This is a genomic window from Streptomyces sp. 4N509B, from assembly GCF_052245655.1.
Classification (GTDB): domain Bacteria; phylum Actinomycetota; class Actinomycetes; order Streptomycetales; family Streptomycetaceae; genus Streptomyces.
In genome coordinates, this window is sequence record NZ_JBQQBZ010000013.1 from 113,016 (window position 1) to 157,860 (window position 44,845).

The 44,845-nt window shown below is 73.7% G+C and carries 33 protein-coding genes, 1 tRNA gene and 2 pseudogenes (1 of these 36 running past the window's edge); 15 read left to right on the plus strand and 21 right to left on the minus strand.

Translation table 11 applies throughout. The features are described 5' to 3' along the window. Positions 1-581 carry the final stretch of an ABC-F family ATP-binding cassette domain-containing protein gene (locus tag ACTWP5_RS15000; protein ID WP_443221427.1) on the plus strand. It extends 1,099 nt beyond the left edge of the window, so the window shows 581 of its 1,680 coding nt (coding positions 1,100-1,680); the start codon falls outside the window, past its left edge; its stop codon occupies positions 579-581. Between the two features lie 94 nt (positions 582-675). On the opposite strand, the gene ACTWP5_RS15005 is transcribed toward ACTWP5_RS15000, so the two are convergent. After that, entirely contained in the window at positions 676-1,173 is a 498-nt protein-coding gene (locus ACTWP5_RS15005; protein WP_443221462.1) for a MarR family winged helix-turn-helix transcriptional regulator, read from the minus strand. An 85-nt stretch (positions 1,174-1,258) separates the two neighbouring features. Between ACTWP5_RS15005 and ACTWP5_RS15010 the strand changes: the two genes are divergently transcribed. The 3 genes from ACTWP5_RS15010 (at position 1,259) to ACTWP5_RS15020 (ending at position 4,709) form a co-directional block, all read left to right on the plus strand. Beyond that, entirely contained in the window at positions 1,259-2,110 is an 852-nt protein-coding gene (locus ACTWP5_RS15010; protein ID WP_443221428.1) for a trans-aconitate 2-methyltransferase, read from the plus strand. Positions 2,111-2,230: 120 nt separating this feature from the next. Then, positions 2,231-4,180: a rhamnogalacturonan lyase gene (locus tag ACTWP5_RS15015; protein WP_443221429.1), complete on the plus strand. Its 1,950-nt coding sequence runs from the start codon at positions 2,231-2,233 to the stop codon at positions 4,178-4,180. A 136-nt stretch (positions 4,181-4,316) separates the two neighbouring features. Beyond that, on the plus strand, positions 4,317-4,709 hold the full coding sequence (locus ACTWP5_RS15020) for a rodlin (protein ID WP_443221430.1): 393 nt from the start codon (positions 4,317-4,319) through the stop codon (positions 4,707-4,709). A gap of 175 nt (positions 4,710-4,884) precedes the next feature. Here the strand turns inward: ACTWP5_RS15020 and ACTWP5_RS15025 are convergent, their stop codons facing one another. Together ACTWP5_RS15025 and ACTWP5_RS15030 are read right to left on the minus strand one after the other, a co-directional pair. Then, on the minus strand, positions 4,885-5,487 hold the full coding sequence (locus ACTWP5_RS15025) for a TetR family transcriptional regulator (protein ID WP_443221431.1): 603 nt from the start codon (positions 5,485-5,487) through the stop codon (positions 4,885-4,887). A gap of 286 nt (positions 5,488-5,773) precedes the next feature. Continuing rightward, positions 5,774-6,820 (minus strand): acyl-CoA desaturase, encoded by a 1,047-nt coding sequence (locus ACTWP5_RS15030; protein ID WP_443221432.1) that lies wholly within the window; start codon positions 6,818-6,820, stop codon positions 5,774-5,776. A 446-nt stretch (positions 6,821-7,266) separates the two neighbouring features. Here ACTWP5_RS15030 and ppc point away from each other — a divergent pair, with 446 nt between their 5' ends. Then, entirely contained in the window at positions 7,267-9,957 is a 2,691-nt protein-coding gene (gene ppc / locus ACTWP5_RS15035) for a phosphoenolpyruvate carboxylase (RefSeq protein ID WP_443221463.1), read from the plus strand. A gap of 88 nt (positions 9,958-10,045) precedes the next feature. Here ppc and ACTWP5_RS15040 read toward each other — a convergent pair whose 3' ends face one another. Further along, positions 10,046-11,074 carry a GlxA family transcriptional regulator gene (locus tag ACTWP5_RS15040; RefSeq protein ID WP_443221433.1) on the minus strand — a complete coding sequence of 343 codons (1,029 nt, stop codon included), beginning with the start codon at positions 11,072-11,074 and terminating at the stop codon, positions 10,046-10,048. On the opposite strand from ACTWP5_RS15040, the gene ACTWP5_RS15045 reads away from it, so the two are divergent. Next, complete coding sequence (locus ACTWP5_RS15045; RefSeq protein ID WP_443221434.1) at positions 11,067-12,434, plus strand: MFS transporter; 1,368 nt, start codon at positions 11,067-11,069, stop codon at positions 12,432-12,434. The genes ACTWP5_RS15040 and ACTWP5_RS15045 overlap by 8 nt on opposite strands. Here the strand turns inward: ACTWP5_RS15045 and ACTWP5_RS15050 are convergent. The 9 genes and pseudogenes from ACTWP5_RS15050 to ACTWP5_RS15090 all read right to left on the minus strand — a co-directional run bounded on the left by ACTWP5_RS15050 (position 12,417) and on the right by ACTWP5_RS15090 (position 22,538). Next, complete coding sequence (locus tag ACTWP5_RS15050) at positions 12,417-13,127, minus strand: LPXTG cell wall anchor domain-containing protein (protein ID WP_443221435.1); 711 nt, start codon at positions 13,125-13,127, stop codon at positions 12,417-12,419. The genes ACTWP5_RS15045 and ACTWP5_RS15050 overlap by 18 nt on opposite strands. A gap of 239 nt (positions 13,128-13,366) precedes the next feature. Next, entirely contained in the window at positions 13,367-13,945 is a 579-nt protein-coding gene (locus tag ACTWP5_RS15055; protein WP_443221436.1) for a hypothetical protein, read from the minus strand. A 71-nt stretch (positions 13,946-14,016) separates the two neighbouring features. Continuing rightward, entirely contained in the window at positions 14,017-14,856 is an 840-nt protein-coding gene (locus ACTWP5_RS15060; RefSeq protein WP_443221437.1) for an RluA family pseudouridine synthase, read from the minus strand. A gap of 7 nt (positions 14,857-14,863) precedes the next feature. Beyond that, positions 14,864-15,487 (minus strand): aminoacyl-tRNA hydrolase, encoded by a 624-nt coding sequence (pth, locus tag ACTWP5_RS15065; RefSeq protein WP_443221438.1) that lies wholly within the window; start codon positions 15,485-15,487, stop codon positions 14,864-14,866. A 32-nt stretch (positions 15,488-15,519) separates the two neighbouring features. After that, a complete protein-coding gene (locus ACTWP5_RS15070) occupies positions 15,520-16,122 on the minus strand; it encodes a 50S ribosomal protein L25/general stress protein Ctc (protein ID WP_443221439.1) in 603 nt (200 codons plus the stop codon). A 223-nt stretch (positions 16,123-16,345) separates the two neighbouring features. Further along, complete coding sequence (locus ACTWP5_RS15075) at positions 16,346-17,329, minus strand: ribose-phosphate diphosphokinase (RefSeq protein WP_443221440.1); 984 nt, start codon at positions 17,327-17,329, stop codon at positions 16,346-16,348. Between the two features lie 209 nt (positions 17,330-17,538). Further along, positions 17,539-19,011: pseudogene (gene glmU, locus ACTWP5_RS15080) on the minus strand (bifunctional UDP-N-acetylglucosamine diphosphorylase/glucosamine-1-phosphate N-acetyltransferase GlmU); the annotation flags it as partial. Positions 19,012-19,090: 79 nt separating this feature from the next. Next, entirely contained in the window at positions 19,091-21,550 is a 2,460-nt protein-coding gene (locus ACTWP5_RS15085; protein WP_443221441.1) for an SUKH-4 family immunity protein, read from the minus strand. A gap of 4 nt (positions 21,551-21,554) precedes the next feature. Then, positions 21,555-22,538, minus strand: a complete 984-nt coding sequence (locus tag ACTWP5_RS15090) for an SMI1/KNR4 family protein (RefSeq protein WP_443221442.1) — start codon at positions 22,536-22,538, stop codon at positions 21,555-21,557. Between the two features lie 123 nt (positions 22,539-22,661). On the opposite strand from ACTWP5_RS15090, the pseudogene ACTWP5_RS15095 reads away from it, so the two are divergent. The 3 genes and pseudogenes from ACTWP5_RS15095 to ACTWP5_RS15105 form a co-directional block, all read left to right on the plus strand. Continuing rightward, positions 22,662-23,126, plus strand: a pseudogene (locus ACTWP5_RS15095) (YwqJ-related putative deaminase); the annotation flags it as partial. Between the two features lie 63 nt (positions 23,127-23,189). Continuing rightward, positions 23,190-23,720 (plus strand): SUKH-3 domain-containing protein, encoded by a 531-nt coding sequence (locus ACTWP5_RS15100; RefSeq protein ID WP_443221464.1) that lies wholly within the window; start codon positions 23,190-23,192, stop codon positions 23,718-23,720. A 245-nt stretch (positions 23,721-23,965) separates the two neighbouring features. Beyond that, entirely contained in the window at positions 23,966-26,026 is a 2,061-nt protein-coding gene (locus ACTWP5_RS15105) for a polysaccharide pyruvyl transferase family protein (RefSeq protein WP_443221443.1), read from the plus strand. Between the two features lie 20 nt (positions 26,027-26,046). Here ACTWP5_RS15105 and ACTWP5_RS15110 read toward each other — a convergent pair whose 3' ends face one another. The 3 genes from ACTWP5_RS15110 to ACTWP5_RS15120 all read right to left on the minus strand — a co-directional run bounded on the left by ACTWP5_RS15110 (position 26,047) and on the right by ACTWP5_RS15120 (position 29,452). Then, positions 26,047-27,186: a nucleoside triphosphate pyrophosphohydrolase gene (locus tag ACTWP5_RS15110; protein WP_443221444.1), complete on the minus strand. Its 1,140-nt coding sequence runs from the start codon at positions 27,184-27,186 to the stop codon at positions 26,047-26,049. A 130-nt stretch (positions 27,187-27,316) separates the two neighbouring features. After that, the gene (locus ACTWP5_RS15115) at positions 27,317-27,976 is read right to left on the minus strand and encodes a SurA N-terminal domain-containing protein (protein ID WP_443221445.1); all 660 of its coding nucleotides are present in this window, start codon (positions 27,974-27,976) and stop codon (positions 27,317-27,319) included. A gap of 186 nt (positions 27,977-28,162) precedes the next feature. Continuing rightward, the gene (locus ACTWP5_RS15120) at positions 28,163-29,452 is read right to left on the minus strand and encodes a DUF6716 putative glycosyltransferase (RefSeq protein WP_443221446.1); all 1,290 of its coding nucleotides are present in this window, start codon (positions 29,450-29,452) and stop codon (positions 28,163-28,165) included. A 376-nt stretch (positions 29,453-29,828) separates the two neighbouring features. On the opposite strand from ACTWP5_RS15120, the gene ACTWP5_RS15125 reads away from it, so the two are divergent. From ACTWP5_RS15125 to ACTWP5_RS15135, 3 genes are all read left to right on the plus strand, one after another. Continuing rightward, positions 29,829-30,617: an ABC transporter ATP-binding protein gene (locus ACTWP5_RS15125; protein ID WP_443221465.1), complete on the plus strand. Its 789-nt coding sequence runs from the start codon at positions 29,829-29,831 to the stop codon at positions 30,615-30,617. Continuing rightward, positions 30,614-33,205 carry an ABC transporter permease gene (locus tag ACTWP5_RS15130; protein ID WP_443221447.1) on the plus strand — a complete coding sequence of 864 codons (2,592 nt, stop codon included), beginning with the start codon at positions 30,614-30,616 and terminating at the stop codon, positions 33,203-33,205. Before ACTWP5_RS15125 ends, ACTWP5_RS15130 begins: the two co-directional genes overlap by 4 nt. Before the next feature lie 271 nt (positions 33,206-33,476). Beyond that, positions 33,477-34,694, plus strand: a complete 1,218-nt coding sequence (locus ACTWP5_RS15135) for a serine hydrolase domain-containing protein (protein WP_443221448.1) — start codon at positions 33,477-33,479, stop codon at positions 34,692-34,694. A gap of 39 nt (positions 34,695-34,733) precedes the next feature. Here the strand turns inward: ACTWP5_RS15135 and purB are convergent, their stop codons facing one another. From purB to ACTWP5_RS15150, 3 genes are all read right to left on the minus strand, one after another. Next, a complete protein-coding gene (gene purB / locus ACTWP5_RS15140; protein ID WP_443221466.1) occupies positions 34,734-36,173 on the minus strand; it encodes an adenylosuccinate lyase in 1,440 nt (479 codons plus the stop codon). A 277-nt stretch (positions 36,174-36,450) separates the two neighbouring features. Then, positions 36,451-37,104, minus strand: coding sequence for an HNH endonuclease family protein (locus ACTWP5_RS15145; protein ID WP_443221449.1), 654 nt, complete (start codon positions 37,102-37,104; stop codon positions 36,451-36,453). A gap of 249 nt (positions 37,105-37,353) precedes the next feature. After that, positions 37,354-38,028: an HNH endonuclease family protein gene (locus tag ACTWP5_RS15150; protein ID WP_443221450.1), complete on the minus strand. Its 675-nt coding sequence runs from the start codon at positions 38,026-38,028 to the stop codon at positions 37,354-37,356. A gap of 324 nt (positions 38,029-38,352) precedes the next feature. Here ACTWP5_RS15150 and ACTWP5_RS15155 point away from each other — a divergent pair, with 324 nt between their 5' ends. Next, complete coding sequence (locus ACTWP5_RS15155; RefSeq protein WP_443221451.1) at positions 38,353-38,832, plus strand: OsmC family protein; 480 nt, start codon at positions 38,353-38,355, stop codon at positions 38,830-38,832. A 277-nt stretch (positions 38,833-39,109) separates the two neighbouring features. Then, positions 39,110-42,721 (plus strand): transcription-repair coupling factor, encoded by a 3,612-nt coding sequence (gene mfd / locus ACTWP5_RS15160; protein WP_443221452.1) that lies wholly within the window; start codon positions 39,110-39,112, stop codon positions 42,719-42,721. A gap of 72 nt (positions 42,722-42,793) precedes the next feature. Here mfd and ACTWP5_RS15165 read toward each other — a convergent pair. Together ACTWP5_RS15165 and ACTWP5_RS15170 are read right to left on the minus strand one after the other, a co-directional pair. Further along, positions 42,794-42,865: transfer RNA gene (locus tag ACTWP5_RS15165), tRNA-Gln, on the minus strand. Positions 42,866-42,898: 33 nt separating this feature from the next. Beyond that, entirely contained in the window at positions 42,899-43,744 is an 846-nt protein-coding gene (locus ACTWP5_RS15170; RefSeq protein WP_443221453.1) for a hypothetical protein, read from the minus strand. Between the two features lie 143 nt (positions 43,745-43,887). Between ACTWP5_RS15170 and ACTWP5_RS15175 the strand changes: the two genes are divergently transcribed. Further along, positions 43,888-44,845 (plus strand): sensor histidine kinase (locus tag ACTWP5_RS15175; RefSeq protein ID WP_443221454.1); only part of this gene is annotated, 958 nt, incomplete at its 3' end.

The following is a 44,845-nucleotide window of genomic DNA, read 5'->3' on the forward strand; positions in this document are numbered from 1 at the left end:
TCGCCGTCGCCGGGCGCCTGGCGGGCCCGGTCGACCTCACCCTCGACGGCGGCGACCGGCTGCTGGTCACCGGGCCGAACGGCGCCGGGAAGTCCACGCTGCTGGCCGTGCTGGCTGGCGCGCTCCCGCCCACGGACGGGCACGTCCGGCCGGCGGCGGGAGCGCGGATCGTCCGGGTGACGCAGGAGACCGCCGACCAGGACCCCGCGCTCACGGCGCGTGAGACCCACGCCCGCCACGTGGGACGGCTGGTGGCCAGCGGGGTGCTCCGCGACGCCGACGCCCTCCCGCTCGACGCGTTCGGTCTGCTGGACGCCGAGGCGACGCGCACCCCGGTCGGGCGGATGTCGCAGGGGCAGCTGCGGCGCCTGGACCTGGCGTTGGCCCTGGCGGGGCGCCCGGGGCTGGTCCTGCTCGACGAGCCGACCAACCACCTGTCGTCGGCCCTGGTCGAGGAGCTGACCGAGGCGCTCCGCCACACGAGCGCCGCCGTCGTCGTCGCGACGCACGACCGGCAGCTGCTGCGGGACCTCGCCGACTGGCCGCGTCTGGAGGTGGGCGGACCGCCGGCGGGCGGCTGACGGTCGGGAGCGCCGGGGCGCGTCCGTGACGGTGGCCCACTCGTGGGCGCCCGGCCCGTGGGGGCCCGGCCCGTGGTCCCCCACGGGCCGGCCGTCACACCGGAGTGTTGTCGAACGGCGCGGTCAGCGCGCGCAGCAGGGCGGCCAGCTGGCGGCGCTGCTCGGTCGTGAGGTCGCCGAGGATCTCCCGCTCGTGCACGAGCAGCTCCGCCAGCGCGTCGTCCGCGCGGCGGCGTCCCTCCGCCGTCAGCCGGACCAGGACCCCGCGCCGGTCGTGCGGGTCGGGGAGCCGCTCGACGAGGCCGCCGCGTGCGAGCCGGTCGATGCGGTTGGTCATGGTGCCCGAGGTGACGAGCGTCTGGGTGAGCAGCTGGCCGGGGGAGAGCTGGTACGGGCTGCCGGCGCGCCGCAGCGCGGTGAGGACGTCGAACTCCCAGGACTCCAGCCGGTGCTCGGCGAAGACCAGGCGGCGGGCGCGGTCGAGGTGGCGGGCGAGCCGGCTGACGCGGCTGAGCACCTCCAGCGGCTCCACGTCGAGATCGGGCCGCTCCCGCCGCCAGGCCGCCACCAGCCTGTCCACCTCGTCCTCCATGGGGCCCTCCATGGGAGCCAGTCTAGTAGTTGTGTCGATATGAAGTCTCTTGACATCAAGAGAAACGGCGAGGCACGATGCGGTCATGCGCGCACCCCGCGACCCCCACGGCCCCCGGCCGCCCCGCCCCACCCGGTGGGACCCCGAGCAGTACCAGCGGCACAGCGGACACCGTAGCCGCCCCCTGCACGACCTGCTGGCCCGCGTGCCGCCGCTGCCCGCGCGCGATCCCCGCGTCGCCGACCTCGGCTGCGGCCCCGGCGCTCCCAGCCTCCTGATCGCCGAGCACTGGCCGAAGGCCCACATCACCGGGTACGACTCCTCCCCCGAGATGCTCGCGCGGGCCGGCGAGCACGCCGGGCCCACCCCCGGCGGCGGCAGCCTCCACTTCGCCCACGCCGACCTCGCCGACTGGACCCCCGAGCCCGCCTCGTTCGACCTGATCGTCTCCAACGCCGCCCTCCAGTGGGTCCCCGGCCACGCCGCGCGCCTCCCCGCGTGGGTCGAGGGCCTGGCCCCCGGCGGCGTCCTCGCCTTCCAGGTGCCGGGCAACTTCTCCGCCCCCAGCCACACCCTCCTCGCCGAGTTGGCCGAAAGCCCCCGGTGGCACGCGCGGCTCGGCGGCGTGCTGCGCACCGGGAGCGACGAGCCCGTGCTCTCCCCGGCCGGGTACTTCGCGGTCCTGGCGCCGCTCGGCTGCGCGCTCGACGTGTGGGAGACGACGTACCTCCACGTGCTGCCGGGCGAGGACCCGGTGCTCGACTGGGTCAAGGGCACCGCGCTGCGCCCCGTGCTGACCGCCCTCGGCGACGACGAGGAGGCGCGGGCGGCCTTCCTCTCCGAGTACCGCGACGCCCTGCGCGCCGCCTACCCCTCCTCCGGCAGCCACGGCACGGTCCTCCCCTTCCGTCGCCTCTTCGTGGTCGCCCAGCGGTAGACCCACACGCGGCGGACCGCCCGGCGCCCGGCTCCCAACCCGGCAACCTTTTCCCTCCCTCGCGGCGACCTCACAGCGCCCCCGACGGCCGTCGAACGCCGTCCGAACTGAGGAGGAATCGTGTCCCAGGTGCCCACCGCGCGCGAGCGCGGGCCCAGACGCGGTGTGAGCCGCCCCCGAGCGTTCATCGGAGCGGCACTCGCCGGCGTCCTCGCCGCCACAGCACTGACCGTCGCCTCGACCACCTCCACCGCGGCCCAGGGCGCGCGGGACGGCGCGAGCCGCGCCGGCGACGCGGTCCGCCCGCTCCAGCAGCTGGAGAGCCTCGACCGCGGACTCGTCAGCGTCCACAACGGCAGCGGCAACCTCGTCAGCTGGCGGTACCTCGCCAGCGACCCCGACAACGTGGCCTTCCACGTCTACCGCGGCGACACCCGCGTCACCGAGCAGCCCGTCACCGGCTCCACGAACTACTTCCACGCCGGCGCCCCCAACAGCGCCGACTACCGGGTGCGGGCCGTCGTGAACGGCGTCGAGCAGGAGTTCTCCCCGCACGCCATCCAGTTCCGCCCCGGCTACCGCGACGTCCCCATCCAGCAGCCGCCCGGCGGCAGCGTTGGGGGCACCCCCTCTGGGGGAGGGTCCAGCTACACCTACAACGCCAACGACGCCTCCGTCGGGGACCTCGACGGCGACGGCGTGCTGGAGTTCGTCCTCAAGTGGGACCCGAGCAACGCCAAGGACAACTCCCAGTCCGGCCACACGGGCAACACCATCCTCGACGCCTACACCCTCTCCGGCGAGCGCCTGTGGCGCATCGACCTCGGCCGCAACATCCGCTCCGGCGCGCACTACACGCAGTTCCAGGTCTTCGACTACGACGGCGACGGCTCCGCCGAGGTCGCCGTGAAGACCGCCGACGGCACGGTCGACGGCACCGGCCGCGTCATCGGCGACGCCGGCGCCGACCACCGCAACTCCGGCGGCTACGTCCTGTCCGGCCCCGAGTTCCTCACCGTCTTCGACGGCGAGACCGGCGCGGCCCTCGACACCGTCGACTACGTCCCCGCCCGCGGCAACGTCTCCAGCTGGGGCGACGACTACGGCAACCGCGTCGACCGCTTCCTGGCCGGCACCGCCTACCTCGACGGCCAGCGCCCCTCGATCATCATGGCCCGCGGCTACTACACCCGCTCCGTCATCGCCGCCTGGGACTTCCGCGACGGCCAGCTCACCCGCCGCTGGACCTTCGACACCAACAGCTCCACCAACGTCGGACGCGGCTACGACGGCCAGGGCAGCCACAGCCTGTCGATCGGCGACATCGACGGGGACGGCCGCGACGAGATCGTCTACGGCTCCATGGCCGTCGACGACAACGGCTGGGGCCTGTGGACGACCCGCACCGGCCACGGCGACGCCCAGCACCTCGGCGACTTCGACCCGAACGACGCCGGCCTGGAGTACTTCAAGGTCTCCGAGTCCAGCAGCCAGCCCTCCTCGCTGCGGATCGACCCCGCCAACGGCTCGGTCGTCTGGCGGACCGGGTCAGGCTCCGACAACGGCCGCGGCGTGGCCGGCGACGTCCACGCAGGGAACGCGGGGGCCGAGTTCTGGTCCGCCAGCGACACCACGCTGCGCAACCTCGCCGGCGGCTCGGTCGGCCGCGAGCCCTCCAGCGTCAACTTCCTCGCCTGGTGGGACGGCGACCCGAGCCGCGAACTGCTGGACGACACCCGCGTCGACAAGTACGGCACCGGCGGCGAGACCCGCCTGCTGACCGGCTCGGGAGTCTCCTCCAACAACGGCACCAAGGCCACCCCGGCGCTGTCGGGCGACATCCTCGGCGACTGGCGCGAGGAGGTCGTCTGGCGCACCAGCGACAACCGGGCGCTGCGGATCTACTCCACGCCCCACGAGACGTCGTACAGGATCACCACGCTGCTCCAGGACCGCCAGTACCGCACCGGTCTGGCCTGGCAGAACACCGCCTACAACCAGCCGCCGCACCCGAGCTTCTACATCGGCGCGGGCATGGGCACGGCACCGAGGCCCACGGCACTTCCCTGAGACGGGGGCCGGCTCACCCCCTGATCGGGGAACGTCATTGGTCAAAACGGGTGAAGGGTGGCAACCGAATCATCCGGGGCGCGTTGTGCAGGTCGCTCCATTGACAGGGCACTCCAGCACTCGGAAGGACAAGCTAGTGATCAAGAAGACGCTTGCCACGGTCGTCGTCGCGGCCTCCGCCGTCGGCGTCACCGGCGTCGCGGCGACCCCCGCCCTGGCCATCGGTGGCGACGAGACAGAGGCCGTGAAGAACGCGCTCGGAGCCAAGGAAGCGATCGGCAACACCACCACCGGTGGGTACATGAGCCCGAACATCTCGCTGATCAACGGCTCGCTGAACCGCGTCTGCCTGGGCCTGGACGACATCGACGCGGGCGTGCTCCAGCTCGTCGGCGTGTACGACCTGCTCAACAACAAGCCGAAGAACAGCTGCTCGGACAACTCGACGGCGACCTCGGGCGACTCCCCGCTGTCGCACATCCTCTCCGACCTCTCGGTCCTGTCCGAGAACGGTGTCTCCAAGCACTGACAACCGGCGGACTCCGGGTTCTTCGGCCTTCTGACCGGTGCTCCGCGGCCCGGCCCTCCTCCCCGGCACGCCCGGGGAGGAGGGCCATCGGCGTTCCCGTGAGCCCGTCGGCCCACGGCAGCCCGTCGGCCCACGTCGGCCCGCGGTGCCCGGTGCCGGGTGGCGGCGTGCCCGGCTAGGTGCGGCGGTGGCCGACCAGCCGGGGGTTGTGCTCCAGGCCCTGGAGGCCGTGCCAGGCGAGGTTCACCAGGTGCGCGGCGACCTCCGCCTTCTTCGGCCGGCGCACGTTCAGCCACCACTGGCCGGTCAGCGCGACCATCCCGACCAGCGCCTGCGCGTACAGCGGGGCCAGCTTCGGGTCGTACCCCCGGCCCTTGAACTCCAGGCCCAGGATGTCCTCGACCTGGGTGGCGATGTCCCCGATGAGGGACGCGAAGGTGCCGGTGGTCTGCGCCACCGGCGAGTCCCGGACCAGGATGTGGAAGCCGTCCGTGTGCTGCTCGATGTAGTCCAGCAGGGCGAACGCCGCCTGCTCCAGCAGCTCCCGCGGGTGGCCCGCGGTCAGCGCCCCGGTGACCATGTCCAGCAGCCGCTTCATCTCGCGGTCCACGACGACGGCGTACAGGCCCTCCTTGCCGCCGAAGTGCTCGTAGACCACCGGCTTGGAGACGCCGGCCTTGGCCGCGATCTCCTCCACCGAGGTCCCGTCGAAACCGCGCTCGGCGAAGAGCGTGCGGCCGATGTCCAGCAGCTGCTCGCGGCGCTCGGTGCCGGTCATGCGCCGCCGCCCGCGCCGGGCGGCCCGGGGCGTGCCGTTGCGTGCCCCGGCGCGGCTGGCGCGGGCCGCGCGCTCCGCGCGTTTCGAACGGGTGCCCCGCCCGGAGCCGGCACCGGCACCCGTACCTGCGCCTGTACCGGCAGCGACGCCGGGCCCCGGGCCGGGCGGGACGCCGGGCGGCGGCGACGGTGGAGAGCTGCCCGCCCCCGCCGTCACCCCCGCCGGCGTCACCGCTGCCGCGTCGTTCTCACTCTCGCCGTCGCCCCTGCGCTCGCTCGCCACGTCCTTATGATGCCGCGCCGGCGGTGGCGGTCACCTCCCGGTTTTCGTCCTCCCCCGCCTGACGTCCGCTGCCGTCCCTGCGCTTGGCGTCGAGCCGGGACTGCTTGGGCCACCGCACGTCGTACACCCAGCCGGCCTTCTCGAACCACCGGATGAGCCGGGCGCTGGAGTCCAGCTGCCAACGGTCCACGCCGTGCCGGGCGCAGGTGGGGTCGGCGTGGTGCAGGTTGTGCCAGGACTCGCCGCAGGAGAGCACCGCGAGCCACCACACGTTCCCGGAGCGGTCGCGCGACCTGAACGGCTGCTTGCCCGTCGCGTGGCAGATGGAGTTGATCGACCAGGTCACGTGGTGCAGCAGCGCGACCCGCACCAGCGAGCCCCAGAAGAAGGCGCTCAGCGCGCCCTGCCAGGAGAGCGTCACCAGGCCGCCGATGACGGCGGGGGCCGCCAGCGACACGACCGTCCACAGCGCGAACTGGCGCGAGATCCGCCGCATGTCCGGGTCCCTGATCAGGTCCGGCGCGTACTTGTGCTGCGGCGTCTGCTCACGGTCGAACATCCACCCCATGTGCGCCCAGAACAGCCCCTTGACCAGGGCGGGCACCGTCTCCCCGTACCGCCACGGCGAGTGCGGGTCGCCCTCGGCGTCGGAGTGCTTGTGGTGCCTGCGGTGGTCGGCGACCCAGCGCACCAGCGGCCCCTCGATCGCCAGGGAACCGGCGATCGCCAGCGCGATCCGCATCGGCCGCTTCGCCTTGAACGCGCCGTGCGTGAAGTACCGGTGGAAACCGATCGTCACCCCGTGGCAACCGATGTAGTAGAAGGTCACCAGCAGCGCCAGGTCCAGCCAGCTCACGCCCCAGCCCCAGGCCGCCGGCACGGCGGCGATCAGGGCGACGAACGGCACGACGATGAAGAGCAGCAGCGTGATCTGCTCCAGCGAGCGCCGTTCCTCACCACCCAACGTGGCCGAGGGCGGCGGCGCCACCTCGTCGGTGAGGGGTGGCGGGGGCGGAGGGAGGTCACGGTTACGGGTCGTGCTAGGGGTCATGAAGGGTTCCTCGCGGATCCGTTGGGGAAAGGTGGCTGGCAGCGGTCAGGCAGCGATGTGAGACGACGACGGCGGGGGCGGTATGCGGAACGGACGGGACAGCGGCTTCGACTGCGGAGGGCACAGCCCACCTACGGGACCGTAACCTACGGCATCGTAAGTATCGCAGTTCGCGCCGATGTCACAAGGGCCCCAGCCCGATGTCGTCTGCGGTGACTACGATGGGGACGGCGGGCGGCGCGGTCCGGGGACTCGCGCGACGACCTGCGCGGTGCCCTCCGCGTCAGCCACCGAAGACGGACACCTGACACCCAGGCGCGAGGAGCCGCAGCGTGAGCAGTCACGACCTCGACAGCAGGCCGGATCCCTCCCAGAAGGCCCCCCGTGGCACGTCCCACGACCCCTCCACGGACTCCGCCCAGGAGGCGCCCGGGGGCGGCAGCGCGCTGCGCGCCGACATCCGCAGGCTCGGAGACCTCCTCGGCGAGACCCTCGTCCGCCAGGACGGCTCGGAGCTGCTCGACCTCGTCGAGCGGGTCCGCGCCCTCACCCGCTCCGACGGGGAGGCCGCCGCCGCGCTGTTGGCCGAGACGGACCTGGTCACCGCGGCGAAGCTCGTCCGCGCCTTCTCGACGTACTTCCACCTCGCCAACGTCACCGAGCAGGTGCACCGTGGCCGCGCGCTGCGCGAGCGCCGCGCCGCCGAGGGCGGGGCGCTGTCGCGCACCGCCGACATGCTGAAGGACGCCGACCCCGCCCACCTGCGGCAGACCGTCTCCCACCTGGGCGTCCGCCCGGTCTTCACCGCCCACCCCACCGAGGCGGCCCGCCGCTCCGTCCTCACCAAGCTCCGCAAGATCGCCGAGCTGCTGGACCACCCCGAGGCCGTCACCGACCGCCGCCGCACCGACCTGCGGCTGGCGGAGAACATCGACCTGATCTGGCAGACCGACGAGCTGCGCGTCGCCCGCCCCGAGCCCGCCGACGAGGCGAGGAACGCGGTGTACTACCTCGACGAGCTCCACGCCGGCGCGGTCGGGGACGTGCTGGAGGACCTGGCGGACGAGCTCCAGCGCGCCGGCTCGCCGCTGCCGCCCGGCTCCCGCCCGCTGACCTTCGGCACCTGGATCGGCGGCGACCGCGACGGCAACCCCAACGTCACGCCCGGCGTCACCTGGGACGTCCTGCTGCTCCAGCACGAGCACGGCATCGAGTCAGCCCTCGGCCACATCGACGAGCTGCGCGGCGCCCTGTCCAACTCGATCCGCAACTCCGGCGCCAGCGAGGAGCTGCTCGCCTCCCTCCAGGCCGATCTCGACAAGCTCCCCGAGATCACCCCCCGGTACAAGCGGCTCAACGCGGAGGAGCCCTACCGGCTGAAGGTCACCTGCATCCGCCAGAAGCTGCTCAACACGCGCGCCCGCCTCGCCGACGGCACCCCCCACGCCCCCGGCCGGGACTACCTGGGCACGAGCGGGCTCATGGCCGACCTCGCCCTCGTCCAGTCCAGCCTGCGCGAGCACCGGGGCGGCCTCGTCGCCGACGGCCGCCTCGAACGGGTGATGCGCACCATCGCCGCGTTCGGCCTCCAGCTCGCCACGATGGACGTCCGCGAGCACGCCGACGCCCACCACCACGCGTTGGGCCAGCTCTTCGACCGCCTCGGCGAGGAGTCCTGGCGGTACGCGGACATGCCGCGCGAGTACCGCACGAAGCTGCTGGCCAAGGAGCTGCGCTCGCGCCGTCCCCTCTCGCCCACCCCGGCGCCGCTCGACGAGGGTGGGGCCCGCACCCTCGGCGTCTTCGAGACGGTCCGTCGGGCGCTGGAGGCCTTCGGCCCCGAGGTCATCGAGTCGTACATCATCTCCATGTGCCAGGGCGCCGACGACGTCTTCGCCGCCGCCGTGCTGGCCCGCGAGGCCGGGCTGATCGACCTCCACGGCGGCTGGGCGAAGATCGGCATCGTCCCGCTGCTGGAGACCACCGACGAGCTGCGCATCGCCGACGAGCTGCTCGACGAGATGCTCTCCGACCCGTCCTACCGCCGCCTGGTGGCGCTGCGGGACGACACGCAGGAGGTCATGCTCGGGTACAGCGACTCCTCGAAGTTCGGCGGCATCACCACCTCGCAGTGGGAGATCCACCGCGCCCAGCGGCGGCTGCGCGACGTGGCCCACCGGCACGGGGTGCGGCTGCGGCTCTTCCACGGCCGCGGCGGCACGGTCGGCCGCGGCGGCGGCCCCACGCACGACGCGATCCTCGCCCAGCCGTGGGGCACGCTGGAGGGCGAGATCAAGGTGACCGAGCAGGGCGAGGTCATCTCCGACAAGTACCTGGTGCCGTCCCTGGCCAGGGAGAACCTGGAGCTCACCGTCGCGGCCACGCTCCAGGCGTCCGCGCTGCACACCGCGCCGCGGCAGTCGGTGGAGGCGCTCGCCCGCTGGGACGCGGCCATGGACACCGTCTCGGAGGCGGCGCACGCGGCGTACCGGCGGCTGGTGGACGACCCGGACCTGCCGGCGTACTTCTTCGCCTCCACCCCCGTGGACCAGCTCGCGGAGCTGCACCTGGGCTCGCGGCCCTCGCGGCGGCCCGACAGCGGCGCGGGCCTGGACGGGCTGCGGGCCATCCCGTGGGTCTTCGGCTGGACCCAGTCGCGGCAGATCGTGCCCGGCTGGTTCGGCGTCGGCTCGGGGCTGCGCGCGGCGCGCGAGGCCGGCCTCGACACCGTGCTGGCCGAGGCGTTCGAGCAGTGGCACTTCTTCAGGAACTTCCTGTCCAACGTGGAGATGACCCTCGCCAAGACGGACCTGCGCATCGCCCGGCACTACGTGGAGACGCTGGTGCCGGATGAGCTTCGGCACATCTTCGACACCATCGTCACCGAGCACGAGCTGACGGTGGCGGAGGTGCTGCGGATCACCGGCGAGGAGCGGCTGCTGGATGCCAACCCGGGGCTGCGGCGCACGCTCCGCATCCGCGACGCGTACCTCGACCCGATCTCCTACCTCCAGGTCACGCTGCTGCACCGGCAGCGCGAGGCCGCCGCCCGCGGCGAGGAGCCCGACCCGCTGCTGGCGCGCGCCCTGCTGCTGACGGTCAACGGCGTGGCGGCCGGCCTGCGCAACACGGGCTGAGCCCTTCGCGACGGCGGGCGGGGGACGGGGGCGCGCACGGCCCCGTCCCCCGCCCGCCGGAGGGCTCCGCCTCGCACGGCCGTCCGGGTCACGCTCCCGCGCGGAACGTGCGGCGGTACCTCGACGGGGACACGCCCAGCGCGGCCGCCAGGTGCTGGCGCATCGACGTCGCCGTGCCGAAGCCCGCCTCCCGCGCCACCCGGTCCACCGGCAGGTCGGTCTCCTCCAGCAGCTGCCGCGCGCGCTCCACGCGCTGCTGCGTGAGCCAGCGCTGCGCCGACATGCCGGTCTCCTCACGGAACCGCCGCGTGAAGGTGCGCACGCTCATCGACTCCCGCGCCGCCAGCTCCCGCAGGGTCAGCGGCTCCGCCAGCCGGTCCAGCGCCCAGGCCCGCGCGTTGCCCGTGGTGTGGACGCGCGGCGCGGGCACGGGCCGCTCCACGAACTGCGCCTGCCCGCCGTCGCGGTGCGGCGGCACCACCGTGCGGCGGGCCACGGAGTTGGCGACGGCCGTGCCGAAGTCGGAGCGGACCATGTGCAGGCAGAGGTCGATCCCCGAGGCCACGCCGGCCGAGGTGAGGACCTCGCCCTCGTCGACGTAGAGGACGTCGGGGTCCAGCCGCACCCGGGGGAAGAGGCGGCGGAAGAGGTCGGCGTAGGCCCAGTGGGTGGTGGCCCGGCGGCCGTCGAGCAGGCCGGCGGCGCCCAGCACGAACGCCCCCGAGCAGATGGAGGCGATGCGTGTCCCCGGCCCCCGGCGGGCCAGGGCGTCGGCCAGTTCCGGGGGGAGGCAGCCCTCCCGCATCGTCTCGTCGGCGTTGTGCGAGGCCGGCACGATCACGGTGTCGGCCTCGGCGACCGCCTCGGGACCGTGCTCGACGGTGACGGTGAAGTCGGCGTCCGTGCGGAGCACGCCAGGGACGGGGGCGCAGGTCACCACCTCGTAGAGCGGGTCGCCCGCGGGCGTTCTGGCGATGCCCATGATGCGGTGGGCGATGCCCAGTTCGATGGAGAGCAGGCCGGGCCGGACGAGGACGGCCACCCGGTGCCTGCCGGGTTCGCGGAAGACGCTGGTGCGCTGGGCGGTCATGGCCCGATCCTTGCACAACATGACCATCGGGCCACTCGAACGGGTGAGCGGCCCGACGGAGGATCGCCGGGTGAACGAAGTACGCGTCATCCCGTCGGCCCCGAGCAGCCCTCCACGACAGCGCGCCGAGCGGGTCCATCCCGCCTGGTGGGTGGCGGGCGTCGGCTTCCTCGTCCTCATCGGCGCGGCCGGCTTCCGCGCCACGCCGACGGTGCTGATCGACCCGCTCCACGAGGAGTTCGGCTGGTCCCGCGGCGGCATCTCCCTCGCCGTCTCGGTGAACCTCCTCCTGTACGGCTTCACCGCCCCGTTCGCCACCGCCCTGATGGAGCGCCACGGCATCCGCCGCGTCGTGTCCGGCGCGCTGCTGCTGATATCGGCCGGCGGGGGCCTGACGGTCTTCATGACCAGCCAGTGGCAGCTGGTGCTCTGCTGGGGCGTCCTGGTCGGTCTCGGCGCGGGGTCCATGGCGCTGGCCTTCGGCGCCACCATCGCGGGCCGGTGGTTCGTGGCCCGCCGGGGCCTGGTCACCGGGGTGCTCACGGCCGGCGGCGCCGCGGGCAACCTGGTCTTCCTCCCGCTGGTGGGGCTGCTCGCCGAGGGTCCGGGATGGCGCGTGGCCTCCCTCACGGTCGCGGGCGCCGCCCTGGCCGTGGTGCCGCTCGTGCTGTGGCTGCTGCGCGACCGGCCCGAGGACGTGGGCCGCCTGCCCTACGGCGCGGGTCCCGACTACGTGTCGCCGCCCCCGCCACCGCCCGGCGCGGCCCGCAGGACGCTGACCACGCTCCGCGACGCCAGCCGCAGCCCCGTGTTCTGGCTGCTGGCCGGCAGCTTCGCGATCTGCGGGGCCTCGACGAACGGGCTGATCGGCACGCACTTCGTGCCCGGCGCCCACGACCACGGCATGGCGGTGACCGTGGCCGCCTCCCTGCTGGCCGTCATCGGCGTCTTCGACCTGGTGGGCACGGTCCTCTCGGGCTGGCTGACCGACCGGTACGACGCGCGCCGGCTGCTCGCGGTCTACTACGCGCTGCGCGGGCTGTCGCTGCTGTTCCTGCCGGCGCTCTTCGCGTCGTCGGTCGAGCCGCCGATGCTCTTCTTCGTCGTCTTCTACGGGCTGGACTGGGTCGCGACCGTGCCGCCCACGATCGCCCTGTGCAGGGAGCACTTCGGCGAGGACGGCACGGTCGTCTTCGGCTGGGTACTGGCCTCCCACCAGCTCGGCGCCGCCGTCGTCAGCTTCACGGCGGGCGCCATCCGCGACGCCACCGGCGACTACGACCTGGCGTGGATCTCCTCGGGCGCGCTGTGCGCCGTGGCGTCGGTGATGGTGATGGTGATCCGGCGCGAGGGGCGGGAGGCGACGGAGCTACGCCCTGGAGCGTGAGCGGTGGGCGCGCAGCGCGAGGAAGCCGCCGAGGCCGAGCAGCGCGACGGCGCCGATCGTCATCGGGAGCACGGGGGTGCTGGAGCCGGTGTCGGCGAGGTCGGTGTCGTCGCCCTGCCCGTCCTCGGGCACCGCGGGGGCCTCGCTCTCGCTGCCGCCGGCCGCGCCGCCGGGCTCCTCGGGCGTCTCCTCACCGGGCTCCTCCGGGGTCTCCTCACCCGGCTCCTCGGGGGTCTCCTCGCCCGGCTCCTCGGGCGTCTCCTCGCCCGGCTCCTCCGGGGTGGGGACCTCGCTGGCCGGGCAGGTGTGGGAGAGCCGGAAGTTCACGGGCTCGCCCTCGACGGTCGCGGAGGCCGCGACCAGCTCCGCGCCGGGCTCGGAGGCGACGTAGGCGTGCTTGTCGCTCGGCGGGCCGAAGCTCGTGACGAGCTGCTCGCCGCCGGGGGAGAAGCTGACGCGCAGCTCCACGAAGGTGGTGGAGTTGCCGGGGAGGACGAAGTGCCAGCCGTCGCTGCCGGCCGGGACGCCCGGGCACGTGTCGTGGGCGAACTCGGGGTCGTCGGCACTGATCGGCGTGGGCTGGTGCAGCCCCACCTCGTGCTGGTCACCGGTGGCGAGGGCGGGGGCGGCGGACGCGGCCAACAGCAGGGCGGCGGAGGCCGTCGCCGTGCCCAGACGGCTCAGTGTGCGCATGACGTCATCCATTTCGACTGCGTGGAACAGTGGCGGGTACCGGCCGAAGCCGGGAGAAGACCGAAAAGACCTGACGAAGACTCAAAGAGGCGGACGGACGGAACGACGCGGTGGGGGGTCAGTCAGTTTTCAGTCACGTCGCGACGGAGGCAAGCCCCGTATTGTGCCTTCGGTCGTGTTGGTCCCCGGTGTCCGGAAGGTCGCCGGTAACGATCCGGCGAAGGCGGCGCGTCGACGGCCTACCAGAGCGCGAACGTCACGGTCAGCGCGGCGAGGCCGACTCCGGCCGTCGCCCAGCCGATCCGGTACATCCGCAGCCCGCCGGCCGTGACGATGCCCGCCAGGAGCAGCGCGCCGGTCAGCGGCAGCCACGCGTAGAGGATCCCGGACAGCCCCGTGCGCACCGCCTCGTTGGTTCCCGGGCGCAGCGCGACGGACAGCTCATCTCCCGGATCCCGGCCAAGCGTCTCCGGCAGCACCACCTCGGCCCGCGGGGTGCCGCTCTCGCCCGCCTCGGGCGCGAAGGGGCCCACGCACCGTTCGTCGTCACACTCCAGGAGCGTCATCGTGCCGCGCTCGCGTCCCTCGGCGACCATGGCGTGCTGCGCGGTCTCCCAGGAGGCGCGGACACCCGCCACGAGCAGCAGCACCACCAGCAGGCCCGTGAAGGCCAACCGCGACAGCAGCAGCGCCCCGAAAGCGCTCTCTCGCGCCCGGCGGCCACGGCTGCGGCGGACCGTGGGTAGGGGCCCCGTCGTGGCGGGGTCCCTGGTGGGATCGGCCATGGACGCGATGTCGGGCGAAGCGGAGGCGGGCATGGCGCCGATCCTTGGCCACGGCGCCGCGTACGGTCAAGCATCCCGTCGACGCCCGACCTGGGGCAGAAGGCTCAGCGCAGGGCGGCGAGGGCGTCCTCCACGCGGTCTGGAAGGGTGTGGGAGGGGCCGGGCGCGACATCTGGCCAGAAAGCGGCGTTTGGGGGCGCCGTGAGACACATCCGGGCGCCGCCGGCCCAGTCCGCGTCGAACGACAGGCGCCAGGAGTGCAGGCTCGCGGCGTCGCGCGTCGTCCTCTCGAAGAGCGGGTCGCCCTCGATGGGGTGGCCGATCCAGGCGAGGTGGACGCGGATCTGGTGGCGCCGCCCGGTGACGGGGCGCAGCGCCAGCAGCGCGCGGTCACCGTCCTCGGCCTGCCAGACCCGGACGAGGTGCGTGAGGGAGGGGTAGGTGCGGCGGTCGGCGAAGACGGCGTCGGGCGGCAGCCGCCACGTGGCGCCCTCGCCCGCCGGCTCCCGCGTGATGTCCTCGCGGTTCCCCGCGATGCGGACGCGGTTCTTGCGCCCGACGGTCAACGGCAGGTCGATCGTGCCCCGCCCGGGCAGCTCCCGCGCCCCGGGCTGGCGCCGGGTCACGGCGAGGTAGACCTTGTCCACCGTCTGCCGGGAGAACTGCCGCGTCAGACCGCCGTGGTGGCGCAGCTCCTTGGCGAGGAGGACGAGGCCCGAGGTCACCTTGTCGATGCGGTGCACGGGGAAGAGGCGCTCGCCGCCCTCCTCGGCGGCGATCCGCACCAGATCCGTGGCCGCGTGCCGCTCGCCCATGACGGACACGCCCGCCGGCTTGTTCAGGGCGAGGACCGCCTCGTCCTCGAAGACGACGTGGCGCTCACGCACCTCTCGCCAGCTCAGCGCCTGCCCCGGAGCGTCGGGGGAGGGGCGGGGAGAGCTCATGCGCCGCTCACGAGTTGAACGTGTTCTGCGCCGGTTCGAGACCGCGGGTGACCAGCGTCTCCACCGCGTCGGCGGCGCGGTCCACGAAGTAGTCGAGCTCCTTGCGCTCGGCCGTGGAGAAGTCCTTCAGCACGAACGCCGCCGCGTCCTGCCGGCCGGGCGGCCGGCCCACGCCGAACCGGACGCGGTAGTAGTCACGGCCCAGCGCGGCGGTGACGGACTTCAGCCCGTTGTGGCCGTTGTCACCACCGCCGCGCTTCAGGCGCAGCGCTCCGTACCCGATGTCCAGCTCGTCGTGGATGACGACGAGCCGGGAGACGGGCACCTTGTAGAACGCTCCGAGGGCCGAGGTCGGCCCGCCGGAGAGGTTCATGAACGACAGCGGCTTGGCCAGCACCAGGCGCGGGCCGGCCCCACCGGGGCCGCCGAGGCGGCCGGTGGCCACGAGCGCGCGGGACTTGTGCGCCCGGAACGTGCCGCCGATCCGATCGGCGAGCAGCTCGGCCACCAGGAACCCGACGTTGTGCCGGGTGGCGGCGTACCGCGGCCCGGGGTTGCCCAGGCCGACGACCAGCCAGGGGTCGTCCGAGCCGAGGGCGGAGCCGGTGCCGCTGTCGTGGGTGTCCGTCATGACATCGAGCGTAGCCAGGCGGGGGACGCCCGTCAGCTGGCGGACGCCTCGGCCGCCTCGCCCTCCTCGGCCGGCGCCTCGCCGCTGGGCTCCTCGGCCTGCGGCTGGAGCACCTGGATCACGACGTCCTCGCCGTCGATGGCGAGCGTGGTGCCCGACGGCAGCGGCACGTCCTTGGCCTGGACGGAGTCGCCGACGTTCAGGCCCGCCACGGAGACGGTGACCGACTCGGGGATGTGGGTGGCCTCGGCCTCGACCGGCAGCGCGTTCAGCACGTGCTCCAGCAGGCCGCCGCCGGGGGCGAGCTCGCCCTCGACGTGGATCGGCACCTCGACGGTGACCTTCTCGCCGCGCTTCACCACGAGCAGGTCGAGGTGGACGAGGAAGCCGCGGATGGCCTCGCGCTGCACCGCCTTGGGGATCACGAGCTCCTCGCGGCCCTCGATGTCCAGGGTGATCAGGACGTTCGCCGCCTTCAGCGCCATCATCGTCTCGTGGCCCGGCAGCGTCACGTGGACCGGCTCGGTGCCGTGCCCGTAGATGACGGCCGGGACCCTGCCGGCGGCCCGGTTGCGGCGGGAGGCTCCCTTGCCGAACTCGCTGCGGACCTCGGCCGCGATCTTCACGTCAGCCATCACGTACTCCTCGTGTCGGTGGTTCTCGTCTGGGACGGAGGGGAGGCACCCTGCCACGAAGAGCGAAGAGCGCGTCGATAACGGATGAGCCCCTGCGGGCCTCCCTCGCCGTGCGACTGGCCAGTCTACCGGGGCCGCCGGGGCCGGCCGACCGGCCGGCGACGTCCCGACGCGCGGCGGGGCGGGCGGGGCTACCGAGCCCCACCCGCCCCGACCTGGCCTGCTACGCCCCGCTCTCGAAGAGGCTGGTCACCGAGCCGTCCTCGAAGACCTCGCGGACCGCCCGCGCGATGGTCGGCGCCATCGACAGCACCGTGACCTTGTCCAGCCCGCCGGCGACCTCGCGGGGCGTCGGCAGCGAGTTCGTGAAGATGAACTCACTCACCCGCGAGTTCTTCAGCCGGTCGGCCGCCGGCCCCGAGAGCACCCCGTGCGTGGCGGCGGCGATGACGTCGGCCGCCCCGTTGGCGAAGAGGGCGTCGGCCGCGGCGCAGATGGTGCCGGCCGTGTCGATCATGTCGTCCACGAGGACGCACACCCGGTCCCTGACCTCGCCGACGACCTCGTGGACGGTCACCTGGTGCGCCACGTCCGGGTCGCGCCGCTTGTGCACGATCGCGAGCGGCGCGCCGAGCCGGTCGGCCCACCGGTCGGCGACCCGCACCCGCCCCGCGTCGGGGGAGACGACCGTCAGCCGCTTCCTGTCCACCCGGCTGGAGATGTACTCGGTGAGCACCGGCAGCGCGAAGAGGTGGTCCACCGGGCCGTCGAAGTATCCCTGCACCTGGTCGGCGTGGAGGTCCATGGTGATGATCCGGTCCGCGCCCGCCGTGGTCAGCAGGTCCGCCATCAGCCGGGCGGAGATCGGCTCGCGGCCCCGGTGCTTCTTGTCCTGGCGGGCGTAGCCGTAGAACGGGATGATCACGGAGATGCTGCGCGCCGACGCCCGCTTCAGGGCGTCGAGCATGATCAGCTGCTCCATGATCCACTTGTTGATGGGGGCGGTGTGGGACTGCATCAGGAAGCAGTCGGCACCGCGCACCGACTCCTCGAAGCGCACGTAGATCTCACCGTTGGCGAAGTCGCGGGCCTTGGTCTGGACCAGGGTCACGCCCAACTGCTCGGCCACCTCCTCGGCCAACTCGGGGTGGGCGCGGCCGGAGAAGAGCATCAGCTTCTTCTCGCCGGTCGTCTTGATCCCGGTCACAGTAGGTCTCCTTGCCGTCCGCTGCGGGGCGCCGATCATGGGGTGGTGAGGGATGGTTCGCGGCCATCTGCCCGGTAGGGCACCTTAAACGGTACGGGAGGGGGTGGCGCTCAGTGCTCCTCGGGCGTGAGCTCGGCGGGCTTGACATCGGAGCGTTCGGTGTCCTGGCGTCCGCCCGCGCCGCCTCCGCTCTCGTCGGGCTTGGTCCCGCCCTCGGCCTCGGCGAGCGCATCGGCCGCCGCCCTGGCCGCGGCCGAGCCGGGCCGGCGGCGGGCGACCCAGCCCGCGATGTTCCGCTGTTGGCCGCGGGCGACGCCGAGCGAGCCCGGCGGCACGTTGTGCGTGATGACCGACCCCGCCGCCGTGTACGCGCCGTCCCCGACCGTCACGGGGGCGACGAACATGTTGTCCGCGCCGGTCCGGCAGTGCGAGCCGATCCGGGTGTGGTGCTTGTCCCTGCCGTCGTAGTTCACGAAGACCGTGGCGGCGCCGATGTTGGTGTGCTCGCCGATCGTGGCGTCCCCCACGTACGACAGGTGCGGCACCTTCGTGCCGGCGCCGACGTCGGCGTTCTTCAGCTCGACGAACGTCCCCGCCTTCGCGCCCTCGGCCAGCACCGTGCCGGGACGCAGGTACGCGTACGGGCCGACGCGCACCGCGGGCCCGACCCGCGCCCCCTCCGCCACGGCCTGCCGCACCACCGCGCCCTCGCCGACCACGGTGTCGGTCAGCCGGCAGCCGGGACCCACCTCGGCGGCCGCGGCGACGTGCGTGACGCCCAGCAGCTGGGTGTCCGGGTGGACCACGGCGTCCGGCTCGAAGGTGACGGTGACGTCGACCCAGGTGGTGGCGGGGTCCACGATCGTGACGCCGTCGAGCAGCATCGCCCGGGTGAGGACCCGCTCGTTCAGCAGGCGGCGGGCGTGCGCCAGCTGGACGCGGTCGTTGACCCCCACCAGCTCGCGGTGGTCGGGCGCGAGGCGCGCCCCGACGCGGTGGCCGTCGTCGCGCAGGATCGACAGCACGTCCGGCAGGTATTCCTCGCCCTGGCTGTTGTCCGAGCCGACGCGGCCCAGGGCCTCGGCCAGCAGCCGCCCGTCGAACGCGAAGACGCCCGAGCTGACCTCGCGGATCGCGAGCTCGGCCTCGCCCGCGTCCCGGTGCTCGACGATCCGCAGCACCGAGCCGTCCTCGCCGCGCACCACCCGGCCGTACCCGGTGGCGTCGGGCACCTCCATCGTGAGAACCGTCACGGCGTTCTTCTCCGCCACGTGCGCCCGGGCCAACGCGGTGAGGGTGTCGGCCGTCTGCAACGGGATGTCGCCACAGGTCACGACCACCGTGCCGGTGGGCACCAGCCCCTGCGCCGCCAGCGCCTCCAGGCCGGCCCGGACCGCGTGCGCCGTGCCGCGCTGCTCGTGCTGCACGGCCGTGCGCACCCCGGGGGCGTGCTCCGCCAGGTGCGCGGCGACCCGCTCCCTGGCGTGCCCGACGACCACCGCGACGCGCTCGGGCGCCCCGGGCGTCAGCTCCGCGCAGGCGGCCACGACGTGGCCCAGCAGCGAACGCCCGCCGATCTCGTGGAGCACCTTCGGGGTCGATGACCGCATGCGCGTCCCCTCGCCCGCGGCGAGAACGACGACGGCGTCGGGGGCGACCTCAGGGGTGGCGTCGGGGCGGATGGTGCTCACGTCGGGCCCTTCGTTGCGTGGTGCACGTTACGTTCCGTTACCTCAGAAACGCTACAGCAGCCCGCGACGACTACAACAGACCGTCCCACATCTGCTCCAGCAGCACCGACCACCAGCTCTCGGGATCGGCGACCGCCTGCGGGTCGAGCGAGGCCAGCTGTGCCTGGAAGTCCGTGGTCCAGTGCCCGGCCTGCTCGGGGGTGAGCCCGTACCGCAGCCGCCACATCCGCCCCAGCAGCGCCATGCAGCGGACGAACTGCGGCAGTGAGGCGTTGACGAACTGCGGCGGCACCGGCTGACCGCCGGGGCCGGCCTCCAGCGGCAGCGCCACGATGTACGCCGTGCCGTACTGCACGCACAGCTGCCGGCCGAAGTCGGTGCCCATCACCAGGTACGAGCCGGCGTCCGGCGCCGGATGCACGCCGCGCTCCGTCGCGATCTCCGCCAGCGTCGGCACCGGCCGTCCCGGCTGCGCGAACGCCCAGAAGAACGGCGCGATCTCCAGCGGCAGCCCGGCCCACGTCAGTGTCTGCGACACGACCTCGGGCACCCCCTGCCGGGAGGCGGACTGCGGGTCGTAGCGGAAGACGGCCTGCGGACCGAACGCCTCGGCCAGCTCCCGGCCGATCAGGTCCAGGCCGATCGCGGGCGCGGGCTGCGCCTGCGGCAGCGGCGCGCGGACCGGCGCCGAACGGGGCGGGCCGTCGGCGAACTGCTGGAGCTCGTCCTGGTGCTCGACGAGGTGGCGCACGCCGGCCTGCCGGGAGGCCAGGTCCTGGCCGTAGGAGGCGGTGTGGGTGATCCGCACCTGCGGCCAGGTCTCGCGGACCATGCGGGCGCAGTAGCCGCCGGGGACCTCGCAGGACTGGAGCTCGGTGTGGAGTTCGAGGACGGCCTGGGGTGGGACGCCCTGGGCGCGCAGCTCCTGGAGGATCTGCCACTCGGGGTGCGGCATGCCGGGGGAGGAGCGGCGGATGACCTGCTGCTCGGAGCCGTCGGGCGCGCGGTAGCGCAGCACCGCCATGTACCCGGAGCCGACGGTGGGCTGGCCGGTGGGCTGGGGGTAGCCGTATCCGGAGCCGGGCCCGGGGGGCGTGGCGCCCGGTGGTGTGGCGCCCGGCGGGGGCAGCGGTCCCGGCGGGGTCGCCGGCCCCGGGGGAGGCGAGGGCGGGGACGGGGCGCCGGGCGCGGCCGGGGCCAGGGGCGTGGAGGGGGAGAGCGTCGCGTTGGCGGCGAAGACCGTGGCCGCGCCGTGGACGTCCTGCCCCGACGGGGGCGGCGCGGGCGGCGGCGTCTGGGACCGCTGGCCCTCCGCCCTGATGTCGTCGACCGAGACCATCTGCGTGGCCACGTAGGGGGTGGAGTCGTCGGGGGGCGGCGTGCCGGGGCGGGAGGCCGAGAGGGGCGCGGGCGGCGGCGCCGGCGGGGGCGGCGCGGAGCCGAGGCCGCGGCTGGGGGTGCCGGGGGCACCGGGGACACCCGGGGCACCGGGCGGCGTGCCCGGCGCGCCGAGGCCGCCGCTGGTGCCGGACCGCTGCGGGTCGGTGGCCCGCGCCGTGTCGGCACTGGCGAGGTCGGCGGCGCCGGTGCCGCCGGGGCCGGGGATCGGTGGCGGCAACGACGCGGCGCCGGGCGGCGTGCCCGGGGGAGCGGCCGGCGGTGGGGGCGGGGTCGGCGACGGCGAGGACTGCTGCGACGGCTCCTCGCGCATCGAGGGGTGGACGGCCGTCTTCGGCAGCGAGCTGCCCTGCGGCATGACGGCCGTCCGCGCCTCGGAGGGCACCGACGGCGGTCGGGGCCGGTCGGGGTCGTCCACGACCGGTGCGGAGAAGACCGTCATCGGCGGGGCGACGGACTCGGCGTCCGCGCCGCTGCCCGAGGTGTCGGTGGCGTCCCAGGGCGACGCCGGCTGGCCGGGCGCGCCGGGCGCGCCCGCGCCGGCGGCGGGCCAGGGCGTGCCGCCGCTCGGCGGCTCCGCGGCCCCGGCGGGCGCCGGCCACGGCGTGTCGCCTCCCCCGGACGGCGCCGGTGCCGGCGGGGCCGGTGCCGGGGCCGGCACGGCGGGCGGGACGGGCGCGGCGGGTGTGGCCGGTGCGGCGGGCGCGGGGGAGGGGCCGGGGGCGTCGGCCGGGCCGCCCGAGCGCGACGCGGCGCCCGGATCGGGCCCCAGCACCCGGTCGGCGGCGTCCTGGAGCCACTGCGGCGGCGTCAGCAGGAACGACGTGGCCTCAAGGTCCACCCGCTGCGGCGGCGCCGACGGGTCCGCCGCCGGCGTCGGCCCCGACCCGTAGACCTCCTCGTACCGCCGGATCACCTCGGCGACCGGCAGCGCGGGCCACAGCGTGGTGTCGCCGCTGTCCCGGGCGATGACGAGCTTCCCGCCGCTGGCCGGCGCGCCGCCCGCCTCCTCGGCCCAGGCCACGAAACCCAGGTCGAACTCCCGCACCCGCACCTCGCGGCGCGGATCGACGTCGGGCGAGCCGTTCACCCACCGGTCGGCGCGCTCCTGCGCCTGTGCGAACGTGACCATGTCCTCACTCCTCCACCGCGACGGCGCGGGCGAAGCCGCCGTCCACCATCAGCTGGGCGACGGTCTCCAACTCGGGCGGAGCGCCCACCAGCCGCAGCAGGAACGCGTCGAAGTCCGCGCCGCAGGGCAGCAGCAGCTCCGCGACCCGCCGCTCGATGGTCATGCCGTCGCGGTCACGCGCGTCGTCGTAGGGGCACAGCCACACCGAGCCGGCGGCCTCGCCCTTCACCTTCACCGCGATGATGCCGCCCTGCACGAACGCCACCCCCAGGTAGTCCTTGGTCAGGTGGTCCCGCAGGCACTTGTTGATGTACACGAGGTCGTTGACGGCGGCCTCCTCGCGGAGGGTGAAGAACGGCTGGTCGACCAGGAGGCCGAGCTCCGCGTCCAGCGCGTACCCCGCCGGGGCGCAGCCGCCGGCCGCCTTCAGGAACGACCGGTACGCCTCGGGCAGCCGGTACCCGAGCTTGTCCTCGGCCGCCCGCACCCGGTCCTCGGCGACCGCCACCGTGTGCCCGACCTCGAAGTGCACGGGGCGGGTGTCGGTCAGCGGGCGGGTGCCGCGCTTGCTGATGTCCACGCTCGTGGTCGACAGGCCGCTGTGGTGGCGCAGCAGGGCCTTCACCTCGGCGGGTATCAGCTCCAGCCGCCGTGAGTGGGCCACGTGGTGCCAGGTCCAGCCGTGGGGCGTGGCCACGGGCGGCAGGTCCGCCCACAGCTCGTGCCCCGCGGCGTGCATCGTCGCGTTGGCCGAGACGTAGTCCGTGAGCCGCAGCTCGTCGATGCCGAAGCCGTCGGGCGGCTCGGCGATCTCGGCGACGGCTCTGGCGTAGGGCGCGAAGTCCGGGTACCCCTCGGGGTCCACGCGGACGCCGTCGGGATAGCGCGCCGCCCGCACCGGGTCGGGAAACTGCACGACCTGCCCCGCGTAGGCACGGTTCGGGGGCACGGCCTGGTGAGCCTGCTGTCCGAGCCGACCTGTCGTCATGGCGTTACGCCCCCTGCTCCCACTGCGTCCACTACGTTCCGAAGCATCCCGCTGCTGGGCACAGCCTATGGGGTCCCCGTTTCCAAGACACTTCCCCCGGCGAGCCCCGCGCTCTCCCCCGGTATGGGAAGCTACGGTCGCGGGAGAGGTCCCGTCGGGGGAGAAAGCGTGACTGGGCGCGTGATATCAGGGATTTCAGAGATTTCGGACTTCCACGGGCCGCCGGTGCCCGTGCTCCGCCACCGGCGCGACGGCATCCTCCCCACCACCGCCGCCGCGCTCTCCCTCCCCGGCCGCGAGCAGCCGCTGACCGGCACCGCGAGCCGCGCCGTCGGCGTCCCCGAGCTCCACCCCGTCGTCCGCGACGTCCTCGACGGGCTCGGCGCCGGCCAGCGCGAACGCCACCTCGGGCGCTGCCCGGAGGCGGCGCTGCTCTCCCGCCACCTCGCCGACGTCGGCGCCGGCACGCTCGACGAGGCGAGGGAGGCGTTGACGGGCGCCGGTATCACCACCCGGCACGTCCGCGAGGACGGCGACCCGCAACACGGCGCCCACGCCCCGCACTGCCGACCCTGCACCGTGCTGCTGGCGCGCCTCGGCGTCTACAGCGTCCGCACCGAGCCCGCCCAGCCGGCGCCCACCGCCTGGGGCATGCGCGGCACCGAGACGTGGGGCGGCGGCCTCGCCACGGGCCAGCCGTGGGCCGTCGGCTCCCTCGACCAGGCGCTCGCCGGGGCCGGCTGGCGGCCGGGCCGCCAGCACGCCGCGCAGGCGGAACAGTGGGCGGACACCCTCAGCTCCTACCGTTCGCCCCTCGGCCACCCGCACACGCTCTTTCCCGCCGCCTTCGAGATCTGGGCCGAGTACGGCAGCCTGCGCCTGGCGCCCACCGGTCCCGGCCTGGAGTACGCGCCGAGCCCCGTCCTCATCGACCCGGTGCGCGGCCTGCACTGGACGCGCACCCTCGGCGACCTGGCCGGGGCGCTGGGCACCGAGCTCTGCCCGCTGGGGGAGGAGGGCGAGGGCGGCGGCACGGCGCTGCTGGCCGTCGACCGGGAGGGGCGGGTGTACTGCGTCGACCACACCGGGGACTGGTACCTCGGCGCGGACGTCCGGGCCGCCCTCACCACCCTGCTCACCGGCGCTCGCCCGGAGCGGCTCCGCACCCACGACGGCTCCTGACCCGTTCCCGAACGCGCCCCCGCCCGTTTCCCGATCGCGCTCCCGAAGGTTCCCGAACGCTTCCGAACGCTTCCGACGTTTCGCGACCGGGTGCCGGCCGCTCTCGTCACGGCCACGATCACCCACACGACGGGAGATGTTCACCTTCGGTGCGTCCATGGTGTGCCTGGCCCTCACCCCCGCCACTACGGTGTAACCCACGGTTGGCACAGGAGGAGGCGCGGCGGCGCCGCGGAGGAGACGGTGTGAACGTCACCGGCAAGCGACGGATCGCGTTCGCCGCCCACGTGGACCCCGGACGGCTGGCCCATCTGCCGCGCCTGCTGCGCAGCCTCGCGCTCTCCAACCCCGGCCTCTGCGAGGACTTCCTCGTGCTCCACCAGGGCCTTGCCGAGGCCGACCTCGCGCCGGCCAGGCGGCTCCACCCCCGGATCGTCGCCCGCGCCACCACCTCCCCGGACGTCGAGCGGGCCGTCGAGCGGGCCCTCGGACAGGGCTGCGAGCAGGACGGCGAGCAGGGCGGCGAGCCCGCCTACGACACCGTCATCGCGCTGGACGTGACCGAGCCCGTCCGCCAGGACCTCGCCAGCGCGCTGCGCGAGCGCCGCCCGCTCGTCCGCGTCGCCGCGAAGGCGCCGGACGCCGACGGGGAGCCCGGCGCGCCCCACCCCGCGGAGGACGCCGCCACCGACCGGGAGTTCTACGCCGCCTACTGCGCGCTGCCGGGCCCCAGGGCCCCCGAACTCCTCCTCCACTGCGCCCGCCCCCTCCTGGACGAGCCCGCCACGGCAGGCGGCCGACCGGGCGGCCCTCGTGAAGTGGACCGGGTCGCCCTCGCCCGCGCCGTCGGGTCCGTCCTCTACCAGCAGGGCCGCTACGACGAGGCCGTCGAGGTCCTCACCCCGGCAGCCCGCGACCCGCGACGCCCCCGCGTCCAGGAGACGCTGGGCAGCGCGCTGATGGCGGTGTCCCGCTACGACGAGGCCGAGACCCACCTGCTGCTGGCCGCCGCCGACCCGGCCGTCGCGCCCCGCGCCCACCAGCAGCTGGCCCGCCTCGCCTGGCTGCGCGGCGACGACGCGGCGGCCCACGCCCACGCCCGGCGCGGCCTCGACGCCGACCCGACCGACGCGGTGCTGCGCACCCTGCACCGCCGCACGGCCCCCCGCGCCACGGGGGCGGCGGCCGAACGGGCCACGGCCGAGCCGGACGAGCAGGTCGCCCACGTCGCGCTCTTCTCCGACGGCCGCGACAACTCGGGCGACAAGGTGCTGCCCGAGGCGGTCCGCCGCTGCTTCGGCACCGATACCGGTCCCGCCCGCTGGCACAGCGTCCCCGTCCACCGGCTGGTCACCGACGCCGTCCTCGCCGAGCTCAACGCCCGGCGCGGCGTGATCGTCGGCGGCGGCGGGCTCTTCCTCCCCGACACCTGGCCCAACGGCAACAGCGGCTGGCAGTGGAACATCCCCGAGCCCATGATCCACCGCATCACCCCGCCGCTGGCCGTCTTCGCCGTCGGCTTCAACGTCTTCGACGGCCAGCACTACGCGGCGGGCACCCTCGCCGCCAGCCTGCGCGCCGTCGTCGACCGCGCCGCCTTCTTCGGCCTGCGCAACCGCGGCTCCGTCGAGCGGGTCCGCGAGCTGCTGCCGCGCGACCTGCGCGACCGCGTCCGCTACCAGCCCTGCCCCACCACCGTGATGCGTCACCTCCTGCCCGACTGGCGCGACCCCGCGCCCCACGAGCGGAGCGAGGCCATCCTCCTCAACTGCGCCTACGACCGCGCCGGCCTGCGCTTCGGCCACGACTACGGCCACTTCCTCGGCCAGCTCGCCGAGGCCGTGCGCCGCCTCGCCGCCCACGGCGAGGTCCGCTACGCGCCGCACTCGCCCTCCGACGAGCGCTTCGTGAACGACCTGCGCCGCGAACACGGCCTGACGATCCCCGTCGAGCCGCTGTACGACCTGCCCAACGACGAGCTGCTGGACGTCTACCGGCGGGCCAGGCTCGTCATCGGCATGCGCGGCCACGCCACGATGATCCCCTTCGGCTGCGGCACGCCCGCCATCAGCCTCGTCTCGCACCCGAAGATGGCGTACTTCCTCGCCGACGTCGAACGCCCCGCCTGGGGCGTCTCGGTCCACGCCGGCGATCTCGCCGAGCAGCTGCTCCAGCGGGCCGAGGCCCTCCTGTCCGACCACGAGGCGGCCGTCGCCGACGTCCACGACCGGCAACGCGAGCTGCTGCGCGTCACGCGGGAGAACGCGGCGGAGCTGGCCAAGCTCTTCGACCTGCCCCCGGCCTGAAGGCTGTCCCGGGACAGCCTTCAGGACTCCCGCGACGGGGCGCGGCCACCCGCGCGGTCCGCCTCGGCCGCCCGTATCGCCTCGCGGTACGCGCGGGCCGCCGTGCGCAGCGCCGTCTCGGGATCGACCCCCGCCGCCTGGGCCTCGGCGGCCAGGGCCAGCAGCCGGTGACCGAAGGACGCGGCCGTCTCCCCGCTTGTCTCCCCGCCCGGCTCCCCGCCGGCCCTCTGGGCTCCCCTGGCTGCCTCGCCCCCCGCTCCGCCGGGCAGCGGCACCGCCAGGCCCGCCGCCCGCGCCCGGCCCGCCAGCTTGGCGGCCAGCGCCAGCCCCGGCTGCCCGAGCGGCACCCCGTCCGTCACCGACTCCCGGCGCTTCTCCGCCGCCTTGGTGCGCAGCCACAGCGCCTTGACGTCCGCCGCCGTCTCCGCGTGCGCGTCCCCGAAGACGTGGGGGTGGCGGCGGACCAGCTTCTCCACGAGCGTGCCGGCCACGTCGTCGACGGAGAACGGCTCCTGCTCGTCGTCCTCGGCGATCCGGGCGTGGAAGACGACCTGGAGCAGCACGTCCCCGAGCTCCTCCCGCAGCTCCTCCCGGTCCCCGACCTCGATCGCCTCCAGCAGCTCGTACATCTCCTCCGTGCCGTACGGCACGAGATCCTCGCTGGTCTGCGTGGACGCCCAGGGGCACTCGACGCGGATCCGGTCCATCACCTGCACCAGGTCGAGCAGGCGGGAGCCCGGCACGTCGTACGAGCCGGGCAGCAGCTCCAGCTCCGGCAGCGCCGGCGGCCCGTCCCCGCCCACCCGGCCCGAGGAGGCCAGCGCCGCCAGCCCGTCGGTCAGCTCCGCCTCGCCGTCCGCGGCCGCCAGGACGACGACGGTCCGCCCTCCCGCGCACTCCGCGACCAGCTCCCGCGCCCGCAGCGCCGCGACGGTGACCACCGCGACGCCCGCCTCCTTCAGGTACGGCAGCTGGGGATGCCCGCCGTCGCGCACGAGTACCCGGTCGGCGGTCCGCAGCGCCTCCCACGCGGGCCACGACAGCATGCCGGGCGCCACCCGGTGACTCGTGGTGAGCAGCACGATCCGCCCCGCGCCGCCGGCGGCGCGGGGGGAGGGGGAGACGTCGGAACCACGGTCAACACGCTCAGCTTCAGCCACACCCCCACCGTAGCCGGGGGGTGTGACAGCCCGCCGTCCCGCCGGGAACGCCTGCCAGGCGGCCCTCAGGCGGCCCTCAGGCGGCCCTCAGGCGGCGGTCAGACGCCGCCAGACGCCCGTCAGACGCGCGTCACGCGGCAGAGAAGCCCGGCGGCTCGGGGTGCAGCCACGGCGTGGTGGCCTCGGTCAGCATGACGTTCTCCGCGTCCCACTCGCCGTAGCGCGGGTTGATCTCCACGCCGACCTCCTCGGCGGTCTGCGCCAGCTCCTCGAAGAGCCGCGTCTCCGCCTCGGGGCCCGAGCCGAACTCCGCCACCAGACCCTGCACCTGAAGGTCGCGGCGGATCACCATGTCGATCTGCTCGCCCGCGATCGGCGTGCCGCTGGCCGGCATCAGCGCCGACTGGCGCAGCGCCTCCGCGCCCCCGACGCTGCGCTCGGCCTGGTCGCGGGTCTGCTGCACCTGGCGGCGGGTCACGTCGACGCCGTGCTCCGTGGCGACCCGGTCGATGAGCTCCACGACGACCAGGAAGTTCACCGTCTCCCGCGTCAGCCGGTTGGAGCGGGAGATCAGGTCGTCCGCGTTGGGCTGCGCCCGCTGCTCGTCCCGCACGGTCTCCACCAGGGACTGCACCCGGGAGAGCGTGATCCGCTCGTCCCCGACGACGGCCGCCGCTCCCGGGTGGGAGTCGGTGGAACAGCCGCTCAGCAGCGGCGCCGCCGTCAGCAACGCCACGGCGGAGACGGACACGGCTGACAGGCGGTGGCGGCTGCGGCGCTGGCGCTTCACTGGCTCTCCCGGTTGAACCTCGACCCTGCGGTGACGCGGCGGCAGGTTGTCTGCGTGGGCCGATCTTAGCCCCCGTGTGCGAACGGCCGTCGGCCAGGTCCTGACCCGCGCCCCGCCCGCGACACGCCGGCCGGCACACGCCCCGGGCCCGCCGGGCCCGCCCGGCCGGCCGCCCCGGCCCCGGCCTCAGCCGTTGGCCAGGCGCCGGATCACCGGCGCCACCCGCTTGCGCCCCACGCGGTACAGCCCGCCCGCGCTACGGCGCACCAGCCGCCGCATCGCCGACGGGTTCGCCGGCTCGGACATCGGCAGCGGCCGCCCGCTGAGCCCGAGGCCGCGGCGGACCAGCAGCGACTCCAGGTAGTCCGAGGCGTTCTGCGGCGTGTAGTACGGCCGCACCCGCGGCAGCGAGGGCCGCGCCCGCAGCAGCCGCAGCCGGGCGCGGGCCGTCAGGAACGGGTCGCGCTGCCCGATGCCGCGGCTGGCGGCCCAGGCCGCGTTCGCCCTCGGCACGAGCCCCTCGTCCAGCTGCGCCCAGGAGGCCAGGCAGCCGGAGTGGATGAAGTAGTGGTTGCCGTGCGCCTCGCGGACGCCGTAGTCCGTGAGGACCGCCGTGGGGATGCCCCGGTGTATCGCCTCCATGGCGGCGGTCGAGCTGACCGTGACCAGCAGGTCCGTCCGGTCCAGGGCCTCGCCCATGTCGCCGTAGATCACCTTGAGGTTCGACGGCGGGTCCGGCAGCTCGTCGTAGAGCGTCTGGTACGAGTGGCGCTCCAGGTGGGTGACGGCCTCACCCGGCTGGTTGCGCAGCTTGATCAGCACCTCGCGGTCGGGGAAGAGCCGGGCGTGGCGCTGGAGCTTCTCCAGCATCTGGACGCGGGCGATCCGCGTGTTCGGGACCGTGGGCTGCACGGCGAAGCAGACGGTGAACGGCCGCTTCCTGCCGGCGGCCGACGGGTCGTACGGCTCGCCGCCGAGGAACGGCAGGCCCGACTCGACGACGCAGTCGGGGTCGGCGTTCACGCTGGTGTAGATCTCGCGGAACTGCCGGGCGTCGTGCGAGCAGTTCGCCAGCACCACGTCGGAGCCGATGCGCAGCAGCAGGCCGTCGACGAGGTTCTCGTAGACCACGCCGACGTACCCCGAGACGGTGATCGGCCGCTTGGCCACGCCGTCCCAGGCCATCCCCAGGCTGTGGAGGAGGGTCAGCACGGTGCCGCCGATCGTGCCGAAGATCACCACGTCGGCCTCGTGCACCGCGGGATCGTCCACGAGCTCCCCGTAGGTGAGGACCTGGCTCGTGTCGGGGTCCACCCCGACCTCGGCGATCTGCCGGTCGGTCGGCGTCGTGGAGGTGTAGAGGAAGCGCGCGTCGATGGCGTGGTCGGGTACCAGCTTCCGGGCGACGAGCGCGCCCCACTTCCAGCGGCTGTCCGAGTCGGCGAGCACGACGACGCGTGGTGCTTGGCTACCCATCCGTGTTGAGTCCCTTCGGCGGGACTCAGCGTCCCGTGCGTCCCGTGTCCGTGTCCGTTTCCTGCGGCACAGAGCGTACCTCCTGGCGGCGCGAAACGGCCGCTGGGCCCGCGCCCCCGCACCGCTCACACCCCGCGGGCCCGACACCGTCACATCCCTCACACCGGCCGGCTTCCCCTAGGGGCAGGCGGCCGGGGGACGCGTCGGGCGACACGCCCGCCCTCCTCCCCCGGGGCCGCCCCCCTAGGGGGAGGTGCGACTTTCGGCTAACCGAGGCTCGTCCCCTGGCACGACGAGCGGGGCCCGTGGCGTTCTCTAGGCTCGACGTCACGACATAAGAAGGTCGTAAGGACATACGAACGTGAGGGAGAAGATCGTGGCGACGGCGGTAGTGGACCCGAAGACCGGGGGCAGCGGGGGAGACACGACCGTCGCGGCCCGCGCCGAGGGTGTGGTGAAGGCGTATGGCGTGGGTGAGGCGCGGGTGATGGCGTTGGACGGGGTGAGTCTTGACGTCGCGCGGGGGGCGTTCACCGCGATCATGGGGCCTTCGGGGTCGGGGAAGTCCACGTTGATGCACTGTCTGGCGGGGTTGGACACGGTGTCCTCGGGTCGGATCTGGATCGGGGGGACGGAGATCACGGGGTTGAAGGACAAGAAGCTGACGCGGTTGCGTCGGGATCACGTGGGGTTCATCTTTCAGGCGTTCAACCTGTTGCCGACGTTGAACGCGCGGGAGAACATCACGCTGCCGATGGACATCGCGGGTCGGAAGCCGGACGCGGAGTGGTTGGCGCGGGTGATCGACACGGTGGGGTTGCGGGAGCGGTTGGGGCACCGTCCGGCGGAGCTGTCGGGTGGGCAGCAGCAGCGGGTGGCGGTGGCGCGGGCGCTGGCGGCGCGGCCGGACATCATCTTCGGTGACGAGCCGACGGGGAACCTGGACTCGCGGGCGGGCGCGGAGGTGCTGGGCTTCCTGCGGCGCAGCGTCGACGAGCTGGGGCAGACCATCGTGATGGTCACCCACGACCCGGTGGCCGCGGCCTACGCCGACCGCATCGTCTTCCTCGCCGACGGCCGCATCGTCGACGAGATGACCGAGCCGACCGCCGACCGCGTGCTGGACCGGATGCGCGGCTTCGACGCGCAGGGGCGGGTGTCGTGAGCGTCCTGAAGACCTCCCTGCGGAGCTTTTTCTCCCACAAGGGGCGCATGATCCTCTCCGGGATGGCCGTGGTCCTCTCGGTGGCGTTCGTCTGCGGCACCCTCGTGTTCACCGCCACCATGAACACCACGTTCGACCGGCTCTTCAACGAGTCGGCGTCGAACGTGATGATCGCGCCCTACGAGGAGGACGGCGAGTCCGCCTTCGAGTCAGGCCCGAGCAACGGCGTCCCCGACTCCGTGCCCGCCTCCCTGGTGGACGAGGTGTCGGGCGTCCCCGGCGTCGAGCAGGCCACCGGCGTGGTGTCCTCCACCTTCGCCACGGCCGTGAACTCCGAGAACGAGAACATCGGCCCCACCACCGGCGCCCCCACCATCATCGCCAACTGGTCCGAGGTCGAGCTGCGCACCGCCGAGCTCGCCGAGGGCAACGAGCCCTCCGGCCCCGGCGAGGTGATGATCGACTCCGACACGGCCGACAAGCACGACCTGGCCGTCGGCGACCCGCTGCGGCTGCTGACGATCTCCGGCGACCACGAGGTCACCATCACCGGCATCACCGAGTTCACCGTCACCAACCCCGGCGCCGCCATCGTCTACACCGACCTCGACACCTCCCGGGACCTCGTCCTCGGCGGTCAGGACGCCTTCACCCAGATCTACGTCGACTCCGACGGCTCCGTCTCCGACGCCCAGCTCAAGCGCAGCATCGCCGAGCTCGTCGGCGCCGACACCTACAAGCTCCAGACCGCCGACGAGTACGTCGAGGAGAACCGCGACGAGATCGGCCAGATCCTCGACATCCTCCAGTACGTGCTCCTCGGCTTCGCCGGCATCGCGCTGCTCGTCGGGATCTTCCTCATCGTCAACACCTTCTCCATGCTGGTCGCCCAGCGCACCCGCGAGATCGGCCTCATGCGCGCCATCGGCGCCAGCCGCCGCCAGACCGGCCGCACGGTCCTCATCGAGGCCCTGCTGCTCGGCGTCATCGGCTCGGTCGTCGGCTTCGGCGTCGGCATCGGCCTGGCCGTCGGCCTGATGACCCTGATGGGCGCCATCGGCCTGGAGCTGTCCACCGACGACCTCACCATCGGCGTCTCCGTGCCGATCGTCGGCATCGTGCTCGGCGTCCTCGTCACGCTGCTCGCCGCCTACATCCCCGCCCGCCGCGCCGGGAAGATCAGCCCCATGGCCGCGCTCCGCGAGGCCGGCACCCCGGGCGACGTGCGCGCGGGCCGCATCAGGGCCGCGATCGGCGCGGTGCTGACGCTCGCCGGCCTGGGGCTGTTGGCCACCACGGCGTCCGCCGAGGAGGCCTCCGCCGCCGCGGGCCCGCTGGCACTGGGCGTGCTGCTCAGCCTCGTCGGCATGATCCTCGTCGGCCCGGCGCTCGTCGGCCTCGTGGTCCGGGCCCTCAGCGCGGTGCTGCTGCGCGGCTTCGGCCCCGTCGGGCGGCTCGCCGAGCGCAACGCGATCCGCAACCCGCGCCGCACCGGCGCCACCGCCTCCGCCCTGATGATCGGGCTGGCGCTGGTGGCGGGCCTGTCAGTGGTCGGCTCCTCCATGGTCGCCTCGGCCACGGACGAGATCGACGACTCCCTCGGCGCCGACTTCATCCTCTCCACCACCGACTTCACGCCGGTGCAGCCGTACGTCGCGGACGCCGTGGCGGACGTGCCGGGGATCGAGCACGTCACCGCGCTGCGGAACGTCGAGGCCGAGATCACCACCCCCGGGGGCGAGACCCTCGACCGCAACCTCGGCGTGGCCGACCCCAGCTACGTCGACGACCTCGCCTCCGACATGACCGAGGGCAGCATGGCCGACGTCCTCGCCCCCGGCTCCGGCGCCATCTCCATCGACGCCGACCGCGCCGAGACCCTCGACCTGGCCGTCGGCGACCAGCTGACCGTCGCGTTCGAACGGGGCGAGACCGTCACCCTCACCGTGGCCGCCATCTCCGCGGGCAACAGCTCGCTCGACGGCGACAGCTGGTACGTCGGCACGGACACCGCGCGGCAGAACATCGCCGAGGAGGCGTTCCCGCTGCCGCAGATGCTCTTCGCCACCGCCGCCGAGGGCCAGGCCGAGGCCGCCCGCGGCGAGCTGGACGCGGCCATGGAGCAGTACCCCCAGATGGAGGTCCGCGACCAGGCCGAGTTCAAGGAGCTGATCCAGCAGCAGGTCGGCATGCTGCTGAACATGGTCTACGGCCTGCTGGCGCTCGCGATCATCGTCGCGATCCTCGGCGTCGTGAACACCCTCGCCCTGTCGGTCATCGAACGCACCCGCGAGATCGGCCTGATGCGCGCCATCGGCCTCTCCCGCCGCCAGCTGCGGCGCATGATCCGGCTGGAGTCCATCGTCATCGCCCTCTTCGGTGCCCTGCTGGGCATCGGCCTGGGCCTGGCCTGGGGCGCGGCCGGCCAGCAGCTGCTCTCCCTGGAGGGCATGCCGGTGCTGGAGATCCCGTGGGGCACCATCATCGGGGTCTTCGTCGGGTCCGCGGTCGTCGGCCTCCTCGCCGCGCTCCTGCCGGCCTTCCGCGCCGGACGGATGAACGTCCTCAACGCGATCGCCACCGAGTAGCCCGGCGCCGGCCCGTACACCGTCTGGGCCGGCCACCCGCGACGCACCGCCCGCCCGCCGGACCTTCCGGCCGGCGGGCGGTCCCGCGTGCCGGGGCGCACCGGGGCGACCGGTGCCGGGAGGCGCACCGGCGTGCGCGTAGGGGGGCCAGCCCCACCCCCGGTGTCGTGCCCGCCGGATGGCTGCGCCCCCGCACCCTCCGTAGCGTCGAAGCACCACGTCACACGACACGGAACAGCACGGAGGGCACATGCGGTATCGGGGAAGCACGATGACCCGCCTCGGTCTCCTGGCGGCCGGCATCGGCCTGGCGGCGGTGGCGGCCGGCGCCATGCCCGACGGGAACAGTGCCGCGGCGGCCACCGGCGCCGCCACCACCGACGCGGCCGCCGCCGCCACCGAGCGGCAGCTGCGGCGCGACGCCGAGGCGGTCCACGCCGCCGGCGGCACCGGCGTCGTCGCCACCGTCAGGCACGCCGACCGCCGCCCCGTCACGGCACGGGCCGGCGTCGCCGACCTCGACGACGACCGTCCCGTCCCCCTCAACGCCTACTACCGCGTCGGCAGCGACACCAAGACCTTCGTCGCCGTCGTCGCCCTCCAACTCGTCGCCGAAGGCCGCCTCGACCTCGACGACACCGTCGAGCGGTGGCTGCCGGGACTCGTCACCGGCAACGGCCACGACGGCTCCCGCGTCACCGTCGAGAACCTCCTGCGCCAGACCAGCGGCCTGCCCGACTACGACGAGCTGCTCTTCGGCGACCCCGAGACGTTCACCCCCGAGGCCTACCGCGAGGCCCGCTTCCGGGAACACACCGCCCGCGAACTCGTCGACCTCGCCCTCACCCAGCCCCCCGCCTGGCTCCCCGACGCCGACGACCCCTCCGCCGAGACCCGCTGGCAGTACTCCAACACCAACTACCTCCTCGCCGGCATGATCATCGAACGCGTCACCGGCCACCCCTGGGAACAGGAGGTCCACGAACGCGTCATCGCGCCCCTCGGCCTCACCCACACGCTCACCCCCGGCGGCTCGGCCTACGTGCCCCAGCCCACCGCCACCGCCTACCTCCAGTTCCCCGGGCAGCGCGAACTCACCGACGTCTCCCTGTCCGCGGGCGGCACCGCCGACGGCGCCCTCATCAGCACCGGCCGCGACATGACCACCTTCCTGACCGCGCTCATGGACGGCCGCCTCCTGCCCCCCGAACAGCTGGCCGCCATGAAGGAGACCGTGCCCGCCCCCGACTTCCTCACCCCCGACACCCGCTACGGCCTGGGCATCGCCTGGGCACCCCGCTGCGGCGACGGCGAAGGACTGTGGTTCCACGGCGGCACGTCGTTCGGCGTCATCTCCGAGACCGGCGTCACCGACGACGGCAGCGCCGCCGCCACGGCGGCCGTCTTCACCCTCCGCTTCGAGGACCGGCAGACCCAGGAGGCCCAGGACGCCGCCACCCAGCGGCTCGTCACCAACGCCCTGTGCTGACCTCCGGCCCCCCGGACCCCCGGGAGGGAGACCGAGGAGTCAGAGGATCTCGCCCGGCCGGTACGCCGCCGCCTCCGGGTGACGCCTCACGACCTCCTCGATCCGCTCCACCACCGCCGCGACCTGCTCGCCCGCCGCGCCCGTGAAGGACAGCGGCTCCGCCAGCAGCCCGTCGAGCGCCGGCCGGTCCAACGGCAGCCGCGCGTCCCCCGCCAGGCGGTCCAGGAGGTCGTTGCCCGCCGCGCCCTCGCGCAGCCGCAGCGCCGCCGCCACCGCGTGCTCCTTGATCGCCTCGTGCGCCGTCTCCCGGCCCACCCCCGCGCGCACCGCCGCCATCAGCACCTTCGTCGTCGCCAGGAACGGCAGGTACCGGTCCACCTCACGGGCCACCACCGGCTCGAAGACACCGAACTCCGCCAGCACCGTCAGGAACGTCTCCACCAGCCCGTCGAACGCGAAGAACGCGTCCGGCAGCGCCACCCGCCGCACCACCGAACAGAAGACGTCCCCCTCGTTCCACTGCGCGCCCGCCAGCTCACCCGCCATCGACGCGTACCCGCGCAACACCACCGCCAGACCGTTCACCCGCTCGCACGAGCGGGTGTTCATCTTGTGCGGCATCGCCGAGGAACCGACCTGCCCCGCCCTGAAGCCCTCCGTCACCAGCTCCTGCCCGGCCATCAGCCGGATCGTCGTCGCCAGCGAGGCGGGAGCGGCCGCCAGCTGCACCAGCGCCGTCACCACCTCGTAGTCCAGCGACCGCGGATACACCTGCCCCACCGAGGTGAAGCCCGCGCCGAAGCCCAGATGCTCCGCCACCCGCCGCTCCAGCTCCGCCAGCCGCCCCCGGTCCCCACCCAGCAGGTCCAACATGTCCTGCGCCGTGCCCACCGGCCCCTTGATCCCGCGCAGCGGATACCGCCGCAGCAGCTCCGTGACCCGCCCGAACGCCACCAGCAGCTCCTCCGCCGCCGACGCGAACCGCTTCCCGAGCGTCGTCGCCTGGGCCGGCACGTTGTGGGAACGGCCCGTGACCACCAGCGCCGCGTGGGCCCCCGCCAGCTCCGCGAGCCGCGCCAGCAGCGCCACCGTCCGGTCCCGCGCCAGCTGAAGGGAGAGCCGGATCTGGAGCTGCTCGACGTTCTCCGTCAGATCCCGCGACGTCATGCCCTTGTGGACCTGCTCGTGCCCCGCCAGCGCGTTGAACTCCTCGATCCGCGCCTTCACGTCGTGCCGCGTGACCCGCTCCCTGGCCGCGACCGACGCCAGGTCCACCCGCTCCACGACCGCCTCGTAGTCCTCCACGGCGCCCTCGGGCACCGGCACGCCCAGCTCCCGCTGGGCCCGCAGCACGGCCAGCCACAGCCGCCGCTCCAGCACCACCTTCTGCTCGGGGGACCACAGCCGGGCCAGCTCGGGCGAGGCGTAGCGGCCGGCGAGAACGTTCGGAATGCGCGGCTTGTCGAGCTTGTCGGTCACGTCAGTCACGGCCCGATTCTACGGCGCGAGGTCGGTGGAGGAACTCGCCCCGACCTTCCCGGGCTCCCCGCCATGACGCGGCCCCAACACCGCCCGACCTTCGGCGCCCTCGAGGCCGGCGGTGGCACCCTCGCCGTCGCCGTCGGCATCGCCTGAGCCGACCGGGACGCCCACGGCACGGGCCCGACGCGGGGCTCGGCAGGGGTTCCGACAACGCGAGGGGCCTCCCCCCGCCCGAAGGCGGAGGAAGGCCCGGCGTCCCGCGTGCCGCCGCGTGCTAGCAGCCGCTCAGCACGCTGGAGAGCGCGGTCTTCTCGGCGGAGTTCACCGCCAGGCCGTAGTAGTACTTCACCTGGACCCACGCCCGCGCGTAGACGCAGTGGTACGCGCTGCGCGAGGGCATCCACTGGGCCGGGTCCTGGTCGCCCTTGGACTGGTTGACGTTGTCGGTCACGGCCAGCAGCTGCGGCCGGGTCAGGTCGTTGGCGAACGCCTGGCGCCGCGCGGTGGTCCAGGCGTCGGCGCCGGAGTCCCACGCCTCGGCGAGCGGGACGAGGTGGTCGATGTCGACGTCCGAGGCGGCGGACCAGGTCGCGCCGTCGTACGGCGAGTACCAGCGGCCGCTCACCGCCGCACAGCTGGAGTCGGTGACGACGTTGGTTCCGTCGCGGCGGAGCACGACCTCACGGGTGTTGCAGTTGCCGCCCTGGCTGATCCAGTGCGGGAAGAGGTCGCGGTCGTAGCCGGTGCGGTCCTCGGTTCTGACCGGCAGCTGTGCGAGGTAGGAGCGGGCGGTGGCGGCGCTCACCGGGGTGGGGAGGGCCGCCTGCGCGGAGGAGGGTCCGGTGAAGAGCGTGGCGATGGAGATCAGGCTGGCGAGGAACGCGACGAGGCTGAGCCTGCGACGCGCGTAGACGCTGACACGGGTCACGCGAACTCCCTGGGAGATGGGGATGGACTGCGCACGGCCGCCGGTGCGCCCGGAGAGCGCGCCGACGTTTCTCGCATGCCGTCTCTGACATGCACGGGTCATGCTTGCCGTGCGACGTTGCTGCACGGCGTGCGGGGGGTGACGCGGGGGCGACGCGTGCGCGTCGTGCGCCGCCCCCCGCGCCGTCACGTTTCTTCGCTTCTTCGCTGCGGCGTTGTCGGGAGGTGGGGGCGCCGGGGGCCGGTCGGCTCAGCAGCCCGCCAGGACGCCGGAGAGCGCGCTCTGCTCGGCGCTGTCCACGGCCAGGCCGTAGTGGTACTTCACCTGGACCCACGCCCGCGCGTAGACGCAGTGGTAGTCGCTGAGCGGCGGCAGCCACTCGGCCGGGTCCTGGTCGCCCTTGGACTGGTTGACGTTGTCCGTCACCGCGATGAGCTGCGGCTGTGCCAGGTCGTTGGCGAACGCCTCGCGCTCGTCGGTGGTCCAGGCGCCGGCGCCGGAGTCCCACGCCTCGGCGAGCGGGACGAGGTGGTCGATGTCGACGTCCTGGGGGTCGTACCAGGTGGCCCCGTCGTATACGGAGTACCAGCTGCCGTCGACCGCGCAGTCGTCGCCGACGGAGACGTCGGAGCCGTCGCGGACGAGCACGGTGTCACGGGTGTCGCAGCCGTCGCCCTGGCTGCTCCAGTGGGGGAAGAGGTCGCGGTCATAGCCGGTGCGGTCCTCCGTCGCCACCGGGAGGGCGGCGAGGTAGGCGCGGGCCGTGGCGGCGTCCACGGGTTCGGGGAGCGCCGCCCGGGCGGGGGCGGGGCTGAGGACGAGGGTGAGGAGGAGGGATGCGAGGCCGGCGAGGAGGAGGGCCGGGGTCAGGCGGCGACGCGCGTAGAACGCGCGGCGGTCGGGTGCTATGCCTGCTGGGATCACGCGAACTCCCGTGGTGTGGGGGTGGTTGGTGCGCCAGGGCTGCGTGCTGCATGCACGTTTCATGGTGGTGCCGAGACGTTTCTTCTCGGCATGCGGGAGATTACAGAATAGAGACATGGACACGTCATGTCCCGGGGTCGCGCGCCCCTTCCTCCGGATCTCCGACTCCTCCGGCTTCCCCGGCTCCTCTGTTTCCTCCTGGTCCTCTGGCCCCACTCGTCGCTCCGGCCACCGGGCCGCCACCCGGGCGCGAATGCCACCATGGGGCGAGGACACGCAGACGACCACGACGGGCACGACAGGCACGACAGGGGAGTGGAGACGATGGCGGCACGCGAACACGGCTACGAGGTCACCGTCCGCTGGTCCGGCAGCGCCGACGGCGGGACCACGGCGTACAAGAGCTACTCCCGGGACACCGACATCACCGTCGCCGGCAAGCCCACCATGATCCTCGGCAGCGCCGACCCCACCTTCCTCGGCGACCCCGAGCGGTGGAACCCCGAGGAGATGCTCGTCGCCTCCCTCTCCCAGTGCCACATGCTGAGCTACCTCGCGCTCTGCGCCCTCAGGGGCGTCGTCGTCACCGGCTACGAGGACGCCGCCCGCGGCACCATGTCCGAGGAACGCGGCAGCGGCCACTTCACCGAGGTGGTCCTGAACCCCGTGGTGACCGTCGCCGAGGAGTCCATGGTGGAGACCGCCGCCACCCTCCACGAGAAGGCCCACGACGCCTGCTTCATCGCCAACTCGGTCAACTTCCCCGTCCGGCACGCCCCCGAGATCCACGTCGCGGGCCACTGACCGGGCCCGGCCCGCCACGGAGGCCCGCCCCGACGCGTCGGGCCGCCCCGACCCGTCCGCGCCACCGACCGACCGCCGCCACGCCGCTCACTCCCCGCTTCGCCCCCGTCGCACCCCGTGCCCACGCCCGAACCGGCGACCGGCACGGGGCGTACCCTGGAGACACCCGGCCCGCCACGCGTGCCGGGCGCTTCGCGCTGCCCGCGCAGCGCCGACGCCACCACATCTCTCCACTGCTGCCCCTGCCGCCACACGAGTCCCTGGGACGGAAACCCTCATGAGCCTGCACGGCCTGCTCGACGCCGTCATCGAAGACCCCGCCCTCGCCGAGGCGGTCGCCACCGCCGGACGCGGGGACCGGCGCCACGTCGACCTCGTCGGCCCGCCCGCCGCACGGCCCCTCGCCGTCGCCGCCCTCGCACGCGCCGCCGAGCGACCCGTCCTGGCCGTGACCGCCACCGGACGCGAGGCCGAGGACCTCGCCGCCGCCCTCCGCTCCCTCCTGCCCCCCGACGGCGTCGTCGAGTACCCCGCCTGGGAGACCCTCCCCCACGAGCGGCTCTCCCCCCGCGCCGACACCGTCGGCCGCCGCCTCGCCGTGCTGCGCCGCCTCGCCCACCCCAGCGCCGACGACCCCACCGCGGGACCCGTCTCCGTCGTCGTCGCACCCATCCGCTCCGTCCTCCAACCCCAGGTCAGGGGCCTCGGCGAGCTGCGGCCCGTCGCCCTGCGCAGCGGCGACAGCGCCGACCTCGGCGAGATCACCGAAGCCCTGGCCGCCGCCGCGTACAGCCGCGTCGAGCTCGTCGAGAAACGCGGCGAGTTCGCCGTGCGCGGCGGCATCCTCGACGTCTTCCCCCCCACCGAGGAACACCCCCTGCGCGTCGAGTTCTGGGGCGACGACGTCGAGGAGATCCGCTACTTCAAGGTCGCCGACCAGCGCTCACTCGAAGTCGCCGACCACGGACTGTGGGCCCCACCCTGCCGCGAACTCCTGCTCACCGCCGAGGTCCGCGCCCGCGCCGCCACCCTCGCCCAGGCCCACCCCGAACTCGCCGAACTCCTCGGCAAGATCGCCGAGGGCATCGCCGTCGACGGCATGGAATCCCTCGCCCCCGCCCTCGTCGACTCCATGGAACTCCTGCTCGACGTCCTGCCCGCCCGCTCCATGATCGTCTCCCTCGACCCCGAACGCGTCCGCACCCGCGCCGCCGACCTCGTCGCCACCAGCCAGGAGTTCCTCCAGGCGTCCTGGGCCGCCGCCGCCATGACCGACACCGGCCAGGCGCCCATCGACGTCGGCGCCGCCTCCCTGTGGAGCCTCGCCGACGTCAGGGAACACGCCGGCGAACTCGGCCTCCCCTGGTGGAGCGTCTCCCCCTTCGGCGCCACCCCCGACGAGGACACCCACGACGACCGCGACGGCGGCGGTGCCGACAGCGACGGCGGCGACGGCAGCGACGGTGACACCCTCCGGCTCGGCCTCCGCGCCGCCGAGACCTACCGCGGCGACACCGCCCGCGCCCTCGCCGACACCAAGGGATGGCTCGCCGACGGCTGGCGCGTCGTCTACCTCACCGAAGGCCACGGCCCCGCCGCCCGCACCGCCGAGGTCCTCGGCGGCGAAGGCATCCCCGCCCGCCTCACCCCCGGCCTCCCCGACACCGCCGCACTCACCCCCGCCGTCGTCCACGTCACCTGCGGCGCACTCGACACCGGCTTCAACGACCCCCGGCTGCGGATCGCCGTCCTCACCGAGACCGACCTCACCGGGCAGAAGGCCTCCGGCCGCGAAACCGCCCGCATGCCCGCCCGCCGCCGCAAGACCCTCGACCCCCTCACCCTCACCACCGGCGACTACATCGTCCACGAACACCACGGCGTCGGCCGCTACCTCGAAATGGTCCAGCGCACCGTCCAGGGCGCCACCCGCGAGTACCTGCTCGTCGAGTACGCCCCCGCCAAACGCGGCCAGCCCGGCGACCGGCTCTTCATCCCCACCGACCAACTCGACCTCGTCACCCGCTACGTCGGCGGCGAGGCCCCCGCCCTCCACCGCCTCGGCGGCGCCGACTGGACCAAGACCAAGGCCCGCGCCAGGAAGGCCGTCAAGGAGATCGCCGCCGACCTCATCAAGCTCTACTCCGCCCGCATGGCCGCCCCCGGCCACAGCTTCTCCCCCGACACCCCCTGGCAGCGGGAACTCGAGGACGCCTTCCCCTACGCCGAGACCCCCGACCAGCTCACCACCATCGGCGAGGTCAAGGCCGACATGGAGAAGTCCGTCCCCATGGACCGCCTCATCTGCGGCGACGTCGGCTACGGCAAGACCGAGATCGCGGTCCGCGCCGCCTTCAAGGCCGTCCAGGACGGCAAGCAGGTCGCCGTGCTCGTACCCACCACCCTCCTCGTCCAACAGCACTTCTCCACCTTCTCCGAGCGGTACGCGCAGTTCCCCGTCACCGTCCGAGCCCTCTCCCGCTTCCAGACCGACACCGAGGCCCGCGCCGTCACCGACGGCCTGCGCGACGGCACCGTCGACGTCGTCATCGGCACCCACCGCCTCTTCTCCTCCGAGGTCCGCTTCAAGGAACTCGGCCTCGTCATCGTCGACGAGGAACAGCGCTTCGGCGTCGAACACAAGGAACAGCTGAAGAAGCTGCGCGCCAACGTCGACGTGCTGACCATGTCCGCCACACCCATCCCACGCACGCTGGAGATGGCGGTCACCGGCATCCGCGAGATGTCCACCATCACCACCCCACCCGAGGAACGGCACCCGGTGCTGACCTTCGTCGGACCGTACGAGGAGAAGCAGATCGGCGCCGCGATCCGCCGCGAGCTGCTCCGCGAGGGCCAGGTCTTCTACATCCACAACCGCGTCGAGTCCATCGACCGGGCCGCCTCCCGGCTGCGTGCCATCGTGCCGGAGGCGCGGATCGCCACCGCGCACGGGCAGATGAGCGAGTCGCTGCTGGAGCAGGTGGTGGTGGACTTCTGGGAGAAGAAGTTCGACGTGCTGGTCTCGACGACGATCGTCGAGAACGGCATCGACATCTCCAACGCCAACACCCTCGTCGTCGAGCGCGGCGACACCTTCGGCCTCTCCCAGCTCCACCAGCTGCGCGGGCGCGTCGGCCGCGGCCGGGAGCGCGGGTACGCGTACTTCCTCTACCCGCCGGAGCGGCCCCTGACGGAGACAGCGCACGAGCGGCTGGCGACCATCGCGCAGCACACCGAGATGGGCGCCGGCATGTACGTGGCGATGAAGGACCTGGAGATCCGCGGCGCGGGGAACCTGCTGGGCGGCGAGCAGTCCGGGCACATCGCGGGCGTCGGCTTCGACCTGTACGTGCGGATGGTCGGCGAGGCCGTCGCGGACTACCGGGCGGCGCTGGAGGCCGGCGAGGGCCGGGAGCCCGAGGAGTCGCTGCTGGAGGTCAAGGTCGAGCTGCCGGTCAACGCGCACGTCCCGCACGACTACGCGCCGGGCGAGCGGCTCCGGCTCCAGGCGTACCGGGCGATCGCCTCGGCCACCACGGAGGAGGACATCCGGGCGGTGCGGGAGGAGCTGACCGACCGGTACGGGCAGCCGCCGGAGCCGGTGGAGAACCTGCTGCTGGTGGCGGGGCTGCGGATGCTGGCGCGGGCCTGCGGGGTCTCGGACATCACGTTGCAGGGCAGCCGGATCCGGTTCACGCCGGTGGAGCTGCGGGAGTCCCAGGAGCTGCGGCTGAACCGGGTCTACCCGGGCTCGGTGGTGAAGCGGCAGACCCGCCAGGTGCTGGTGCCACGGCCGACGACGGCCCGCGTCGGCGGGAAGCCGCTCGCCGGGCGGGAGCTGCTGGCGTGGGTCGGGGAGTTCCTGACGCAGATCGTGGCGGCGTAGCCGGGGGCGTGCGGCCACTCGTGGGCCGGGCCGTCGCCACGTGACCACGTGCGACGGCCCGACGGCGCCGGGCTCCCCCGCCAGGACTCGAACCTGGACAAACGACTCCAAAGGTCGCAGTGCTGCCAATTACACCACGGGGGATTAATCCGGACATAGCGGCTTGGATTCCCGTCGCTATGTCACCGCCAACACTATGCCAGCCCACCAGCCTTCGATGCGACGATAAAGATCGGCTCCGTCCAGGACGCGAACCACGAGACAACCGTGGTAGGCGTCGCCCACGTTCTTGCGGACCGTCCTGGGGTTGTGCTTCTTCAGAGTGGCCTTGCGGAACTGGGACGGAGGCGCTTGGACGACCTCGGCCCAGTACCGTTGGGCTGCGGCGACGTCGGCCGACTCGTGGATGAGCAGCCGGAACGTGAGGCGCTCCTGTGCGACGCCGACCAGACGTAACCAGGCGAGATAGACCCTGATCATGCTGGGGTCGCTGTTGACGAACGTGACGTACTCGCGGATCTGGTGCGGCTTGCTCTTGGCCCCCTCCGACCAGTACAGCCCCACCCCCAGGAGGAAGAGCTCCCGGTCGGTGAGCTCGCCGATCTCGTTCCGTGCCCGCAGCCTCGTGTCCCGCCGCAGCCGGTCCCGCTCCTCCCGGTACGGCCCCCAGCGGGCCTCGCTCATCCGACGCATCCGCTCGGGAGAGCGGGCGGGCCTCGGCAGGTCCCGCACCCAGAGGGACACGGAGCTCTTCGAGACGCCGAGCTCGGCGACGATCTCGTCGTATGTCCGCCCGGCGGCCCGCAGTGCGCGGGCCCGCTCCCGTAGCGCGTCCTTGGCGTTCGGGCGGCGGGTCCACTCCGGGGGCGGCTCGCCCGCCAGGAGTGGGGTCAGCGCGCCGTTGCTGCCGAGGGCCAGGCGCTCCCGGATCTGGCGGCGGCTCAGCCCCTGTCGGCGGAGGGCGAGGGCTCGTGTCCTCAGATCCTCTCGCCGGCCTTCCCGGTGGTCGGTGGTGTCGGTCATGGTCACAGCCTCGCCGCTGTCGGGGCCCGACGGGTCGAATCCGTGATCGATTCACCAGTTCGAGTGATGGGTGGGGCGTGTGCTGTCGGTCCCTGCCAGAACCCTCCGGAAAAGGGCTGGACCACGCCCGTAGGCTGGTCACCATGAGTGCGTCGGGGGCGGCCGTCGAGGGGCGGGGCTTCGCGCTGTTGTGGTGGACGCGGCGGCGCAGTGTCGGGTTGGACGTCGGCTTGGCGGTGGTGTCGGCCGTCGAGTGTGGGGTGCAGGGGGTGGCCTTCGCGGGCCGGACGGGCCTGCCCGTGGTGCCGGTGGCCGCGTTGGCGGCTCTGGCGGGGTTGACGCTGGTGGTGCGGCGGATGTGGCCGCTGGGCGTCGTGATGGTGTCGATCGCGGTGTTGCCGGCGCAGATGGGCTGGATGCTGACGCCGGTGGGGTTGTACACGCTGGCGACGACGGGGGTGCCGCGTCGGGTGGTCGCCGTGTTGGCGGGCATGGTGGGCGCGGGGATGGTCGTCGTCTCGTATCTGGTGATGGAGAACGACGCGGCGCTGCGTAAGCAGGAGATGCCGGTGTGGTTCACGCCGTTGATGGCGGTGCTGCTGGGTGTGGCGTCGGTGGTTCCGCCCGTGTTGTTGGGGATGTACGTGCGGGCGCGGCGGCGGCTGGTGGAGTCGTTGCGGGAGCGGGCCGGGGGGCTGGAGCGGGAGTTGGCGTTGTGGGCGGATCGGGCTGAGGAGCGGGCGCACTGGGCGCGGGGGGAGGAGCGTCGGCGGATCGCGCGGGAGATGCATGACGTGGTGGCGCACCGGGTGAGTCTGATGGTGGTGCACGCGGCGGCGTTGCAGGCGGTGGCGCGGAAGGATCCGGAGAAGGCGGCGCGGAACGCGGTGTTGATCGGGGACATGGGGCGGCAGGCGTTGACGGAGTTGCGGACGATGTTGGGGGTGTTGCGGGGGGCTGAGCCGGTGGTGGCGGGGGCGGACGCGTCGTCGCGGTTGGCGGAGTTCGTGGCGACGGCGACGGCGTCGGCTCCGGGGGCGGCGTCGGCGTCGGCTCCGGGTTCGGGGCCGGGGGCGGACTCGGGGGTGTCGGGGGTGTCGG

Excerpts from the sequence above, each read along its gene's own strand:
- ACTWP5_RS15170 (WP_443221453.1), bottom strand. The coding sequence starts at position 43,744 with ATGACCGACACCACCGACCACCGGGAAGGCCGGCGAGAGGATCTGAGG.
- ACTWP5_RS15040 (WP_443221433.1), bottom strand. The coding sequence starts at position 11,074 with ATGGTCATGTTGTGCAAGGATCGGGCCATGACCGCCCAGCGCACCAGC.
- ACTWP5_RS15120 (WP_443221446.1), bottom strand. The coding sequence starts at position 29,452 with ATGGGTAGCCAAGCACCACGCGTCGTCGTGCTCGCCGACTCGGACAGC.
- ACTWP5_RS15030 (WP_443221432.1), bottom strand. The coding sequence starts at position 6,820 with ATGACCCCTAGCACGACCCGTAACCGTGACCTCCCTCCGCCCCCGCCA.
- mfd (WP_443221452.1), top strand. The coding sequence starts at position 39,110 with ATGAGCCTGCACGGCCTGCTCGACGCCGTCATCGAAGACCCCGCCCTC.
- ACTWP5_RS15055 (WP_443221436.1), bottom strand. The coding sequence starts at position 13,945 with ATGCCCGCCTCCGCTTCGCCCGACATCGCGTCCATGGCCGATCCCACC.
- ACTWP5_RS15010 (WP_443221428.1), top strand. The coding sequence starts at position 1,259 with ATGCGCGCACCCCGCGACCCCCACGGCCCCCGGCCGCCCCGCCCCACC.
- ACTWP5_RS15155 (WP_443221451.1), top strand. The coding sequence starts at position 38,353 with ATGGCGGCACGCGAACACGGCTACGAGGTCACCGTCCGCTGGTCCGGC.
- ACTWP5_RS15135 (WP_443221448.1), top strand. The coding sequence starts at position 33,477 with ATGACCCGCCTCGGTCTCCTGGCGGCCGGCATCGGCCTGGCGGCGGTG.
- ACTWP5_RS15005 (WP_443221462.1), bottom strand. The coding sequence starts at position 1,173 with ATGGAGGACGAGGTGGACAGGCTGGTGGCGGCCTGGCGGCGGGAGCGG.
- pth (WP_443221438.1), bottom strand. The coding sequence starts at position 15,487 with ATGACGGACACCCACGACAGCGGCACCGGCTCCGCCCTCGGCTCGGAC.
- ACTWP5_RS15060 (WP_443221437.1), bottom strand. The coding sequence starts at position 14,856 with ATGAGCTCTCCCCGCCCCTCCCCCGACGCTCCGGGGCAGGCGCTGAGC.
- ACTWP5_RS15070 (WP_443221439.1), bottom strand. The coding sequence starts at position 16,122 with ATGGCTGACGTGAAGATCGCGGCCGAGGTCCGCAGCGAGTTCGGCAAG.
- ACTWP5_RS15025 (WP_443221431.1), bottom strand. The coding sequence starts at position 5,487 with ATGACCGGCACCGAGCGCCGCGAGCAGCTGCTGGACATCGGCCGCACG.
- ACTWP5_RS15085 (WP_443221441.1), bottom strand. The coding sequence starts at position 21,550 with ATGGTCACGTTCGCACAGGCGCAGGAGCGCGCCGACCGGTGGGTGAAC.
- ACTWP5_RS15090 (WP_443221442.1), bottom strand. The coding sequence starts at position 22,538 with ATGACGACAGGTCGGCTCGGACAGCAGGCTCACCAGGCCGTGCCCCCG.
- ACTWP5_RS15045 (WP_443221434.1), top strand. The coding sequence starts at position 11,067 with ATGACCATCGGGCCACTCGAACGGGTGAGCGGCCCGACGGAGGATCGC.
- ACTWP5_RS15100 (WP_443221464.1), top strand. The coding sequence starts at position 23,190 with ATGCGCGGCACCGAGACGTGGGGCGGCGGCCTCGCCACGGGCCAGCCG.
- ACTWP5_RS15050 (WP_443221435.1), bottom strand. The coding sequence starts at position 13,127 with ATGCGCACACTGAGCCGTCTGGGCACGGCGACGGCCTCCGCCGCCCTG.